Consider the following 56,388-nt stretch of genomic DNA (forward strand, 5'->3'; position numbering starts at 1 on the left):
ATGGTCGAACACGTATGGGAGCTGAAGCAGATCCAGTTCGACTACTTCTTCTTCGACGAAAACTGCTCGTACCGCCTGCTGGAGCTGCTGCAAGTAGCCCGGCCGAGCCTGGACCTGACGTCGCAGTTCCCCCTCACCGCCATCCCCACCGACACGGTGAAGGCCGTGAAGCAGTCGGGCATGGTCGCCAGCGAAACCTACCGGCCCTCGCGCGAACGGGAATTGCTGGCCCGCGCCGAGCCGCTCGACCATGACGAGAAGCGCCAGGTGCTGGCCGTAAGCGCCGACACCGCGCAGCTGCAAAGCCCCGACTTCAAAGCCCTGCCCCGCGAGCGCCAGGCGCTGGTGCAGGATGCCGCGTATCGCCTGGAGCGCTACCGGGCCAATGGCCAGGAGCGCGACCCTGGGCAGGCCACGCGCAGCTTCGAATTGCTGCGGGCGATCAACAGCAACCCGCCGCCGCCGCTGCAGATCGAGCGCCCCGGCCTGCCTGAGGACGGCCATGACTCGCGCACCTGGCAGCTAGGCGTGGGTACCCGCGAAGACCGCGCCTATGCCGAGTACGGCCTGCGCATGGCCTACCACGACCTGAACGACAACGCTTACGGCTTCCCGTTGGGCGCGCAGATCGAAATCCTGCAACTGAAGGTCCGACAGTACGAAGGCAACGACTGGCAGGTACAGCGCCTGGACTTGGCCACCATCCGCTCGCTGACCCCGCGCAATGAACTGCTCAAGCCCTGGTCGTGGCAGGTGGCCGGCGGCCTGGAGCGGGTGCCGGGCAAGCACGATGACGAGGTGCTGGTAAGCCATGTGAATGGCGGCGCCGGTGGTACCTGGCAGTTGGCCGATGGCTTGCTGGGTTTTGCCCTGGGCACGGTGCGGGTCGAGCACCACAACGACTTCGCCCAGTTCATCGCCCCGGCGGCAGGGTTCAATGGCGGGCTGCTGTGGCGCAACGGGCTGGGCAACATGACGCTGGAGGCCAAGGGTGATTATTTCACCAATGGCGAGGTGCGGCGCAGTGTGAGCCTGAACCAGCAATGGGAGATCAGCCAGAACCTGGGGTTGCGCTTGAGTGCTTCGCGCGAGTTCAGCCATTTGGCTACGGCGCAGAATGAGGTGATGCTGGAATTGAAGTGGTATCACTATTAATCAGGTCTACGCGCACTTTGTAGGAGCGGCCTTGTGTCGCGATCGGGGTGCGAAGCGCCCCCAGATTCCAGCATCATACATAAATCGCCGGGGCCGCCTTGCGGCCCTATCGCGACACAAGGCCGCTCCTACATCAAGCGTGCCGAAGCTTCACAGTGTGCCCCAACCAACTCTTTGACACTGTTTTGACACCTCCCCGACAAATCGCCACCTAGACTGGCCAGTATCAACTGGAGGGTTTTGTGGTTATGTCGCGGTACTGGTTCGGCGTGTGCATTGCGTTGTTGCTGTCAGGTTGCGAGACCACCCACGAGCAAATGCTCAATCACGGCTACCCCCCTGCCTATGCCGATGGCTTTGAGGACGGCTGCAGCAGCGGCCACCAGGCGGCCGGAATGATGGTCGGCAACTTCCGCAAAGACGTGCCGCGCTATCTGCACGAGCCCCCGTACGAAACCGGCTGGGACGATGGCTTCCGCCAATGCCAGGCCATGCAGAACAGCGAAGAACAGCGCCAGTACCACGAGCGCTTCTGGGACCAGCGCGACCGCGACTGGCAACAGGAAAAGGACCGCGACGCGGCCAAGGCCTACCGCCACAACTGAGTCGCAAACGGACATTCGATTAAACCTGTGGCCTGCCATGATGGTCTCCTGCACAAGGAGGCCCCGCATGAGCCGAGCATTCGTCAACGAAGACCAGGCCGCCGCCCAGGCCGACCAACCGGTCGAGCGGCGCGTCAGTGACCAACCCAACTACGTGACTGCCAGCGGCCTGCGCCAGCTGCAAGTACGCGTGGCCGAACTGAGTGCCTTGCGCAGCGAACTGCAGGCGCAGGGCGATCGCGGCGACAAGCAGCGGCTGGCCGATACCGAGCGGGATCTGCGCTACTTCAGCGCACGGGTGCAAAGTGCACAGGTGGTGCCGGCGGCAACGTCGCAGAGCAAGGTGCAGATTGGCAGCCGGGTGCGGTTTGTCGATGCGCAGGACCAGGCGCATGAAGTGCGGCTGGTAGGCGAGGATGAGGCGGATGCGGGGCGGGGGTTGATCAACTGGGGGTCGCCGTTGGGGCGGGCTTTGCTTGGGGCTGGGCCGGGGGATGAGGTGGTCTGGCGGAGGCCGGTGGGGGAGCAGGTGATCGAAGTGGTTGAGATTTTGGGTGAGGGTTGAGGGCCCTGGGGGCTGCTTTGCAGCCCTATCGCGACGCAAGGCCGCTCCTACAGGGATCGCGATCAGTCAGGCTGTCGCGCTCTCCTGTAGCAGCGGCCTTGCGTCGCGATAGGGCCGCAAAGCGGCCCCGGCACTCTCAGATCAGACCACGCCCTGAGCCAACATCGCATCAGCCACTTTCACAAAGCCGGCGATGTTCGCACCTTTGACGTAGTTGACCTTGCCATCCGCCTCTTCACCGTAATGCACGCAGGCATGGTGAATCGACTGCATGATGTTGTGCAGCTTGCTGTCCACTTCACCGGCAGTCCACAGCAGGCGCATGGCGTTCTGCGACATTTCCAGGCCCGACACGGCCACGCCGCCGGCGTTGGACGCTTTGCCCGGTGCGTACAGGATGCCCGCATCCAGGAAGATATCCACCGCTTCCAGGGTAGTCGGCATGTTGGCGCCTTCGGCCACGCAGATGCAGCCATTGCGCAGCAGGGTGCGGGCGTCTTCGGCGCCCAGTTCGTTCTGCGTGGCGCACGGCAGGGCGATGTCGCATGCCAGGCTCCACGGGGTCTGGCCCTTGCGGAACTCCAGGCCGAACTGCCCGGCCAGCTCGCTGATACGGCCACGCTTGACGTTCTTCAGCTCCATCAGCGCGCCCCACTGGGCATCGGTCAGGCCGGCTTCAGCGTACAGGGTGCCTTCGGAGTCAGACAGCGAGATCACTTTGCCGCCCAGGTCCATGACCTTGCGTGCGGCGTACTGGGCAACGTTGCCCGAACCCGATACCGCCACGCGGCGGCCGTCGATCCGCTTGCCCTGGCGCTTGAGCATTTCTTCGGCGAAGTACACACAGCCGTAGCCGGTGGCTTCCGGGCGAATCAGGCTGCCGCCGTAGGTCATGCCCTTGCCGGTCAGCACCGAAGTGAACTGGTTGGCCAGGCGCTTGTATTGGCCGAACATGAAGCCGATTTCGCGGGCACCCACACCAATGTCACCGGCCGGTACGTCGCAGTCGGCGCCGATGTGGCGGTACAGCTCGCTCATGAACGCCTGGCAGAACCGCATCACTTCGGCGTCGCTCTTGCCTTTCGGGTCGAAGTCCGAGCCGCCTTTGCCGCCGCCCATGGGCAGCGAGGTCAGCGAGTTCTTCAACACCTGCTCGAAGGCCAGGAACTTCAGTACGCTGAGGTTCACCGACGGGTGGAAGCGCAGGCCGCCCTTGTACGGGCCAATGGCGCTGCTCATCTGGATGCGGTAGCCGCGGTTGACCTGCACCTTGCCCTGGTCATCGACCCAGGAAACACGAAACAGCACAGCACGCTCCGGCTCGACCATGCGCTCGAGGATACCGGCCTGCAGGTAATGGGGGTTGGCTTCAAGGAAGGGCCACAGCGTGCGCAGCACCTCTTCCACCGCTTGGTGGAATTCAGGCTGGCCTGGGTCGCGCTGCTGCAGGCGTGCAAGGAAATTGTCGACAGATTCGATCATGATAGACATCTCACCGAAGGTTTTGGACTTATTGGTTTTTTCGGGAATGTACCAAGAAGCAATCGCACCGGAATAGGGCGAAATGTCGTTTTTTTGAAATTATTTGGTGCGTTTTTATAAATGTATACAAAAAACTGGCTATGTGGGAGCGGGCGCGCCCGCGAATAAAGCCAACACTGCTATCCAGCCAGGCACAAAAATGGGGCCACCGAGGGCCCCATTCTTGTGCATCACTAAGCTGGCTTACTGGGCCAGTTTTTTGTGCCGTACACGGTGCGGTTGGGCAGCAGCATCGCCGAGGCGTTTTTTGCGGTCAGCTTCGTACTCGGTGTAGTTACCCTCGAAGAAGACCACGTTCGAGTCATCTTCGTACGCCAGGATGTGGGTAGCCACACGGTCCAGGAACCAACGGTCGTGGGAAATCACGATCGCGGCGCCCGGGAAGTCCAGCAGGGCTTCTTCCAGCGAACGCAGGGTTTCGACGTCGAGGTCGTTGGACGGTTCGTCGAGCAGCAGGACGTTACCGCCCTCCTTCAGGGTCAGGGCCAGGTGCAGGCGGCCGCGCTCGCCACCGGACAGGTCCTTGACGAACTTCTGCTGGTCGCCACCCTTGAAGTTGAAGCGGCCAACGTAAGTGCGCGACGGGATCTCGTAGTTGCCGATGCGGATCATGTCGGAGCCGTCGGAAACTTGCTGGAACACGGTCTTGCCGCCGTCCAGGTCCTCACGGCTCTGGTCGACGCAGGCCAGTTGCACGGTTTCGCCGATCTCGATGCTGCCCGAATCCGGCTGTTCCTTGCCCATCAGCATGCGGAACAGGGTCGATTTACCGGCACCGTTACCGCCGATTACGCCGACGATGGCGCCTTTGGGCATGGCGAACGACAGGTTGTCGATCAGCACGCGGTCGCCGTAGCCCTTGGTGACGTTCTTGAACTCGATGACCTTGTCGCCCAGGCGCGGACCGGCCGGGATGTAGATTTCGTTGGTTTCGCTGCGCTTCTGGAATTCCTGCGACTGCATTTCTTCAAAGCGCTGCAGACGGGCCTTGGATTTGGACTGACGAGCCTTGGCGCCTTTGCGCACCCACTCCAGTTCCTCTTTCATGGCCTTTTCGTGGGCGCTCTGCTGCTTGGATTCCTGCGCCAGGCGGTCCGACTTGGCTTCCAGCCAGCCCGAGTAGTTGCCTTCGTACGGGATGCCGGCGCCGCGGTCCAGTTCCAAAATCCAGCCAGCGACGTTGTCGAGGAAGTAACGGTCGTGGGTGATCGCAACCACGGTGCCCGGGAAGTCGTGCAGGAAGCGCTCCAGCCAGGCCACCGAGTCGGCGTCCAGGTGGTTGGTTGGTTCGTCGAGCAGCAGCATGTCGGGGGCCGACAGCAGCAGGCGGCACAGGGCCACACGGCGCTTCTCGCCACCGGACAGGTGTTCGATACGGGCGTCCCAGGCCGGCAGGCGCAGGGCGTCGGCGGCGACGTCCAGCTGGCGCTCCAGGTTGTGGCCGTCGGCGGCCTGCAGGATGGCTTCCAGCTTGGCCTGTTCGGCGGCCAGCTTGTCAAAGTCGGCATGCGGGTCGGCGTAGGCGGCGTAGACCTCGTCCAGGCGGGCCTGAGCGTCCTTGATCACGCTGACCGCTTCCTCGACTACTTCGCGAACCGACTTGTTCGGGTCCAGTTGCGGTTCCTGCGGCAGGTAACCAACGTTGATGTCGGGCATCGGACGGGCTTCGCCGTCGAATTCCTTGTCGACGCCCGCCATGATCCGCAGCAGGGTCGATTTACCGGCGCCGTTCAGGCCGAGCACGCCAATCTTGGCGCCCGGGAAGAACGACAGGGAAATGTTCTTGAGAATTTCCCGCTTCGGCGGCACGACCTTGCTCAGCCGATGCATGGTGTAGACGTATTGAGCCAAAACCAAGCCCTCTAATCAGATAAGTAAAGACATCGACGATCGCCCCGACGCGCTGTGGCCAGGGGGATGTATTTACGGGGTGTCATTGAACAAAGTCGACCATTCTACGCCAACGCGCGGCGTTGCATAGGAGGGGGCGATGGTGGGGTGGGATCAGTGGGATCCCTGGGAGGTTTTTATTGCCTGTGCCGGCCTCTTCGCGGCTAAAGCCGCTCCTACAGGCATATCACAGGGCTCGATCACTGTGCCGCCTGTAGGAGCGGCTTTAGCCGCGAAGAGGCCAGCACAGCAGAGAAAAAGCTCAGACTTTACGCTGTTTGCCCTTGCCCCGCGGCAACCGGCACCGGTCGCCCTGCTCGGCCAGGCGCGCAGCCCAGGCGGATTTCACGCTGAAGCCACCGCTACGGGCAGGCTGCTGCTCTACCGCCTGGGCCGGCTTGGCAGCCGCAGGCGCAGTACTGACAACCTTTGCAGCAGGCTTGTTCGCCGCGACCACCTCAGCCACGGCAACGGCCGGCGCTGCTGCCGCCTTGGCCGTCTTGCGCAGTTCAGCCAGCGAGGGGGCCTTGCTCTTGGCGGTGGCAGCCGCGTCAGGTTTGACCAGCGAGCGCTGGCAAGACTTGCAGGATACGTCCTCGGTCACGGCAGTGCTGACAAGGGTCTGACTGCTGCGCCCACAGGCGGAATCGAGGCCATTGGAGGAAAAGTGAGTAACCAAAAGCGAACATCTCCGATGCGTTGTCATGTATAGCGGGCGCTATTCTCGCACAGGTTGCAGGGGCTTGCCGAACCACCGGGCAGCCTCCATCGGTCTACACGGCTGGCACTTTGCCATAATCCTAGGCATGCTAGCCCGTTTCAGGTGTCCGGCCTTATAGTGCGCCACCGCGGTGCGGCAGCCAGACACCGGCATACACCGTGCATGCTCCGTCCCTGCCATCGCCAGCCCAATCGCAGGATCAACGCTTGACCAATCTTAATCATCCGTCGTCACTGCGTTCCGCACCACAAGCGCCCGCCGCTAGCCTGCGCGGGTCGATCAAAGGTGCGCTGGCGCTGCTGGCCCTGATCCTGCTGGGCCTGCTGCTGTGGCAGCTGTTCGCCCAGTTCAACCACACCCAGGCCGACCTGCGTAAACAAAGCCTGGATGCCTCCGCGGAACTGGCCGACCACTTGGGCCTGAACATGGCATTCAAGGCCCAGCAGGCGGTGAACGTTGTGCAGCCGTACGTCAATGCGCCGACGCCCACCGCCCTGCCCAGCCTGCTGACGACCCTGCGCGAGCGCTTGCCCGCCCTGCAAAGCGTGGCCTGGCTGGACAGCAGCGGGCAGTTGCACGCCGATAGCCTGGCCGGCAGCCCTGACCGCCAGTTGCTTGACGAACTGCTCACGCTGAACCAGGGCCGACCGTACTTCTTCACCAATTCGCCCGACAACCGCACGCTGTACCTGCTGCTGCGCCAGGCCGCCGAACAGGACCGCGGCTACTGGTTGCTGCGCCTGTCACCGGACTACTACCGCGAGCTCACCCTGCACCTTGATGGCGGCGGCCACCCGCTGTGGCTGCTGGAAAACAGCCGCAGCGGCGAGGTGCTGCAACGCCATGCCCCAGCCGACACCAGCGATGCGCCGCTGCAAAGCGTAATGCTGGCTTTTATCGACAACAGCACCTGGCAGTTGCGCGGCCTGTTCGATGCCAAGCTGACCCAGCAGAAATTGCTACCGGCGCTGATCGGCAAATGCCTGCTGGTGCTGGTCTGTGCCCTGCTGCCGGTGCTGGCGCTGATCAACATGCGCCGCCGCCAGCGCGCGCTGCAGGAAGACCGCCGGCGCTACCAGGAAATTTTCGAAGGCACCGGCGTTGCCTTGTGCGTACTCGATCTGTCCAGCCTGCCCGGCCAGCTCGACCGTTACCACCTGCGCAACCACGCGGCACTCAAGCACAGCCTGGCGCTGGACCCGAACCTGCGCCGCTCGCTGCTGCTGGAGTTGAAGATCACCGAGGTCAACCAGGTGGCGCGCCAGCTGCTGAACATCGACTGCCACGAAGGCGCCTGGCAGCGGCTGATCGACGGCACCGGCGATTGCCGCGACAGCGTCGGCATGCAACTGATCGACGCACTGATCGAGCAACGCCAGCTGCTGGAACTGGAAGTGCGCCTGCCGGCGCCATTGGGCGGCGAGCTGCACCTGTGGCTAATGGCGCGCCTGCCACTGCAACGCCGTGACTACCAGGCGGTGATCCTCAGCATCAGCGACATCACCAGCCGCAAGCAGGTGGAGTTGTCGCTGCTGGAGCGCGAAGGCTTCTGGTCGGACGTGGTCCGCACCGTGCCCGACCAGTTGTACGTGCAGGACGTGCAGAGCCAGCGAATGATTTTCAGCAATCGCCACCTCGGCCAGACCCTGGGCTACGACCGTACCGAGCTGGCACAGATGGGCGATCGTTTCTGGGAACTGCTGCTGCACCCCGAAGACGCCGCGCACTACCAGGCACTGCGCCATCAACAGCGCGACAGCGGCCATGACCAACCGCTGCACTGCCAGTTGCGCTTCCGCCACCGTGACGGTGGCTGGCGCTGCTACGACATTCGCGAGCAAGTGCTGACCCGCGACGCCGAAGGCCTGGTAACCCGCATCATCGGCGTCGGCAAGGACGTCACGGTGCAGATCGAAGCCAGCCAGTCGCTGCGCGACAGCGAGCAACGCTACCGCATGCTCGCCGAAAGCATCAGCGACGTGATCTTCTCCACCGACAGCCTGCTCAAGCTCAACTATGTCAGCCCCTCGGTACAAAACGTACTGGGCTACCAGGCCGACTGGATCTTCGCCAACGGTTGGCAGTCGATCATCGCCAACCCGGCCCAGCTCACCGGCATCTACAGCCTGATGGAGCGCGTCAGCAACGCCATGGGCGACCCTGCCCAATTGGCGCAACTGCGCAGCCAGCTGCCAACCCAGCTGTTCCTGTTCGACTGCCTGCGCGGCGATGGCCGCAAGATCCCGATCGAGCTGCGCCTGGTACTGGTGTGGGACGACGACCAGCGCTTCGAGGGCGTACTCGGGGTGGGCCGCGACATCAGCCAGCAACGCCGTGCTGAAAAAGACCTGCGCATGGCCGCCACGGTATTCGAACACTCCACCTCGGCGATTCTCATCACCGACCCGGCGGGCTATATCGTCCAGGCCAACGAGGCGTTCAGCCGCGTCAGCGGTTATGCGGTGAGCGATGTGCTTGACCAGTTGCCCGGCATGCTGGTGGTAGACGAACAGCAGGAAGGCCACCTGGGCTATATCCTCAAGCAGCTGAACCAACGCGGCAGTTGGGAGGGCGAGGTGTGGCTGCGCCGCCGGGATGGCGACCACTATCCGGCCTGGGTCGGCATTACTGCAGTACTCGATGACGAAGGCGACCTGGCCAGCTACGTGTGCTTCTTTACCGACATCAGCGAACGCAAGGCCAGTGAGCAACGCATTCACCGCCTGGCCTACTACGACGCCCTCACCCACCTGCCCAACCGTACGCTGTTCCAGGACCGCCTGTACAACGCCTTGCAGCAGGCCGAGCGGCAAAAGGCCTGGGTGGTGCTGATGTTCCTCGACCTCGACCGTTTCAAGCCGATCAACGACTCCCTCGGCCATGCCGCCGGCGACCGCATGCTCAAGGACATGGCCCTGCGTCTGCTGGCCTGCGTGGACGACGACGACACCGTGGCGCGCATGGGCGGCGACGAATTCACCTTGCTGCTACAACCGCGCGCCACCCGCGAAATGGCCCTGAACCGCGCCATCCACGTGGCCGAGAACATTCTGGGCAGCCTGGTGCGGCCGTTCGTGCTGGAAAACCGCGAATTCTTCGTCACTGCCAGTATCGGCATCGCCCTCAGCCCGCAGGATGGCAGCGAGCTGAGCCAGCTGATGAAAAACGCCGACACCGCCATGTACCACGCCAAGGAACGGGGCAAGAACAACTTCCAGTTCTACCAGGCCGAAATGAACGCCAGTGCCCTGGAACGCCTGGAACTGGAAAGCGACCTGCGCCATGCCATGGAGCAGAACGAATTCATCCTCTACTACCAGCCGCAGTTCAGCGGCGACGGCAAGCGCCTGACCGGTGCCGAAGCGCTGCTGCGCTGGCGTCACCCGACCCGCGGCCTGGTACCGCCGGGCGACTTCATCCCGGTGATCGAGGAACTGGGCTTGGTGGTGGACGTGGGCGACTGGGTATTGCGCGAGGCCAGCCGCCAGCTCAAGGCCTGGCACAAGGCCAAGGTGCGCGTGCCGAAGGTGTCGGTGAACATCTCGGCACGGCAGTTCTCCGACGGCCAGCTGGGCACGCGGATCGCCACCATCCTTGAGGAAAGCGGGCTGCCGCCGGCGTGCCTGGAGCTGGAGCTGACCGAAAGCATCCTGATGCGCGAAGTAAACGAGGCGCTGCAGATTCTCGCCAGCCTGAAAAACCTCGGCCTGAGCATTGCCGTGGATGACTTTGGCACTGGCTACTCGTCGCTCAACTATCTCAAGCAGTTCCCCATTGATGTGCTGAAGATCGACCGCACCTTCGTCGACGGCCTGCCCGAAGGCGAACAGGACGCGCAGATTGCCCGGGCGATCATCGCCATGGCCCACAGCCTCAACCTGGCGGTGATTGCCGAGGGCGTGGAAACCCATGAACAGCTGGAGTTCCTGCGCGAGCACGGGTGCGACGAAGTGCAGGGCTACCTGTTCGGGCGGCCGATGCCGGCGCATCAGTTCGAGGCGCAGTTCGCCAACGAGACGTTGTTCATGTTCCATTGATGCTGCCTGCAAGCTCGCGCAGTCCCTGTAGGAGCGGCCGCGTCAGGCCTGGAATCAGCGCCGAAAAACGGACCTTTGAGTCAACTACCATGCCCGCCCAGCCCAGACACGGCGCGGGATGCAACATGAAGCCCATTGGTCCGCGACTTGATGCCACTTCATATGCCAGCCGCGAATCAATCGGTTAGAATGCCCGCCTAACTCACCCCCGATCCTTGAGGACCGCCATGTTCAGCCGTGATTTGACCATTGCCAAGTACGACGCCGAGCTCTTCGAAGCCATGCAGCAAGAAGCCCTGCGCCAGGAAGAGCATATCGAGCTGATCGCTTCGGAAAACTACACCAGCCCGGCAGTCATGGAAGCCCAGGGCTCGGTGCTGACCAACAAGTACGCCGAAGGCTACCCAGGCAAGCGCTACTACGGTGGTTGCGAGTACGTCGACGTCGTCGAGCAACTGGCCATCGACCGCGCCAAGGAACTGTTCGGCGCCGACTACGCCAACGTCCAGCCACACGCCGGCTCCCAGGCCAACGCCGCCGTCTACCTGGCCCTGCTGTCGGCCGGTGACACCATCCTGGGCATGAGCCTGGCCCACGGTGGCCACCTGACCCACGGCGCCTCGGTAAGCTCCTCGGGCAAGCTGTACAACGCCATCCAGTACGGCATCGACGGCAACGGCCTGATCGACTACGACGAAGTCGAGCGCCTGGCAGTTGAACACAAGCCGAAAATGATCGTTGCCGGCTTCTCGGCCTACTCGCAGGTGCTGGACTTCGCCCGCTTCCGCGAAATCGCCGACAAGGTCGGTGCTTACCTGTTCGTCGACATGGCCCACGTTGCCGGCCTGGTTGCCGCTGGCGTGTACCCGAACCCAGTGCCGTTCGCCGACGTGGTTACCACCACCACTCACAAGACCCTGCGCGGCCCGCGCGGCGGCCTGATCCTGGCCCGTGCCAACGCCGACATCGAGAAGAAGCTCAACTCTGCTGTCTTCCCAGGCGCCCAGGGCGGCCCGCTGGAGCACGTCATCGCTGCCAAGGCCATTTGCTTCAAGGAAGCCCTGCAGCCTGAATTCAAGGCTTACCAGCAGCAAGTCGTGAAGAACGCCCAGGCCATGGCCAGCGTGTTCATCGAGCGTGGTTTCGACGTGGTTTCCGGCGGTACCCAGAACCACCTGTTCCTGCTGTCGCTGATCAAGCAGGAAATCTCCGGCAAGGACGCTGACGCCGCCCTGGGCAAAGCCTTCATCACCGTGAACAAGAACTCGGTACCGAACGACCCACGTTCGCCTTTCGTCACCTCGGGCCTGCGTTTCGGCACCCCAGCCGTTACCACCCGTGGCTTCAAGGAAGCCGAGTGCAAGGAACTGGCCGGCTGGATTTGCGACATCCTGGCAGACCTGAACAACGAAGCGGTGATCGACGCCGTGCGTGAGAAGGTCAAGGCTATCTGCAAGAAGCTGCCGGTTTACGGCAACTGATAGGCGCTTAGCCTGCAGTGAACAAGCCCGGCCCAGTGCCGGGCTTTTTTTGTTTCGGCCTTTCAGACATGACGCAATCCCTGTAGGAGCGGCCTTGTGTCGCGATAGGGGCGCGCAGCGGCCCCTCGATTGCAGCTTCGCCGCCGACATCGCCGGGACCGCTTTGCGGTCCTTTCGCGACACAAGGCCGCTCCTACAAAAAACTGCGGCATCCATTAGTTAGCGCGTATTACCCTGTGTGCCTTTTCATCCAGCAAGCACAGGCCCCACCTTGACCAGAGAGCAACTCGAAACCCGGCAAATCCCGATCTACTTCGCCGCCGTGCTCGCCGCCGTCGCCTTCGGCCTGTTGGCCAGCGACACTGCACGCCACCTGGAGGCCCTGGTCACCCCCGCCATCGCCGTGTTGATGTACGCGATGTTCCTGCAGATCCCTTTCCTTGATCTGCGCCAGGGTCTGGGCAACCGCCGCTTCGTCGCCGCTCTGCTGCTGGCCAATTTTATCCTGGTGCCGCTGCTGGTATGGGCCATCACACGTGGGCTGGTCGCACAACCGGCGATCCTCGTCGGCGCCTTGCTGGTGCTGCTCACACCGTGCATTGACTACGTGGTGGTGTTCACCCACATCGGCAAGGGTGACTCGCGCCTGACCTTAGCCGCCACCCCCGTGTTGCTGTTGCTGCAACTGGTGTTGTTGCCGGTGTTCCTGGCGCTGATGCTGGGTGACAGCAACAACGTGGCCATCTCCATCACCCCGTTCGTGGAAGCCTTCGTGCTGCTGATCGTGTTGCCAATGGCGCTTGCCATACTCACCAGCGCCGGCGCCCGTCGCTTACGTGCAGTCTCGACCTGGAACGATGCCTGGGCCTGGCTGCCGGTGCCGGCGATGGCCCTGGTGCTGGTGGTGGTGATCGCTTCGCAGATTGCCGTGGTACTGCACGACTTCGAGCGCTTGCTGCCGGTGATTCCGGTGTACATCGGCTTCATGCTGCTGGCGCCAGCCATAGGCTTCGTCTCGGCCCGGTTGCTGCGCCTGCCGGCCACCGAGGCACGCTCGGTAACCTTCAGCGCCGCCACGCGCAACTCGCTGGTGGTGCTGCCGCTGGCGCTGGCACTGCCTGAAGACATGCGCAGCCTGGCGGCAGCGGCCGTCATCACCCAGACACTGCTCGAACTGGTGGCCGAATTGGTCTACGTGCGGGCAGTGCCCCGGCTGGTGCGCTGATCCGCCGCGCTTTACTCACACTTTGGCAGGGTCCGGTTTGTCGGCATGGATGCCCAACGCTTCGATCGCCTTGGCCAGCAGCGCCCGCTCGACAACACCCTCGTCGGCCAGCGCCTTGAGCGCGGCCAGCACAATGAACTGGCGGTCGACCTCGAAGTGCCGGCGTAGCGCCTCACGGGTATCGGACTGGCCAAAGCCATCGGTGCCCAGCGCAACGAAACGCCGGTCATCCAGCCACGGGCGGATCTGGTCGGCGTGGATCTTGATGTAGTCCGTCGCCACCACCACCGGGCCGGCATGGCCCTGCATGGCTTGCCGCACATACGGCACCTTGGGCTCCTCCAGTGGGTGCAGCAGGTTCCAGCGCTCGATTGCCTGCGCTTCACGGCGCAGCTCGGTCAGGCTGGTGGCACTCCAGATCTCGCTGCCTACGCCGTAGTCCCGCTCAAGGATCTCCGCCGCCGCGATCACCTCCGGCAAGATTGCACCACTGCCCATCAACTGGACACGGCGCTGGCCATCCTCGACCTTGGTCTCGATCGGCAAACGGTAAAGCCCCTTGAGAATGCCCTGCTCGCAACCTTCGGGCATGTCCGGGTGCGCGTAGTTTTCGTTGAGCACGGTGATGTAGTAGTAGATATCCTCCTGCTCGGCATACATGCGGCGCATGCCGTCCTGGATGATCACCGTCAGTTCGTAGGCGTAGGTCGGGTCGTAGGACACACAGCACGGCACCGTCGCCGACATCACGTGGCTGTGGCCATCGTCATGCTGCAGGCCCTCGCCCATCAGCGTGGTACGCCCGGAGGTAGCGCCCAGCAGGAAGCCACGGGCGCGGGCATCACCTGCCGCCCAGAGCAGGTCACCGACTCGCTGGAAGCCGAACATCGAGTAGAAGATGTAGAACGGCACGGCCATCACGCCGTGGTTGGCGTAGGCCGTACTGGCGGCAATCCACGACGAGGTCGCCCCGGACTCGTTGAGGCCCTCCTGCATGATCTGGCCGTCGATGCTTTCCTTGTAATACGACAAGGTACCGGCGTCCTGCGGGGTATACAGCTGGCCGACATGCGAGTGAATACCCACCTGGCGAAACATGCCCTCCATGCCGAAAGTGCGTGACTCGTCCGGCACGATCGGCACCACCTGGCGGCCGATGTTCGGGTCCTTGAGCAAGGCGCTGAGCAAGCGGACGAAGGCCATGGTGGTGGAAATCGCCCGGCCGTTGGTGCCTTTGGTGTGGCTTTCCAGTGCCGCCAGTGACGGCACCTGCAGCGGCTCGATTGCGGCATGCCGTGCCGGCACCTGGCCGCCCAATGCCTCGCGGCGGGCCTTCAGGTAATTGGCATCAACGCTGTCCGGGGCCGGCCGCAGGTACGGTAACTCGCCGAGTTGCTCGTCAGACAGGTCCAGGCTGAAACGGTCGCGGAACGCCTTGACCGCGGACTCGCCGATCTTTTTCAGCTGATGGTTGATGTTCTGCGCCTCGCCCGCCTCCCCCAGGCCGAAGCCCTTGACGGTCTTGGCCAGGATCACGGTCGGGCGCCCCTTGTGGCTGACCGCACTGGCATAGGCGTTGTACACCTTGACCGGGTCGTGGCCACCCCGGGCGAGCTTCCAGATCTGCTCGTCGGTCATGTCGCTGACCATGTCCAGCAGCTCCGGGTACTTGCCGAAAAAGTGTTCGCGCACATAGGCGCCATCCTGCGACTTGAAGGCCTGGTACTCGCCATCGACGCATTCCATCATGCGCTGGCGCAGCAAGCCGGTGGCGTCCTTGGCCAGCAAGCGGTCCCACCCACTGCCCCACACCACCTTGATCACGTTCCAGCCGGCGGCGCGGTAGATGGCCTCGAACTCCTGGATCACCTTGCTGTTACCGCGCACCGGGCCGTCCAGGCGCTGCAGGTTGCAGTTGACCACAAAGATCAGGTTATCGAGGCGCTCGCGGCCGGCCAGGGAGATGGCCGCCAGCGACTCCGGCTGGTCCATCTCGCCGTCACCGAGGAAGGCCCATACCTTGCGGCCCTGGTGCGCCTTCAGGCCACGGTCTTCCAGGTAACGCATGAAACGCGCCTGGTACGCCGAGGTAATCGGCCCCAGGCCCATCGACACCGTCGGGTACTGCCAGAAGTCCGGCATCAGCCGCGGGTGCGGGTAAGACGAAATGCCATCGCGGTCGGTTTCACGGCGGAAGTTGTCCAACTGCTCTTCGCTCAGGCGCCCTTGAGTGAAGGCGCGGCCATAGATACCGGGCGCCGAGTGCCCCTGGATGTACACTAGGTCACCCGCGAACTGCTCGGTGCGGCCACGGAAGAAATGGTCAAAGCCCACGTCATACAGCACCGCCGCCGACGCATAGGTAGCAATGTGGCCGCCGACATTGGAGTGTTTACCGGCGCGCAGCACCATGGCCAGCGCGTTCCAGCGAATGTAGCCATTCAGGCGCTTCTCGATTTCCAGGTTGCCGGGGTAAGGCAGTTCACGCTCCGGGCTGATGGTGTTGACGTAGGGCGTGGTGATGCGGCCGTGCAGGTCGCCGTGCAGCGACACGTCGAAGTCCAGCAGCTTGTCGATCAGGAAGTGCGCACGTGGGCGGCCTTCTACTTTTACGACGGACTCGATCGAATCGATCCACTCCCGCGTTTCTTGCGGGTCGGCATCATGAAGCAGGGCATTTTGAACCATGGCGCAATCTCCTTGATTGATCGGCGTCCGGGCGTGATCGCCAGCAGCCAGTTGTTGCAAGTGCAATTGAATTTAGCCCCTAGGGCGATATGATTGCAACTGCAACAAAGAACGCATGGCAAAAAATGTTGCAAAAGCAACAAAATTTTCAATTTTGGAATATCACATGCCGAGCAACACCCCGGACCTCTGGTTCAGCTTCGTACGCGCCCACCGCAGCCTGATCCGCGAGATCGAACGTCGCCTCAGCGAGCAGGACTTGCCCCCTTATGCGTGGTACGACGCACTCTGGGGCATCGAGAGCGGCACCGACGGCTGCCGGCGCATGCACGAGCTGGCAGATGTGATGGCGATCGAGCGCTACAACCTGACCCGCCTGGTCGACCGGCTGGAGAAAGAAGGCCTGGTCGAGCGGGTCAAGGCCGTGGATGACGCGCGCGGCGCGGTGGCGCAGATCACCGACAGCGGCCGCAAGCTGCGCAAGCGTATGTGGAAAGTTTACAAACAGGCGGTCGATGAACTGTTCCTGGCCCAGTTCGACGAGGAACAGCAAAAAGCCTTTTCCGAAGCCCTGGAAGGCGCTATCGGCAGCGCGCGTCAGTATTCACGCTAGGCTCAGCCCAGGTTGTAGCGCTGCAACGCCTGGCCCAGCACACCTGCGTCAATGACCGACTGCCGGGCCAGCGACTGCAAGGCGAGGTAAGTGATCCAGTGCCGATCAGGGCGCTGGCCCGGTTGCAACGTATCGGCACCCAGCGCAGTGAATGGCGCGCTGACATGCCCAGCCAGTTGCCCGGCGACGAACTCTGCATAGCCGGTGACTGCAATGATCGGCAGTTGGCTGCCGCCCAGGCAGTGCTGCAGATACGAGCGGCGTTGGCGACGCTTCTGGCGTTGCACAGCGGCAGCATCACGGGCCAGGCGCGTATAACTGGGGCAACTCCAGATTTCACTGGCCACGCCCCAGTCGCGCTCAAGCAACCCGGCTGCTGCCTGCACTTCGCGCAACACCTGCCCGGCCCCCAACAGCCGCACCTGGGGGGTGCCCCCAGCCTCACGCAATAGCGGATACATGCCCAGGTAAGCCTGGCTGCGATCACATTCAAGCTTGTCGCCCGGCTCGTCATGCAAGGTCATGTAGCAAAAACCGGTTAGCCCCTTCAGGTACAGCTCGCGCAAGGCACCCCTGAGAATCACCCGGGCCTCGTCGCCGCAGGCCGGGTCATACGGCATGCACTGCGGGTTCGATGCCAGCCACATCGGCAACCACGGGTGCGCGCCCTTGGCCCAGCGCGATGGGCTCGACTCGATATCGTTGAGGAAGATGCCACGCTGCGCCGTCTGGTTGGTCAGCATCGACAAGCGCGCCGACGTGGGCGACTGAGTCAGGTAGAGCATCGGCCGCTCGTCGGCACGGGCATCTTTGCTGAACCATAGCGGCCAGGCACTCACCGGCGTATCCGGCTGCTGCTCGGTGGCACGGTCATCGATCAGCCAAAACTGGCCACCGACCTGCGGGTCCCTGCGCATGCGCTTGATCAGGTCCAGCACAGAAAACAGCGGCGAGCTGCGCGAGCCCTGCAGCCGGGCCGACTCGTCGATATGACGCATGCAGGCTTCGGCTGCGGATTCAGTGCGGGTGGTGCGTTGAAGACCCAGGTTGTCCATTGCAAAAATCCCTCGATGCACAGGCGCGTGCATCATGTGATAGCGCAATGAAGTTGCAATTGCAACAACAATCCCCCTTACCAGTTGTAGGTCACACTCCCACAGGGACAGCGCTGGCCCGTAGGAGCGGGTTTACCCGCGAAGCAACCAACACGGTGTATCGGTGTTCGCGGCCAAGGCCGACATGGTCCAGTGCCAGGCTCAGAACCTGGCCCGCAACGCCACGTTGAAGTTGCGCGGCTCGCCATAAAAGTTACAGTAGTTGGGGTTGCCCGGGGTCTGGTAGTACTTCTTGTCGAACACGTTATCCAGGTTGTACTGCAGCTCGAGGTGTTTGCTGATCAAGCCAGCTCCCACAGGTACTCCACTGCCCTCGAGCACGGTGATTATCCTGTGAGAGCTGCCTTGCCGGCGATGGGGCGCAACGCGGCCCAATTTGCTTGACTGACCGGCAACCCAAGCCCCGCCTCGCTCACAGCGCCTTCATCTCGGCAATATCCCTCGCCACCTGATCTGCAGAGTGGTCAAACATGGCCTGCTCCTGCGCATCCAGCGGCAATTCGATGACCCGCGCCAGCCCCTGCTCTGCCAGTACACAGGGCACCCCCATGGCGATGTCGTTGCGTCCGTATTCACCCTCAAGAATCGCCACCGCCGGCAGAATGCGGTTTCGCCCATTGGCGATCGCATCGACCATCTGCGCTATGGCCACGCCGGGTGCATCGCAGGCGCTGCCCATCTTCTTCAAGCCCAGGATCTCGCCGCCGCCCTTGCGCGTGCGTTCGACAATCTGCTCGATCTGCTCGGCGGACAAGAAGTGGGACAACGGCACCGAGCCAATCTGGCAGTAACGCATCAGCGGCACCATGCTGTCGCCATGCCCACCTAGCACCAGCGCCGTGATATCCCGGGCCGAAAACCCGGTCTGTTCGGCAATGAAGCACTTCATGCGCGCGGTATCCAGCACCCCCGCCTGCCCGAACACCTTGTCACGCCCAAGGCCGCTCAAGCTCCAGGCGCGATAGGTCAGCACATCGACCGGGTTGGACACCACCAGCACCGTGGCAGCCGGCGCGTGGCGTTTGATATCCGCCATGATGCCGTCGAGGATCGGCAGGTTGATACTCAGTACATCCTGGCGCGACTGGCCCGGCTTGCGCGGCACACCTGCGGTAATCACCACCAGTTCGGAACCGTCGAGCATTTCAGCCTTGGCCCCGCCGTGAACCCGAGTATCGGAACCCGACTCGACGGCAGCCTGCCATACATCCAGCGCCTTGCCCTGGGCCAGTTCACCCTGCACATCCATCAACACCAGTTCACGGCACAACTCATCCCGCGCAATGATCTGCGCCGCGGCCTCGCCGACCAGGCCGGCACCTATGATTGAAAGTTTGTTCACCTGACACCTCCCAGCGGCGCGTGCCACCAGGAACACGCCTGCGTATAGAGAGAAGTATTGCTCGCTGCGGCTAAAAGGCCACCCTGAGTGTTTCGCCCCACCTGCAGGAGCCACTGTCATGCACGAATCTCCCTGTGGGAGCGGCTTCAGCCGCGAACACCGGCAAAGCCGGTGCCATCCACCGCGTCGCCTGCTTCGCGGGTAAACCCGCTCCTACAGGGGATCAACGCATCTCTCAAGCTACGACGACGTTCACTTGACACTGTCCGGTTGAAGCCCGAATACTTTGCAAGGATTCATATAGATGACCAAATAACAAGGTGAATCGCTTCATGTATACCTTTCAACGAAATCCACTTGCCTTGCGCATTACCTCCGTCAGCCGGCCTCAGTTCCAGCCCTCGCTATTTCGGCTCTCACGCATTCAAATCCTTAGTGCCGCCAGCGCGCCTGCCCAACCGAGATTCCTTGCATGACTCCCCTGGATATACAGCTGTTGCTGACCGCACTGGTCAGTGTCCTGGTGCTGGTGGCGCTGATCGTGTCCCGCCTCAAGATGCACCCGCTTCTGGCCTTGCTGGTGGTGTCCATTGGCGTCGGCTTTGCTACCCAGATGGAACTAGGCAGCATCGTCTCGCACTTGCTCACCGGCGCCGGCAAGACACTCGGTGCGGTCGGGGTGGTGATCGCACTGGGCGCAATGCTCGGCAAAATCCTGGCTGACGCGGGCGTTACCGAACAGGTCGCGGACGTGATCCTCAGGCGCACTTCGGACCGGATGATTCCGTGGGCGATGATGCTGGTTGCCTTCGTCATTGGCATCCCGATGTTCTTCGAGGTGGGCCTGGTGATCATGCTGCCGCTGATCTTCAGCGTGGCGCGAAAGCTGGAAAGCAAGGCCCGCTTCAAGGGCTCTGCGTATGTGTATGTAGGCGTGCCTGTGATTTCCGCGCTTGCCGCCATGCACGGCATGGTACCGCCGCACCCTGGCCCCTTGACCGCCATCGCCGTACTCAAGACCTCGGTCGGGCCGACCATGCTGTATGGCTTCCTTGCCGCCATCCCGGCAATGATCCTGGGCGGCCCGCTGTATGGCATGTTCATTTCGCAGCGCATGAGCACCCGCCCCGATCAGGCATTGCTGGACCAGTTCACCCTGACAGAGAAAGCCGATGATCAGACTCGCCCAAGCGTACTGGTCGGCATGCTGGCCGCGCTGCTGCCGGCGATCCTGATGCTGGTGCATGCCGTCGCCGAAATGCTGCTACCCAAGGGCAATGCCCTGCTGCAAATGGCCAGCTTCCTCGGCAACCCGCTGATCGCCATGCTGCTGGGCGTGCTGTTCGCAGGCTTCAGCCTGGTACTGGCGCGCGGTGGCGACGCTGAACAACTGCGCGATGCGCTGGGCAAAAGCCTCAAGCCAATCGCCTCAATCATCATGATCATCGCCGGCGGCGGCGCCTTCCAGGAGATGCTGACCAGCGCCAAGGTCGGCGATGCCATCGTGCACCTGACCCAGCAATCTGCCTTCCCGCCGTTGATTCTGGGGTGGCTGATCGCGATGCTGCTGTCGGTGTCTACCGGCTCTGCCACGGTCGGCATCGTCGGCGCTGCCGGCTTGCTGGCGCCGCTTGCAGGTGCCGACCCCAGCCTGAACCTGCCATTGCTGGCCCTGTCCATCGGCTGCGGTTCGCTGTTCTTCAACTATGCCAACCATGCCGGTTTCTGGATGGTGAAGGAATCGTTTGGCATGACCATGGGCGAAGCGACCAAGACCATTTCGGTGGTGCAGTCCATTGTGGCGGTGGTCGGTTTGATTGTGGTGTTGATGTTGAATGCGGCGATAACCGTGGGCTGAAGCGGCTTCAAAGAAGCTTTGCCGCACCACGCTGGCCTCTTCGCGGGTGAACCCGCTCCCACAGGGACTGCGCTGGCTTCGAGTTAACACTGTGCCTGTGGGAGCGGCTTCAGCCGCGAACACGAGCGAAGCTCGTGCCAGCCACCGCAATGCCCGCCCATCACGGAAAGGCACTCGCCCCGATACCACTATCTGGAGCGGCTGGCGCTTGAGGCTGGGCTGACCGAGATTCACCTGGACGCCACCCCGAATGCCACCCCGTTCTACCATCGGTGTGGTTATCAAGGGGGAGGCTGAGGGTATCTATACCTCGCCTTCGGGGCTCGAGCTAGCATGCACGCCCATGTACAAACGACTGGTCGGCTAAAAACGGCGGCTGTTCCAAAAATCCCCCGCCCACTCTACAATTGCAACTGATTCCTATCTGCGGCTTATTCTTGGGAAAAGGAAAGTGCCCCCTGACGCCCCGTTGCAACCCCTCGACAGCCTTTATCGCGACCACCACGGCTGGTTGCAAGGCTGGCTGCGCCTGCGCCTTGGGGATCGCGAGCGGGCGGCGGATATTGCGCAAGACACTTTCCTGCGGCTGCTGGTAACACGCCGCCTGCCCGAGCAGAGCGATGGCCGCCGGTTCCTGGCACAGATCGCCCGCAACCTGGTGATCGACCAATGGCGCCGTCAGCGTATCAAACAAGCTTACTTGGACAGCCTGGCCGCCCTGCCCGAGCCGGAAAGCCCGTCACTGGAAACCCGTGCCATCGTCATCGAAACCCTGATGCAGATCGATGCCATGCTCGACAGCATGCCGGCCAAGGTGCGAGAGGCTTTTTTGCTGTCGCAGTTCGAAGGGCTGACTTATCCACAGATCGCCGAGCGCCTGGAGGTCAGCGTCAGCTCCGTGCAGAAGTACATGCTGCGTGCTATCACCGCCTGCTACCAGGTGCTGTACGCCGAATGAAAAGCGCCAGCGAAGCCCCGATCGCCGCCAACATCGTCGAGCAGGCCAGCCATTGGCTGATGCTGCAATGGGGCGGAGAACTGGACAAGGAACAACTGCGGCGCTTCACCGAATGGCGCGCGGCAGACCCTGAGCATGACCGCGCATGGCTGCGCCTGGAGCAGCTGCAAAGCACCCTGAGCGGTGTGCCGGTGGATACCGCCCTTAGCGTGCTGCGAGAGCAGCCCGATGCGCGCCGCCGGCAAACGCTGAAACTGCTCGGCACATTGCTGTTGGCTGGCGGCAGCGGCTATCTCGCCCAGTCGCAATTGCCTTGGCGCGAGGCGATGGCAGAACTGCGCAGCGGCACCGGCGAACGCCTGCAGCGCACGCTGGCCGATGGCAGCCGGCTGAGCCTGAACAGTGGCAGTGCGGTTGATATCCTGTTCAGTGTCAGCGAGCGGCGCATTCGCCTGCTGACGGGGGAGCTGCTACTGGACAGCGGCCAGGACCGGGCGCAACGCCCGTTGATCGTGGACACCGCCGTCGGAGAAGTCCAGGCGCTCGGCACACGCTTTTCCGTCTATCAACATGACGATGAATGCCAGGTCGAGCTGTACGAGGGCGAACTGGAACTGCGCCCGCGACATGCCCGCGCCATACGCCTGCAAGCCGGGCAAGGTTGCCGGTTCTCCGCAAGCCGGCTGGGTGACATCGTGCCAGCCAACCCCAACGCCATCGCCTGGCACGATGGCCGGTTGGTCGCCGAGCGCACGCCACTGGGGCAGTTCATCGCAGAACTCGCTCGCCATCGCCCCGGCATGCTGCGCTGCGACCCCGCCGTGGCCGCCCTGCCGCTGACGGGCGTGTTCCCGCTGGCAGACACAGACCGCGTGCTCTTGGCACTGGAACAGTCACTGCCCGTGAAAGTGCACAGGCTGACACGCTTCTGGACCACCATCAGCCCGGCATCACAGGCGTAGCAATCCGGATTACAAAAAAATCCTGCAATCCATTGTCGGTTTTGCCGACTCGTCCGGGATACCTCTTGAATTCAACCAAGAAGCATTCTCAAGAGGAACATTCAGAGTGCCGTATCTGCCCACGACATCCATTTCTCAACTGAGCCATGCGGTTCGTCACGCCCTGTTTGCCGGTTTGCTCTGCAGCGGCCCGCTGCTGCTGGCGGTGCCCGCGACACCGGCCAGCGCCAGCGAACAATCCCGCAGCTACTCCATTCCCGCCGGCGGCCTGGATCAGGCGTTGAACCGATTCGCCAGCGAGGCCGGCATCCTGCTTTCTGCCGATGCCAAGCTCACCGCTGGCAAGCGCAGTGCCGGGCTCAACGGCAGCTATTCCGTTGCCGATGGCCTGGCCCTGCTGCTGGCAGGTACCGGCCTTCGGGCGCTTGATAACGCTGGTAACTATTCGCTTGAGGCCGCTCCCGATAGCGGTGGAGCCCTGGAGCTGAGTGCCACCAACATCATCAGCAACCAGCTGGGCACGGTCACGGAAGGCACAGGCTCGTATACCCCGGGCACCATCGCCACGGCTACCCGGCTGGTGCTGAAGCCCAGGGAAACCCCACAGTCGATCAGCGTGGTCACCCGCCAGCACATGGACGACTTTGCCCTGAACAGTGTTGATGCGGTAATGCGCCACACGCCGGGCATCACCGTATCGGCCTACGACACCGACCGCACCAACTACTATTCCCGCGGTTTCTCGATCAACAACTTCCAATTCGACGGCATCCCCTCCGCCGTGCGCAACGTCGCCTACTCGGCGGGCAACACCCTGAGCGACATGGCCATCTACGACCGTATCGAAGTGCTAAAGGGTGCATCTGGCCTGCTCAGCGGCGCGGGCTCGCTGGGCGGCACCATCAATCTGGTGCGCAAAAAGCCGACTGCCGATTTTCAGGGCCACGCTACCCTGGGCGCGGGTTCTTGGGACAACTACCGCAGCGAGCTGGATGTGAGCGGCCCATTGACCGAAACCGGCAATATCCGTGGCCGGGCCGTGGCCGCCTACCAGGACAAGCACTCGTTCATCGACCGCTACTCAAGCCAGAACTCGGTGTTCTACGGCATCCTCGAGTTCGACCTGTCACCCGACACACTGCTGACCGTAGGCGCCGACTACCAGGACAACGACCCCAAAGGCTCCACCTGGTCCGGCAGCTTCCCCCTGCTCAATTCCAAGGGTGAGCGCAACGACGGCAAGCGCTCGTTCAGCAACGCCACCGACTGGAGTAGCTGGCAGCAGTACACCCGCACATTGTTCGCCACCCTGGAACACCAGCTGGGCGACGGCTGGGTGACCAAGCTGCAACTGGACCACAAGTACAATGGCTACGATGCGCAGATGGGCGCGATCCAGTTTGACCAGCCGCAGCCCGACGGCAGTGCCGAAATCAACGCGCAACGCTACAAGGGCGACACCACCAGCGACTCGGCCGACCTGTACCTGAGCGGCCCGTTCAGCATGCTCGGTCGCGAGCACGACCTGGTGCTGGGCGGCTCGATCAGCAAGGCCCACTGGGACGGCAAAGGCTACTGGGACGAGACCTTCCCGGTTCCCAACCGCGTGGACTACAACAACTGGCACGGCAACCTGCCCAAGCCCGACTGGGGCCCGGTGTCGCAGCGCACCGACGACGTCATCCGCCAGACCGGCGTGTACCTCACTACCCGCCTGAACGTGACCGACGACCTGAAACTGCTGCTGGGCGGCCGCGTGGTCAATTACAGCCTGACCGGCCTGACCCCGACCTATACCGAGTCCGGGCGCTTCATTCCCTATGCCGGCGCCATCTACGACCTGAACGAAAACTTCTCGGTCTACGCCAGCTACACCGACGTGTTCATGCCCCAGGAAAACTACAACCGCGACCGCGACAACAAACTGATCGAACCGGATGAAGGCGAGAACTACGAAGTCGGCATCAAGGGCGAATTCTTCGACGGCCGCCTGAATGCCAGCCTGGCTTACTTCGAGGTCAAGGAAACCAACCGCTCGGTACCCGACGACGCCTACAACAACCAGACGCCAACCCCAGCCAACTACGCGTTCAAAGGCAGCAAGGCGACCACCAAGGGCTACGAGCTGGAAGTGTCCGGCGAGCTGGCCCCGGGCTGGCAGGTGCAGGGCGGCTATACCCACAAGGTGGTGCGCGACAGCAACGACGTGAAGCTGTCCACCTTCGAGCCCGAAGACCAGCTCAGCCTCTACACCACCTACAAGCTCACTGGCGACCTGGACAAGCTCACCGTTGGCGGTGGCGCACGCTGGCAGAACAAAGCCTGGCAACAGATCTGGAACAGCCCCAAGGGCGTGAACGAGGACGTTACCCAGCGATCCTACTGGGTGGTGGACCTGATGAGCCGCTACCAGATCACCCCGAACCTGTCGGCGACGGTCAACCTCAACAACCTCTTCGACAAGTACTACTACACCAACGTCGGCTTCTATAACTCCGCCATTTACGGCGAACCCCGTAACGTCATGGTCACTACCCGCTGGGACTTCTAGGGCAGGCGCCCGCTTGCGTACTCGCAACCTGCGCGGTCCTTTGCAGGCGCGGCCTTGTGTCGCGAAAGGGCCGCAAAGCGATTCCACGGCCGGCGATGGGCTGCAGGATTAGCTAGCCTTTTGTCGATAGGTACAATGTTAGGTACAATGTACGTTCCTGACAGCTGTTGGGGAAGATTCCCTTCGAACCTTGCGAACCGCGCCTATGGAACGTCATGGCCCGATTGACGGAGGATTTTCCACGGCAAAGGGGGCTCTGCATACGGCCCGCATCCAGACGGCAGTTGCCCTGCGGCGTGCCTTTCACGCTATCGCGCCAACCTGATTCAGGCTGTGCCTGAGAAGGATTCTGAATATGCATGTACTGACCTTTAGCCAGGCCCGCGCCGACCTGAAGCAGACAATGGACGATGTTTGCCGGGACCATGAGCCTGCCATAATCACGCGCCAGCGTGGCGAGCCAGTGGTGATGCTCTCCCTCGAGGATTACAACGGCATGCAAGAGACTCTGTACCTTCTGGGGTCGGCCAAGAACGCCTCGCGCCTGCGCGCTTCCATTGCTCAGCTTCGGTCCGGCCAAGCGGTTACCAAGGACGTGACTGTTAATGAGTACGAAGCACAAACAACGCAACAAGACTGAAGCGCGTGGTGCGGTGAGCGTCCAGTTCACCGATGAAGGCTGGGAAGACTACTGCCATTGGCAGGAACGCGACCACGCCATCCTGCATAGCATTAACGGGTTGATCGAGGCGTGCCTGCGGACGCCATTTAAAGGCATCGGCAAACCTGAGCCGCTGAAAGGTGATCTGTCGGGTTTCTGGTCGCGGCGCATTACCCGGGAGCACCGACTGGTGTACTTGTATGAAGGCGGGGTTCTGACCATTCTGCAGTGTCGCTTCCATTACGATGACTGAATCGTTGCGCTGCTCCTTGTGCGGGTATTGGTGCACGCCCGCTATCATGGACCAACACATCACCCAGTGAACTAGCAGGGGCACTGTGGGAGCGGCTTTAGCCGCGAACACCGGCGCAGCCGGTGCCACGCACCGCGTTGGATTCTTCGCGGCTAAAGCCGCTCCCACAGGGTAGGCGCACAACGCAGCCCAAAGGGCTGGGTGGTCTCCCACAGTAACGCTAGCTTTCTGGGCTTGGCGCAATAGCTGAGGGCAAACAGATAATGAACGTGGTGCCATAGATCGGGTTGGAGGTCATGGTAATTCTGCCACCATGGGCTTCGGCGATCTGTTTGACGATGAACAGCCCCAGCCCGACCGAACGCAGCATGTCCTGCCGATCACTGCCGCGCGTCATCGGCTCGAACAATGTCGGCAGCAGTTCCTCGGCGATGCAAGGCCCGTGATTGTGCACCCCCAGGCTTACCCCTTTGTCGCTGAATTCGGTAGTGAGGGTGATCGGATAGCGCAGGTCGCCATACGCCGCACTGTTGGCGACCAGGTTACCGATCATCTGCTGCAACCTGTCCTGGTCCACCTCACACGCGCCCCGCCCCCGGGCCAAGTGGCGAATGCTTGCCTTGGCAAAAACAATCCTCAGCTCACTCACGCACTGGTCCATCGTTTTCACCAGGTCGACCTGCTGGCGCCGGATGCTGATGCCTTGGCCAAGCCTGATCGAGGCGAAGTCCAGCAAATCGACGACCATGCGCTGCGCTCGCTCGGCCGACGTGCTGATGCTGCCCAGCAAACGACGCCCCCGGTCGCAATGGATATCGCGCCCGAGCAACTCGGTGGCCATCTTGATGGCGGTCATCGGGTTCTTCAGGTCGTGGCTGGCGACAGCGACCATGCGCTCTGCAAGCAGCGCCCGATACTGGGCATTCTCATACGCCACCGCCAACTCCGCCTGGGCGCGTTGCAACGCGGCTTCGGCGCTGGCCTTCTGCGCCAGCAGCTCCTCTGCGCGCTGCATGGCCACGAACACCGCCCGCTCGTTGCGATCTCGCTGGGCAGTGCCGAACAGCGCCAGGTGGTAGCCGATACCCTCGGCGGTTTCTTGCCGTATGCCATTGAGCAACACGGCAACCACTGTTCCATTGCGGTGTTGCAGGTCGACCTTCACCTCCGCAACGGAGCCCTGCATGTCCATCAATGGCTGCCAGTGGGTGCGCTGGAACATGCGCCCACCCACGGTCAGCAACTGGTCGAAACTGCCCGCATGCAGCGACGCCGAGTCGTAACCCAACCAATCGCAGAACGTCTGGTTGGCGCGGACGATGGCGCCATTCACGGCCATGATGATCAGCCCGCACGGGGCATGCTCGAAATACGAAGCTGTGAACTGCCGCGCGGCGTCATCCATCGCTAAGCCCGCGTTTTGCGAAGAACGCATCCATCGCCGCAGTGCATGCGCTGGGCGCGCTCAACTGCGGGTAGTGGCCGATGTTATTAATGATGTTCAGCTCGCTGTCAGGCAGTACCCGTCGCAGATACTCGCCAACCTTCATTGGCACGACCACATCGCCGGGGCATTGCAGGATCAACGTGGGTATCGACAGCCCGCCAATGTCCTGCCGGTGATCGCACAGAAAGATCACACGGGCAAAGTGCCGGGCGATATCGGCGTTGGTCCGGGCAAAGTTTTCCAGTAGCTCTTCGTGCAGCCCCGGCTGCCCCGGCGCCCCCATCAACACTGGGGCCATGGTGCCGGCCCAGCCAAGATAATTGTCGTCGATGGTGGCCAGCATTTGCCGCACTTCATCCGGCGAGAGTCCGCCGGTGTAGTCACCCGTGTCGACATAGCAAGGCGACCCGCCGATCATCACCAGCGCGGCGACCCGCCCTGGCGCCTGAACTGCGGCCAAGGCACAGATCATCGCACTGACCGAGTGCCCGACCAGGATGACAGGGCCAGTCGCATACGCGTCGATGATCTCGTTAAGGTCCGAGGCATGCCCCCACAGCGACGCGTGCCTGCCATGATCGTACGCCCCCAGGTCAGACTGCCCAGAGCCGGTCAGGTCGTAGGTAACCACACGAAAGTGCCTGGCGAAATGTGGCAGCAACAACCGCCACATGCTCTGGTCACAGCCAAAGCCATGGGCCAGGATCAAGGTCGCGCTTCCGTCCCCAGCAATATGTACGTTGTTACGTTTCTGCAGAGTCATACATATCCTGGTGCCGTTCGACTTAGTGCTGGGAAGTGACAGCCCGTCCAGACCCAGAGAAAAAATAGTCGGAGCGTGGGACAAGCTGCGCAGATTTGCGGTTCCCGCAGGGGTTGAACGTAACGCTGATATCCGTTTGACGCCCATCGGGGGCACCATACGCGATATGGGTGGGTAAAGCCTAATGCCTGTCAGTTAAGCGGTCTGGGCTGCCAGGTGCATGCGTTGGGATGTTGGGTGCCTGAGAGATCGAGCGCCGCCCGCGCGGCGCTTCGCGGGGCAAGTCGGATCGCCGCACCGCCGCTCCCACATCTGTTTCGGGCCAATTATTCCTGTGGCACTGGCGCGCGCACCCTGGGTGCATGGCTTGAAATTGATGAAGAGCAGTGTCGCAGCCGATATCGAATGGGACAAACAAGGCGGCCAGCGGTGAAATCACAGGAATGATTGGCCCGAAACAGACTGTGGGAGCGGCCTTGTGCCGCGAAGCGCCGCGCGGGCGGCGCTCGATCTCACAGGCGATGCTAAAAGCCCGCCGAACACCTCGCGCGGCCAAGCAAGTTAAGGTGGCAGCAGTACGCGGGTTGGCCGACCGGGACGAAAGGAGCCCGGCACACCCGAAGGTGTCCCGCGCACCACCGCTATAACGCGACATCGCGGGCACAAAAAAAGCGCCTGCGATGAAGATTGGGCGCTAATGCGCCTTTCGATTCCGACCGGCCAAGGTCGCATCGCCGATGCTTCGGCGACGGAGGGACTTTATTCCTGGGTGACTGTTTTCGCAAGTTTCTCAGGGTACGAAAGGACTGCGCGATTCGTAGGAAAACTGCTCGCTACATGCAACACACACACGTCAGGACCTACACGGTCAGTGTAGGAGCTGGCTTGCCTGCGATGGGCTGCACAGCAGCCCCCTACCCCGACCCGACAGGAATAACCCACCAGCGGCCCTCAACAGGAACGGGCCAGTCGCAAGATTCGGCCAAGCGAATAAGTTGCTGCAGAGCAGCGAAGTTTGACGTGTTGAATCACTCATTATTGCTTTCATAACGTAACCACCCCGCAATCGCTGAACCGCCACCTACCCGGTCCTTAGGATGAATCCGCCCCTCGCCAACAGGCACTTCAGGGAAATCGAACGGGCTCATGCCCTCGATACAGGCAACGTTGACCCCGTACTGATCCGGTGCCGAACGGCGTTGGTGAAAGGTGTAGATGCCGCATTTCGAGCAAAAGTAGTGCTTCGCTTCGCGTGTGTTGAACTGATAAAGGGTCAGTGCCTCTTCCCCTTGGGTGACGGTGATGTCACCCAGGTTGGCAGATACCGCTACGGCACCCCGCATACGGCAGAGCGAGCAGTTGCACCGACGCGCGGTACGCACACCATCGGTCAAACGCACGGAAAACCGCACGGTTCCACAATGGCAGGCTGCCTGGAAAACAGGGCGGTCATCGTTGTTTTCATCAGTCATAACGTTTCTCTCATCAGGTCTGAGGAGACAGGCAGGTGTCCCGTTGAGCACGCCCTAAAGTCAGCGCCAATGATCGTCCAGGAGGAGCTTCAGTGTGACAAGGGCGGCAGAGCGCTCAGCGCTTTGACAGTGGCAATCGAGTGGCTCTGTCATCAATCGTTGTTCGTACCTTGCCCTGATTGACCGGGCCAGAGCAAAGGTTTGCCGGTGTGGAACGCGAGGAGACAGCATGCTTATCCAGAAATTATCTTTAGCAGCTGAAAGCATTATCTAGAAAAATTTGGCGAATATCCCTGAAAACACCGGTCGAAAGCCCAGTGATGGAAAACGACTATCTAGAAACTCGTTTGGCCGTAACCCAAAAGTACTCAGCGTCATTCGAATCATCCAGCGTTCTCCGGACGCTTACTGTTCAAGGAAGATCAACTTCAGTCCACAAGCCGTGTGAGTCGCAAGACTTCTCCAGCACGGTCGGAAACTCGCATCTACCCATTGCCGGGCGAGCTACGCCAAACGGTAAGGGAAAATCGGCTGCACGCCACGGCCCTTGACTGGGCCTTTTGCAGTACCAGAGCGCGGTTTATGCAGCCCGAAAAAGCGTGCTCTCGTTAGCTCACGAAGGAAAACGTCCGGACCTGAGCCTTCCTTTTCACGGCCTGTCGAGTGGTTCTGGAATGAACCCCTGCTCTCTCAACGCCTTGATGACCCCACGCACAAGGTAGTTGTTGGAGAAGCCAAAGGTGTATTGCCTGGTGCCTGGGCTGACCGGCAACAGCATCCCTTGCTCCACCAGGTTTTTGATCTGATAAGTCCGTTGGTTGGCCGTGAGCGCGGGCAGCGCCTGAGCGATGTTAAGCTTTCACCTTTCGGGCTTTACTGCTTGGCTCCGAGCTGCTTTGTCCGCCTCGTAGGCTTGGCTCCGAGCTGCCTTCTCCGCGTCGTAGGCGAGTTTCTTTTGGGCGTAACGATAAGATGACAAGCCAAGATAGGATAAGCCCCCTACGACAACCAGCACAGACACCACCAACCAGCCAGTGGATGCCATCGCGTTGAAGTACCCCGCAAGGATCGGCGCCGGCCAAATTTTGATGACCGCAAAGCTCAACCAGGGCACGAATACCGTGTAAAGAATCGGCCCCCAGAAAATGATGTTCAAAATGTAGATAAACGGTTCAAACGCGTCCGATGGTGTACTTCTCTCATTAGCCATGTCTGCTCCTGCTTGTTGATTCGGGCGCATATCCCATGCGTTTCAACAGATTATTCACCGAGCCATCGCTTATAGGCTTGCGCGGTTCGTTTCGGCCCGCGATAGCGCCCGGTGATCTAGTGAGCGTGCTTCGCCTCTTCCATCGCCTGCCGCGAAAGCGGTACCAAGTACGGTGGAATCTCCCGCTTTTCGTCCTAACCCTTCGCTGCAACTGCTTCACGATCCCGGGCGGAATCGTCCACAACCCCTCCACGAAGTCGAACTGGTCAAAGGTCGCGCTGCGCAGCTCGATCGTACGCACGCCGGTCAACAGTAGCAGCTTCACGGCGCTGCGGGCGTACTCAGCGCACTTGAAGTCGCGCAGCGCCACCAGTAACTCTTTCAGCTCATGCCGGCGCAGGTTTGGGTTGTGCTGCTCGGGCGGCTCAGGCACCGCCACGATGTCGAGGTCGGCGGCCGGATTCACTTCTAACAGCCCCTCGGCCTTGGCCTGCCTGGCCGCTGTGTCTGTGAGAGGCATTTAGTACATCACCTTGGCACCGAATTTAGGATGCGCTGCGCAATGTACTAAAAATTTGCGGAACTTGGCGGAAGAAAGCGCAAAGCTACGGGCAAAATAAAACCGCCAAGCTGGCGGTTTTATTGGGGTTTCCGGAAGATGACGGGTCATCGCGGAACGTATCATGGTGCCGGAGACAGGAATCGAACCTGCGACCTTCGCGTTACGAGTGCGCTGCTCTACCGACTGAGCTACACCGGCGTGTAGCGCAACGTACCACTGCTCGCACCCGTTACGCAAACCCCTGTTTCCACTACTTTATTGCCCTACCCTCACGCCCCCTTGCAGCCCTTTGGCGCCAGGTCTTCCTCGATGTCGGTCGTGCACGCCCACCCAGTGGCAGAACGGGTCAACGTCAGTGCCTTGCCCAGCACATTGGCCGGCGCATCCACCAGCGTGCAAACAAGGCTGCCGCTGCCATCCGCCGCCTTGCCGCTGGCCGTGATCGCGCAGTTCGCCGTAGCCGGCTGGCCACCCAACTCGGCCGCGCCAGCCACGTCCTTGCCATCATTCAGGCGCAGGTCCATCGCCGTCTTCAGCGCGCTGATCTCCAGCAACCCGGCCGCAGCCTTCGCGCGGGCCTGGTGGTTGGTGTACATCGGTAAGGCGATGGTGGTCAGAATGCCGATGATCGCGATGACGATCATCAGTTCGATCAGGGTGATACCGCGTTGCCCTTTCATGAACGTATTTCCCTTGTGTGTTCGCTTACGCATTGAGGTCGGTCGCGCCCCAAGCGGCAGCGGCGCAGTAGGCCTGAACAGACACCTTTTGTCACCCCTGCCCGCTTGGGCGAGATCTTCGCTGAACTACTCTAGTGAGCATCATGGACGCGCGCCCTTTCATGGACGCGGCAAGCTGTTTCCAGGCTTGTCGCAGGGGCACAACAAGGAACTTTGCATGAGTACACCCACACCGCTTTACAGCTGGCACGGCACCGACGCCAACGGCGCGCCGGTCAGCGGCCAAACGCCTGGGCGCAGTCCGGCCTATGTGCGCGCCGGGCTGATTCGCCAGGGCATTACCGTGGCCAGCTTGCGGCCGGCCAGCGGGCTGGCGTTCAGTTTTTCCAAGCGGCGGGAGAAGGCCGACCCCGCGGGGTTCAGCCGGCAGTTGGCGACCTTGCTCAAGGCCGGGGTGCCGCTGTTGCAGGCGTTCGAGGTGATGGGGCGCAGTGGCTGTGATGCGGCGCTGGCGGCGTTGCTGGATAGATTGAAACAGGATGTGGCTTCGGGGCTGGGGCTGGCGGATGCGTTGCAACGGCACCCGGCGTGGTTCGATGCGTTGTACTGCAACCTGGTGCGGGTGGGTGAGCAGTCCGGCACGCTCGACCGGCAGCTGGAGCAGCTGGCGGGCATGCTGGAACAGCGGCGGGCGCTGCACAAGAAGGTGCGCAAGGCGATGATCTATCCGCTGCTGCTGTTGCTGACCGGGCTGGGGGTGTCGGCAATTTTGTTGCTGGAGGTGATTCCGAAATTCGAGAACATGTTCTCTGGCATGGGCGCGGAGTTGCCGGCGTTTACCCAGTGGGTGATCGACTTGTCCACAGGGCTGAGTCGGTTTGCGCCGCTGTTTCTGGTAATGGGTGTGGTGCTAGGTTTTGCCGTGCGCCAGCTGTACCGGCAACATGCGCCAGCGCGCCTGTGGATATCTCAACAGGTGCTGGGCTTGCCGGTGTTCGGCAAGTTGCTGGGGCAGGCGGCGCTGGCGCGGTTTGCGCGTAGCCTGGCGACGTCTTATGGCGCCGGGGTGCCGTTGCTGGATGCGTTGGGTACGGTGGCGCGGGTAACGGGCGGCGATTTGCATGAGCAGGCGGTGTTGCGGCTGCGCCAGGGCATGGCCAATGGGCAGGGGCTGAACCAGGTGATGGCGGCTGAGCCGCTGTTTCCGCCGTTGCTGGTGCAGCTGACGGCCATCGGTGAATCCAGTGGCACGCTGGACCAGATGCTGGAGAAAGCCGCCAGCCATTACGAGGAACAGGTCAGCCAGGCGCTGGACCAGTTGACCAGCCTGCTGGAGCCGGCCATCGTGCTGGTCCTGGGCCTGCTGGTCGGTGGCCTGGTGGTGGCGATGTACCTGCCGATCTTCCAGTTGGGTAGTTTGATCTGAACATGACTTTATGGACTTTCCTGGCTGAGCAGCCGGCGTACTTCTTCACCCTGGCCACGCTGCTCGGCTTGCTGGTGGGCAGTTTTCTCAATGTGCTGGTGTATCGCCTGCCCATCATGCTGGAGCGGCAATGGCAGCGTGAGGCGCAGGAGGTGTTGGGGCTGCCGACTACGCTGCGCGAGCGGTTCGACCTGTGCCTGCCCGCCTCGCGCTGCCCGCATTGCGCGCATGAGATTCGCGCGAGGGAAAACATTCCGGTCATCAGCTACCTGGCCTTGCGTGGGCGCTGTTCAGCCTGCAAAACCCGTATCAGCCCGCGCTACCCGGTGGTGGAAGTGGCCAGCGCGCTGCTGTCGCTGCTGGTGGCCTGGCGGTTTGGCGCTTCGGCCGAGGCGTTGCTGGCCTTGCCGCTGACCTGGTGCCTGTTGGCGCTGAGCCTTATCGATGCCGATCACCAACTGTTGCCGGATGTGCTGGTGCTGCCGATGCTGTGGCTAGGGCTGATCGTCAATGCCTTTGGCCTCTATGTGCCGCTCAGCGACGCGCTGTGGGGCGCGGTGGCCGGGTACCTCAGCCTGTGGTCGGTGTACTGGGTGTTCAAGCTGGTCACGGGCAAGGAAGGCATGGGCTATGGCGATTTCAAGCTGATGGCGCTGATCGGTGCCTGGGGTGGCTGGCAGGTGTTGCCGCTGACGCTGCTGTTGTCGTCGGTGGTCGGGGCGCTGGTAGGCCTGTGCCTGCTGCGTTTGCGCCGACATGCCTTGGGCACAGCCATGCCGTTTGGCCCTTATCTGGCGATTGCGGGGTGGATTGCCGTGCTCTGGGGTGATGAAATATACGCCTCATACATGCAACTGCTTGGATACTGATGACCATTGCGGCCTTTACCCCTTGGATTCTCGGCCTGACCGGCGGCATTGGTAGCGGCAAGAGCGCCGCTGCCGAGCGCTTCGTCGAGCTTGGCGTGCACCTGGTCGATGCCGACCAGGCAGCGCGCTGGGTTGTCGAACCTGGTCGCCCGGCCCTGGCCAGCATCGTCGAGCGCTTTGGCGCGGGTGTTTTGCAGGCGGACGGCCAGCTTGACCGTGCGGCCCTGCGCCAGCTGATCTTCGCCGACCCGGCGCAGCGCAAATGGCTGGAGCAGCTGCTGCACCCGCTGATCGGGCAGGAGATTTTCAGCTACCTGGCCAGGGCCGAGTCGCCGTATGCGGTATATGTGTCGCCACTGCTGATCGAGTCGGGGCAATACCATAAGACCCAGCGCGTGCTGGTGATCGATGTGCCGCAGGAGTTGCAGATAGCGCGTACCCTGGCGCGGGACAACACCAGTGCCGAGCAGGTGCAAGCGATTCTGCAGGCCCAGCTGGGCCGTGAGGAACGCCTGCGCCATGCCGATGATGTGGTGGTCAATGACGGCGATCTGGCCGCGCTGCATGAGCAGATTGACCGCCTGCACCACTTTTACCTGACTTTGAAAGGAGGCCAGCCATGAGCCAGCCATTGACCGTCGATTGCCCGACCTGCGGCGCACCTGTGGAATGGAACGAGAAAAGCGCGTTCCGGCCGTTTTGTTCGGATCGGTGCAAGCTGATCGACCTGGGCGCCTGGGCGGCTGAAGACCATAAAATACCGGGGTCGGAAGAGTCCGAGGATGAGCTGTATTCGGGGGATCTGGAGCCGCGGCATTGATCCAGTAACACGGCGGCTGTGCCGGCCTATTCGCGGGTGAACCCGCTCCTACAGGGGCCTGCGCAGCCTTCAAGGCCGGCGCAATACCTGTGTAGGAGCGGGTTCACCCGCGAATAGGCCGGCAAAGCCACCCCAAAATCACCGCTCATCCTCCTTCCAGGGCGCCTGCAAATACCGCGTACGGTTGAAGGTTTCCAGCCACTCCGGGCAAAACACCACCAGCGCACTGATTACCATGCCGTTGATGAACGCCTCGGGGAACATCATCAGCCACAGGTAGCCCACAAAGTCGCTAAGCCACTCCGGCATGGCAAACCGCCCATCCAGCCACAACACACCCAGCGCCGCAGGCACGCAAACAAGCACGGTCAGCGCGGCAGGAAAGAACCCCGAGCAGAAGATATAAACGAACAGATTCTGCGGCTGTGCACGCTCGACCGCTATCGCGCACACCTCGGTAATCAACACCGGCAGGCCCACCAGCAACAAGCCATTCACCCCCAGTGCCGCCAGGTCCTGGCGCCCCAGCGCCAGCAAACCAAGCTGGGCCATGAACCCACCCAGTACCGCAAGCGGCCAGTCCAGCAGCAGGGTCACCGCCGTCATGCCAATAAAGTGGTACGACACCCCGGTATCGAAATCACGCCTCACCAGCCACAACGCAAACAGGCAAAATACCGTGCCAAACAGCAAATGCTGGCGGCGCCGATCAGTGAACAGTTCAACCCAGCGAACCCGGCTGACCGCCCAGATCAGCAACGGCACGTAACCCAGCCAGCCAAGGGTAAGGGTGGTGCCGGACAACACCTGCGCGCTGATCACCTGAACAATGCCCCTTGCAACCCTGTGGATTAAACCGAGTCTACACCCATTCTCCCTTTCCTTCGGCTGCGGTAGGCTGGCGCACTCATTCGATGCAGGAAGCATTGGTCATGCTGGAAGGACTCAACCCAGCCCTGCTGCTGGCAGCAGCACTCAACGCCACCATCGGTGTATTGCACCTGGCGATCATTGCCGTCGGCCCGCGCTGGTACCGCTTGTTCGGCGCCGGCGAGCGCATGGCGCGGGCGGCTGAAAAAGGCCGCTGGTACCCGGGGCTGATCACTGCCGCCATCGCCTGCGTGCTGCTGAGCTGGTCGGCCTATGCCTTGTCCGCGGCCGGGGCAATCGGGCGGTTGCCGTTGCTGCTGCCAGCCATGTGCCTGATCACCCTGGTGTACCTGGCGCGTGGCCTGCTTGGGCCCAGATTGCTGGCCGGCACCGGGCGCTCGCAGCGCTTTATCGTGGTCAGTTCGCTGATCTGCCTGGGCTTTGGCGTGGTGCACCTGGTCGGGCTGCTGCAGCAGTGGCCGGTGCTGCGCTGATTCCCACGCACAAACAGCATCTTACCGTCATCGATTAGCGGCTAAGCTTGTCTGCATGGATGACTCAGACTACCTGCGCCTGCTTACCATCCAGGCGGAACAAGCCAATGCCTTCCTCTCCAACGCCCGCAAGTGGGAGCGGGAGCGGTGGGTGTGCCAGCGCCTGTTGCAAGGGCTGAACATTCCCTACCGCAGCGAAGACTTCACCCCGGCCGGGCAGGAACCGCCTGATGTGCTGTTCCGCGATGCGGCCTTCGAGGTGTTTTTTGTGCTCGACGAGGGCCGCCGGCTCAATGACGAATGGCGCGAAGAGCTGCAGCGCCGGCGCAGTGCGTTTTCCCTGGCGCAACTGGTGCGCCGCGAAGCGCGCCCGCGGCGCATCAGTGCCACCGAACTGCTCGGGCGCCTGGCGCCGACCTTGCGCAAGAAAGCGCACAACTACCGCGAGCGCGGCCTGGAGCTGAACGAGCTGGACATCATCGCCTTCTCCAGCCTCAAGCGCGAAGTGCTCGACCTCAACACCCACTTCCCGCCGCCCACCGAATACCTGCGCCAGGGCTGGCGCTCGCTGTCGCTGGTGGGGCCGACCTTTGCCCGGGTGCTGTTCGCCCACCCCGACGCGCCGGACTTCCTGCGCAGCAACCTGGGCCGCAGCATCGTGTTCGACGTGGGCATCAGTCTTTGATCCAGTGCAGCGAATGTTTGCGATGGCGTACACTCGGCGCCAGGGATAGAAAGCCTTATCATTTGTTTCAAGCGCTTGCGCGAACGCTGTAGCCTTCGCGCGATCACAAACGTCTACCTGACGAGGCCCACCATGACTAGCCGCCTGAACCCGGAAGATCAGCGTCGTGTCGATGAGTATCTGCGCGCCCCCCAGCACCAAGTCGAGCGTCGGCCTTTCCGGCCCTGGCTGCTCCTTGTGCTGGTGGTGGCCGTGACCATCGGGTTGGGTCTCGTCAGCCGCCTGCTGAGTGGACTGGTGCTATGAGCTGCTTCGCGCTCGCCCTCCCCTCGTGCAGTTTGCGGCCGCCCCTCAGGGGCACGAATTCCGTAAACCTTATGAGATATTCCCATGACTCATCGCATCGTGATTGTCGGCGGCGGCGCCGGCGGCCTGGAACTGGCGACCCGCCTGGGTAAAAGCCTGGGCAAGCGCAAGCAGGCCGAAATCACCCTGGTCGACGCCAACCTCACGCACATCTGGAAGCCGCTGCTGCACGAAGTGGCCGCCGGCTCGCTGAACTCCTCGGAAGACGAACTGAACTACGTGGCCCAGGCCAAGTGGAACCACTTCAACTTCCAGCTGGGGCGCATGAGCGGCCTGGACCGTGAAGGCAAGCAGATCCAGCTGGCCGCCACCCTCGACGAAGAGGGCCGCGAGCTGCTGCCTGCGCGCACCTTGGCCTACGACACCCTGGTGATCGCCGTGGGCTCCAACACCAACGACTTCGGCACCCTGGGCGCGGCGCAGCACTGCCTGTTCCTGGACACCCGCAAGCAGGCCGAGCGCTTCCACCAGCAACTGCTCAACCACTACCTGCGTGCACACGCCGGCGACGTGGCCAGCGAGCAGATCAGCGTGGCCATTGTGGGTGCCGGTGCCACCGGTGTAGAGCTGGCAGCCGAGCTGCACCACGCGGCCCACGAGCTGGCGGCCTATGGCCTGGACCGCATCCAGCCCAAGGACATGCACATCACCATCATCGAGGCAGGCCCGCGGGTACTGCCGGCGCTGCCGGAGCGCATCAGCGTGCCGGTGCACAAGACCCTGGAAAAACTTGGCGTGAAGGTGCTGACCAACGCGGCCGTCAGTGAAGTGACCGAAGATGGCCTGAAAACCAAGGACGGTGAAGTGATCCAGGCCAGCCTGAAGGTATGGGCGGCCGGTATCCGTGCACCAGCTTTCCTCAAGGAAATCGATGGCCTGGAAACCAACCGTATCAACCAGCTGGTGGTGCGCCCTACCCTGCAGACCACCCGCGATGACAACATTTTCGCCTTCGGCGACTGCGCCGCATGCCCGCAACCGGGTAGCGACCGCAACGTGCCGCCACGTGCGCAGGCTGCGCACCAGCAGGCTTCGATGCTGGCGCAGAGCTTGAAAGCGCGGCTGGAGAACAAGGCGCTGCCGACCTACGCGTACAAGGACTACGGCTCACTGGTGTCGCTGTCGCGCTTCTCGGCGGTGGGCAACCTGATGGGTAACCTGATGGGCAGCGTGAAGCTGGAAGGCTGGCTGGCGCGGATGTTCTATGTGTCGCTGTACCGCATGCACCAGATGGCCCTGTATGGGTTCTTCCGCACGGCGCTGATGATGCTGGGCAGCAAGATTGGCCGGGGTACTGAGCCGCGCCTGAAGTTGCACTGAAGATTGTTGGGGGCGCTTTGCGCCCCTTTCGCGACACAAGGCCGCTCCTACAACAGATCGCGCAATATGTGCCATGCGCGGTCCCTGTAGGAGCGGCCTTGTGTCGCGAAAGGCCTGCGAAGCAGGCCCAAAGATCTGCCAGGATAAAACCGAGGCAAAGAAAAAGGGCATCTCATGCGAGATGCCCTTTGTTCATGGTGGGTCGTGTAGGATTCGAACCTACGACCAATTGGTTAAAAGCCAACTGCTCTACCAACTGAGCTAACGACCCAAAAATGGTCGGGGTGAGGGGATTCGAACTCCTGACATCCTGCTCCCAAAGCAGGCGCGCTACCGGACTGCGCTACACCCCGTGGTGCTTCAAAAAAAAGGGCATCTCTTTGAGATGCCCTTCTTTACATGGTGGGTCGTGTAGGATTCGAACCTACGACCAATTGGTTAAAAGCCAACTGCTCTACCAACTGAGCTAACGACCCGGAAAATGGTCGGGGTGAGGGGATTCGAACTCCTGACATCCTGCTCCCAAAGCAGGCGCGCTACCGGACTGCGCTACACCCCGAGATGGCTCCGCGACCTGGACTCGAACCAGGGACCCAATGATTAACAGTCATTTGCTCTACCGACTGAGCTATCGCGGAACTGAACTTCGGTACTACTTTCCGATTTACTACTCCGAAGACTGTGTTCGCTTCGGACTCTTCAGCTTCGCTGCTTTCGCTTTGTCGCTGCTGAGGCCGGCTATTCTACATTCTTCGTTTTGCTTGTCAACCACTTTTTTTCATTCAACTTACTGATTTGTAAGTTGTTTTGCGGTCACCGTTGTTGCTGGTGATTCGCTTAGTGCCTGACAACGCGGCGTATATTAGGGGGACTCGTTTTTTGATGCAAGCAAAAATTTCAAAAATTTCAGCGGGTTATCCAGGTAGAGCTGAAGAGCCCGGATTTGCTGGGCTGTGCCGGCCCTTTCGCGGGTAAACCCGCTCCTACAGGGGATTGCATAGCCCGCAAAATCTACACCGACCTGTAGGAGCGGGTTCATCGAGGCGTCGAACCGCCGCGAAGAGGCCAGCACAGGAAAAACCCAAAAAAAAGCCCCGCAAATGCGGGGCTCATGGTGAAGCAAATCAGCCAAAGACGATTTCGTCGCCTTCCACCTTGGCGGTGATCGCCGAACCCGGCAGGAACTTGCCTGCCAGAATCAGTTGCGCCAGCGGGTTTTCGATCCAGCGCTGGATCGCCCGCTTCAGCGGCCGTGCGCCGTACACCGGGTCGTAACCCACGGCAATCAGCTTGTCCAACGCCTCCGGGCTCAGGCTCAGCGACAGTTCGCGCTCCAGAAAGCGGCTGCGCAGGCGGCCCAGCTGGATTTCGGTAATGCCGGCAATCTGCTCGCGGCCCAGTGGCTCGAACACCACCACTTCGTCGATACGGTTGATGAACTCAGGACGGAAGTGCGCACCCACCGCATCCATCACTGCCGCACGCTGTGCCTCGCGGTCACCTACCAGTTCCTGAATCTGCGCCGAGCCCAGGTTGGAGGTCATCACGATCACCGTGTTGCGGAAGTCCACGGTGCGCCCGTGGCTATCCGTCAGGCGGCCATCTTCCAACACCTGCAGCAGCACGTTGAACACATCCGGGTGGGCTTTTTCCACCTCGTCCAGCAGCACCACCGAGTAAGGCTTGCGCCGTACGGCCTCGGTCAGGTAACCGCCCTCTTCATAACCTACGTAGCCTGGTGGTGCACCGATCAGGCGAGCCACGGAGTGTTTCTCCATGAACTCGGACATGTCGATGCGCACCATCGCCTCTTCGGTGTCGAACAGGAACTCGGCCAGGGCCTTGCACAGCTCGGTCTTGCCCACACCGGTCGGGCCAAGGAACAGGAACGAACCACTTGGCCGGTTCGGGTCGGACAGCCCGGCACGCGAACGGCGTACGGCGTTGGCGACGGCAGTCACTGCCTCGCCCTGGCCGATCACCCGCTGGTGCAGCAGCTCTTCCATCTTCAGCAGTTTTTCGCGCTCGCCTTCCAGCATCTTGGCCACCGGAATACCGGTCCACTTCGACACTACTTCGGCAATTTCTTCCTCGGTCACCTTGTTGCGCAGCAACTGGTTCTCGGTCTTGCCGTGCTGGTCGACCATCTGCAGGCTGCGCTCCAGGTCCGGGATTACCCCGTACTGCAGCTCGGCCATGCGGCTGAGGTCGCCTTTGCGGCGGGCGGTTTCTAGCTCCTGGCGGGCCTGCTCGATCTTTTGCTGGATCTGCGCCGAGCCCTGCACTTCGGCCTTCTCCGATGCCCAGATTTCTTCCAGGTCGGAATACTCACGCTCCAGCCGCTCGATTTCCTCGGTCAGCTTCTCCAGGCGTTTTTTCGCCGCTTCGTCTTCTTCCTTCTTCAGCGCCTGCGATTCCACTTTCAGCTGGATCAGGCGGCGATCAAGGCGGTCGAGCACTTCCGGCTTGGAGTCGATCTCCATACGAATGCGGCTGGCCGCTTCGTCGATCAGGTCGATGGCCTTGTCCGGCAGCTGGCGGTCAGTGATGTAGCGGTGGCTGAGCTTGGCCGCAGCAATGATGGCACCGTCAGTGATGGCCACCTTGTGGTGCACTTCATAGCGCTCTTTCAGGCCACGCAGGATGGCGATGGTGTCTTCCTCGCTCGGCTCCTCCACCAGCACCTTCTGGAAGCGGCGCTCCAGCGCGGCGTCCTTCTCGATGAACTGGCGGTACTCGTTCAGCGTGGTAGCACCCACGCAGTGCAGTTCGCCACGGGCCAGGGCCGGCTTGAGCATATTGCCGGCATCCATGGCGCCTTCGCCTTTACCGGCGCCGACCATGGTGTGCAGTTCGTCGATGAACAGGATGATCTGGCCTTCCTGCTTGGACAACTCGTTCAGCAGGCTTTTCAGCCGCTCTTCGAACTCGCCACGGTACTTGGCACCGGCAATCAGCGCGCCCATGTCCAGCGCCAGCAGGCGCTTGCCTTTCAGGCCATCGGGCACTTCGCCGTTGATGATGCGTTGGGCCAGGCCTTCGGCGATGGCGGTTTTACCCACGCCAGGCTCACCGATCAACACAGGGTTGTTCTTGGTACGGCGTTGCAGCACCTGCACGGTACGGCGGATTTCGTCGTCACGGCCGATCACCGGGTCCAGCTTGCCTTCTTCGGCACGCTTGGTCAGGTCGACGGTGTACTTGTCCAGGGCCTGGCGCGACTCCTCGGCGTTGGGGTCATTCACTGCCTCACCGCCGCGCAGGTTGTTGATGGCGTTTTCCAGGGCCTTTTTGGTCACGCCCTGGCTCAACAGCAACTTGCCGAGCTTGCTGTTCTCGTCCATGGCGGCCAGCACCACCAGTTCGCTGGAAATGAACTGGTCGCCCTTCTGCTGGGCCAGGCGGTCGGCCTGGTTGAGCAGGCGCGCCAAGTCCTGCGACATGTTCACGTCACCGGTGGGGTTCTGGATTTTCGGCAGCTGATCGAGTTCTTTCACCAGCGCCTGGCGCAGGCTGTTGATGTCGAAGCCTACCTGCATCATCAGCGGCTTGATCGAACCGCCCTGCTGTTCAAGCAGTGCCTGCATCAGGTGCACGGGCTCGATGGCTGGGTGGTCCATGCCAACGGCCAGGGACTGGGCATCGGATATTGCTAATTGCAGCTTGCTGGTCAAACGGTCTATTCGCATGGTGTACCTTCCTTTAAAGGGCAGGTCGGAGCGATGGACAGCGCCTGTTTATGAAGAAACCTGCCTGAGATGACCTTATAGATAAGGCTGATTCTGGAAGATTCAAGCGTAGCGGGGTTGACCGGGGTCAACCTGTTGGATTAGTGCTGGGGCATTCGCGGGTGAACCCGCTCCTACAGGTTTCGCGTTCCCTTGTAGGAGTGGGTTCACCCGCGAAAGGGCCGGTACAGGCTAAAGCGGTTCCAGCCAAACCAGCGAAGCAAACCGCCCACCCTGCGGCGTACGCCGATAGGAGAAGAACCGCTCATCACTGACCGTGCAGAAGCCACCACCATAAACGGCCGTCACCCCACGCGCCGCCAGGCGGATACGCGCCAGCTCGTAGATGTCAGCGATCAGCTTGCCCGGCCGCTCGCCGTCGACAAACGCCCGCGCCGCTTCAGGATGAACAGCAGTAAAGGCATCCCGCACTTCCAGCCCGACTTCAAAGGCCTTGGGGCCAATCGCCGGCCCCAACCACACCAGCACGTCTTCCGGCGCCAGCGCCAGTTGGTCTAGCGTAGCTTCCAGCACGCCGCCGGCCAGCCCGCGCCAGCCCGCATGCGCCGCAGCCACACGAGTACCCGCGCGGTCGCAAAACAGCGCAGGCAGGCAATCGGCAGTCATCACGGTACAGGCTATACCCGGCTGGGCAGCCCAGCTGGCGTCGGCCTCGGCCACCACGGCCGGGTCGGCATCCGCCACCACCCGCCCATGCACCTGCTTTAGCCAGGCCGGCTGAATGGCGAACTCGTCGCTCAGGCGGCGACGGTTCTCGGCGACCGCCGCAGGGTCATCGCCTACATGGTCACCCAGATTGAAGGTTTCGTAGGGCGGCAGGCTGACGCCGCCCTGACGGGTGGTGACACAGGCGCGTACCGAGGCCGGGGCCGGCCAGTCGGGGAACAGCAGCGACTGTGTCAGGCCACTCATCCGATAAAGCTCTCGCGGTCCTGGTTGAGCAGCGACAGCAACCAGACGAAGTCGTCTGGCAGTGGCGATTCCCACTTCATGATTTCACCGGTAATCGGGTGAGCCAAGGCCAGGAAACGCGCATGCAGGGCCTGACGCGGGAAGGTTTTCACCGCCTCGACCATGGTTGGGCTGGCAGCCGGCGGAATGCGGAAGCGCCCGCCGTACGTCTGGTCGCCGACCAGCGGGAAACCAACGTGGGCCATGTGCACGCGAATCTGGTGGGTCCGGCCGGTTTCCAGCTTTACCCGCACGTGGGTGTGCGAACGGAAGCGCTTGAGCACACGGTAGTGGCTGACCGCCGGCTTGCCGCCGTCGGTTACCGCCATGCGCTGGCGCATGCCGCCGTGGCGGCCGATCGGGGCGTCGATCTTGCCGCCTGCGGTGACCACGCCGATCACGATGCACTCATAGATGCGGCTGACCTTGCGCGCCTGCATCTGCTCGACCAGCTTGGTCTGCGCCTGCAGGGTCTTGGCCACCACCATCAGGCCGGTGGTGTCCTTGTCCAGGCGGTGCACGATACCGGCGCGCGGTACGTTGACGATGTCTGGCACGTGGTGCAGCAGCGCATTCAGCAAGGTGCCACTGGCATGCCCGGCGGCAGGGTGCACAACCAGCCCGGCAGGCTTGTTGATCACCAGGATGTGATCGTCTTCGTAGACGATATCCAGCTCGATATCTTCGGCAATCCACTCACCCTGGGCCTCTTGTTCGGCCTCCAGGATAAGCTGCGAGCCACCATGGACAGGGTCACGAGGGCGCACGACGGCACCATCGACCGTCAGGCGGCCCTCTTTGATCCACGAAGTAAGCCGCGAACGCGAATACTCGGCGAACAATTGGGCGGCGACCTGGTCGAGGCGTTGGCCGCCCAGTTCGGACGGTACCTCTGCGCTAAGTTGAATGATCTCGGACATGCTCGATTCGGCGGGCGCACAGCCTTTGGTTTCGGCTGCGAGCTTGTGGTTAAATACGGCTTCTTTTGTCCCGGGCTTGGCCGGGGCGCTCATCATAACAGGACGGCACCGCCCAAAACAGCGGCCGTCAAAGGGACGCAAGCCGCCATGCAAGTGAAACACCTGCTGCTGATCGCCATCCTAGGGCTCACCGCGGCCTGTTCCTCCAATAAGGAAGTCATTGACGAGAACCTCAGCGAGGCCGAACTGTATCAGCAGGCTCAGGCTGACCTGGACAATTCCAGCTATACCAGCGCCGTGAACAAGCTCAAGGCCCTGGAGTCGCGCTACCCGTTCGGCCGCTATGCCGACCAGGCGCAGCTCGAGCTGATCTACGCCAACTACAAGAACTCCGAGCCTGAGGCTGCCAAGTCGGCTGCCGAGCGCTTTATCCGCCTGCACCCGCAGCACCCGAACGTTGACTACGCCTACTACCTCAAGGGCCTGACCTCGTTCGACCAGGACCGTGGCCTGCTGGCGCGCTTCCTGCCGCTGGACATGACCAAGCGTGACCCGGGTGCCGCCCGCGACTCGTACAACGAGTTCGCCCAGCTGACCAGCCGCTTCCCCACCAGCCGCTACGCGCCCGACGCCAAGCAGCGCATGATCTACCTGCGCAACCTGCTGGCCTCGTACGAAATCCACGTGGCCGACTACTACCTGAGCCGCCAGGCTTATGTGGCTGCTGCCAACCGTGGCCGCTACGTGGTAGAGAACTTCCAGGAAACCCCATCGGTCGGCGACGGCCTGGCGGTGATGGTCGAGTCGTATCAGAAGATGCACCTGGACGAGCTGGCCGCCAGCAGCCTGGAAACCCTCAAGCTCAACTACCCGGACCACCCGAGCCTGGCCGATGGCGAGTTCCAGCCCAAGCAGACCGAGTCTGATGGCCGCGGCTGGCTGTCCAAGGCCACCCTGGGCCTGATCGAGACCGACACCCCGCTGCCGCCGGGTGAAACCCGCGCCAACCAGGACGTGGTCAAGCAGTTCCAGGACGCACGTGACGAAATGCCGCAAGAACTGCTGCCCAAAGACGAGAACGGGGACCCGATCGTGCCGGAAGGTCCGAAAGAAGTCGAGAAGGACCGCTCCTGGTTCAGCTATATGACCTTTGGCATGTTCGACTGATCCGCAGCGATCCATGAAAGGGAGGCCTTGGGCCTCCCTTTTTTATTGGCCGCGTCCTAGACTATCGGCTTCTTCAACCGACAAGCTGGACACCATGGTTCGCCTACTTTTCTGGATCGCCCTGATCGCCGCCGCGTTCTGGCTGTGGCGCAAGTTCAAAGCCAGCCAACAGTCGCACCCCGAGGCGAAGCTCGACGCACCGCTGCAAATGGTGCGCTGCGCCCATTGCGGCGTGCACCTGCCCAACGACCGGGCGCTGCAGCAGGGCAACGAGTGGTATTGCAGCCAGGCCCACCTGCAGCAAGGCCCCGGCCGCCAAAACTGAACACAAATCCCCTGTAGGAGCGGGTTTACCCGCGAATGCTATTTTGAAGCTGCCGATGCATTCGCGGGTGAACCCGCTCCCACAGGGTTCGCGGCCGATTCACTTCTCTTCTTATCCCTCCCCGACCCTTTCACACCAAATACGACCCCTCCCCAGCTGCCAGCATTGACCCACCCCAGCAAAATTCGCTAAATCCTATTTATCCGCATAAATATGAAAAATAGCGAAATGCTTAAACCCAAACGCAAGCGCCAGAAGCTGTCCGATGTGATCGTCGAATCGGTCAAGCGCTCGATCGTCACCGAGGCGCTGCACCCTGGTGACCGGCTGCCCACCGAACGCGAGCTCATGGAACACTTCGAATGCTCCAAGGGCACCGCCCGCGAAGCGCTCAAGGCACTAGAGGTCGAGGGCCTGGTCAGCACCCGCACCGGCCCGACCGGCGGCGCCTACCTCAATGAAGTCGGCACCGAGCCGGCCAGCCGTGCGCTGCGCAATTACCTGCACTTCCAGCACCTGGACGGCGAGCAGGTGTACCAGCTGCGTAAAGTCATCGAGGTCGAGCTGGCGGTGTCGGTCATGGGCAAGCTGAGCGACGCCGACTACGCCGCACTGCAAGCCAACATCGACTTCTGCAGCGCGCCGGAAGACAGCGAAGAAGGCCAGCGCGAGCAGCGCCTGGCCGAGCTGGAGTTCCATACCCTGCTGGCCGACCGCTGCCCCAACCCGTTGTTGCGCTTCATGGCGGTGTTCCTCAACGACCTGCTGCGCGACCTGGTGGTGCTGAAAAAGGCCTACCTGCCCAAGCGCCAGCAGTTCGCCGCGGCCAACATCGACTTCCACAAGCAGCTGCTGAGCGCGCTGCGCGCCAGCGACGAGCCCGCCGTACGCCGGCTGATGCACGAGCACATGTGCGACGCCGAACACCACATGACCGCGCTGGAAGGCGAAGTTGCCCGTAACTTCCTGCTGGAGTTCAACCACCACCACTGATGCGCCTGGAAAGAGGCCTGCACACAGGCCCGGCCGTACCCGCTTTGTCATTGCCACTCCTGCCTAATAACCACAACCAAGGAGTTACTCATGCAAAGACGTACCCTGCTCAAGGCAGGCCTTGCCCTGGGTGCCTTAGGTAGCCTCCCGCTGGGAGCGCACCGGGCATTCGCCGACCAACCGCTGACCTTCTATGGGCTCAAGTCCATGTCGGGCGCCTTCGCCAGCTACGGCAAGTACGCCGACATGGGTTCGCGCCTGGCCATCGCCGAGTACCCGCAGCTGCTTGGCCAGCCACTCAAGTACAAAGTCATCGACACCGAAGGCAACGCCGGCAAGGCCGTGCGCAAGGTGCAGGAAGCCATCGGCCAGGATGGCGCGCGCTTCTTCCAGGGCTGCACCCTGTCGTCCTCGGCGCTGGCGGTGTCGAAGGAAATCCACAAGGCCGGCGGCGTGTTCATGACCCCGGTCGGCGCTGACGAGATCACCGGTAAAGACTGCAACGCTTCGACTTTCCGCTGGTCCGTGCCCACCTATGGCGCCATCCGCGAAACCCTGGTGCCGATGATCCGCCAGCTGCCGCAGGCCAAGCGCTGGTACACCATCACCCCACAATACGTGTTCGGCGATGCCCTGCTGGACAACGCCCGCAAGGTGTTCGCCGAGCTGGGTGTGGAACACATCGGCAACAGTTACCACTCGTTGCAGGAGCAGGAGTTCTCTGGCTACCTGACCAACGCCATCGCCGCCAAACCCGACGTGCTGGTGCTGCTCAACTTCGGCAGCCAGGCCTCCAACGCCCTACGCCAGGCGGTCAACTTCGGCATCAAGGACCGCATGAAAGTGCTGATGGTGTGGTCAGCCGGCCTCGACCAGTTCCAGGAGCTGGGCAGCGATGTGCTCGAAGGCGTGTACCTGGGCGCGCAGTACTGGCACCAGGTCGATACCCCGCTGAACAAGCAACTGGTGGCTGCGACTCGCAAGGCTTATGGCATCAACCCCAACTACCCGCTGGCCGCCGACTACATCGGCACCAAGGTCATGCTCGAAGCCATCGTCAAGGCAGGCAGCCTGGACGGCGCCGCCGTGTCTGCGGCGTTGCAGGGCATGCGCTTCCAAGGCCCGACTGGTGAAGAGCTGATCCGCCCGGGCGACCACCAGGTGCTCAAGGACTATTACCTGCTGCGCGGCAAGCCCCAGGGGCAGATGCGCGACGAAGACGACCTGGCCGAAATCATCAGCTCGGGCCGTTCGTTCGTCGAGGTCGACCACACCGGTTGCGCCCTGGCCTGAAGCCGCGGCGTTAGTCACACACACTCGTACAGGCAGCCGCGCCGCGCGCTGTCGAGGGCACGCTCATGCTCGATTTGTACCTGTTCCAACTGCTCAACGGCCTGGGCCTGGGGATGATCTACTTCCTCATCGCCGTGGGCCTGACGATCATTTTCGGCCTGTTGAACTTCGTAAACTTCGCCCACGGCGCGTTCTTTTTGCTGGGTGCCTACCTGTGCTACACCGCCGTGGCCCTCACCGGCAACTTCTGGCTGGCGCTGCTGATTGCACCGCTGGTGGTGGCTGCGCTGGCCTGGGCGGTCGAGCGCTTGTTGATCAAGCGTATCTACCACCTGCCGCATACCTTCCAGATCCTCGTCACCCTTGGCATCGCGCTGATCATTCAGGAAGCCTCGGTACTGATCTGGGGCCCGGTGGGCAAGAGCATCGCCGTACCGCCGGAGTTGCGCGGGGTGCTGATCCTCGGTGACTTCATCTACCCCTACTACCGCCTGTTCCTGATCGGTTTCGCCGCACTGATCGGCCTTGGCCTGTGGCTGCTGCTGGAGCGCACCCGCTTTGGCGCGCTGGTGCGGGCCGGCAGCGAGAGCACCGAAACCGTGTCGCTGCTGGGTACCAATATCTTCCGCCTGTTCTCGCTGACCTTCGCCCTGGGCGTAGGCCTGGCTGGCGTGGCCGGTGTGCTGTTTGCACCGCTACGGGGCGCCCAGCCGTTCGTCGGCCCGGAAATCCTCGGCATCGCCTTCGTGGTGGTGGTGATCGGTGGCATGGGCTCGTTCGGCGGCGCACTGGTCGGCGGCCTGCTGGTGGGTGTGGTGCAAAGCATGATGACCAGCCTCTGGCCGCAAGGCGCCAGCCTGATGATCTACGGCGCCATGGCCGCGGTGATCCTGGTCCGTCCCTATGGCCTGTTCGGGAGAGCGTGAGATGAGCGAGAAAAATCCAATACCCGTCGCCAAGGGGCGCGCCCCGGCGCTGCTGTTGCTGGTGGTCGCCAGCCTGGTGGCGCTGCCGCTGCTGTTGCCTTCGGCCACCCTGGCCACCGAGATCCTGATCTTTGCCCTGGCCGCGCTGGCCTGCAACCTGCTGCTGGGCTACACCGGCCTGCTGTCGTTCGGCCAAGGCATCTTCTTTGGCGTGGGCGCTTATGGCGCGGCGCTGCTGATGATTCACCTGCAGTGGGGCATGTTCGCCGCACTGCTGGGTGCAGCGGTGTTCGGCGCCTTCCTGGCGCTGCTGGTGGGCGCCCTGGCGATCCGCCGCACGGGCATCTACTTCGTCATGCTGACCCTGGCCTTCAGCCAGATGGCCTACTTCCTGGCCTATACCCTCAGCGGCTGGACCGGCGGTGACAACGGCCTGCTCGACGTACCCCGGCCAAATATCGAAATCGCCGGCCATGTGCTGGTCGACCTGGCCGACCCGCGGCACTTCTACGTGTTCGTCGCCGTGCTGTTCCTGCTGATCTTCGCCGGCGCCCTGCGGGTGATCCGTTCGCCGTTCGGCAGCACCCTGCTGGCCATTCGCGAAAACGAGACACGCGCCGCCGCCATCGGCTACGACACCCGCCACTTCAAGATCCTGGTGTTCATGCTGTCGGGCGCCATCACCGGTATCGCCGGGGCGCTGTACGCCATGCTGCTGCACTTTGCGCCGCTGTCGAACATCGACCTGATGATGAGCGAGAACATCCTGATCATGACCATCGTCGGCGGCACCGGCTCGCTGTTCGGCTCGCTGCTGGGGGCTGGCGCCATCGTGCTGCTGGGCGACGTGCTGTCGGAGCTGTGGCCACGCTGGCTGATGCTGCTGGGGGTGATCCTGATTCTGGTGGTGGTGTTCATGCGCGGCGGTCTGTGGGGCGGCCTGGCCGACCTTGGCAAGCGCCTGCTGGTCAGCCGCAATGCCAATGACAAACCCCAGGCCAAGACCAAGGAGACCCTGTGATGAGCGACTACCTGCTGGAAACCCGCCAGCTGGAACTGGCCTACGGGCCGTTCAAGGCCGTCGCCGGCGTAGACCTGAAAGTGCGCGCCGGCACCATCCACACCGTCATCGGCCCCAACGGCGCCGGCAAGACCAGCCTGTTCCACTGCCTGACCGGCGAGCGCCAGGCCACGGCAGGCAAGATCCTGTTCAACGGTCAGGACATCATCCGCAAGCCGTCCCACGGGCGTGTAGCGCTGGGCATGGCGCGTTCGTTCCAGCTCACCAGTCTGTTCCAGAACCTGTCGGTGCGCGAGAACCTGCGCCTGGCGGCCCAAGGCCGCGATGGCCTGGGTGCGCTGAACTTCTGGCGCAGCGTCGAGCACAAGCGCAGCCACTGGGACACCGCCGACCAGGTGCTGGAACGCCTGAAGCTGACCGGCCGTGCCGAGACCCTGGCCGGCGAGCTGTCGCACGGCCAGCAGCGGGTGCTGGAAGTGGGCATGTCGATCTGCGCCAAGCCCACCTTGCTGATGCTCGACGAGCCCACCTCGGGCATGGGCATCGATGACATCCCGGTCATGACCGCGCTGATCAGCGACCTGGGCCGCGACCACACCGTGCTGCTGATCGAGCACAACATGAGCATCGTCATGTCGATCAGCCAGCGCATCACGGTGATGAGCCACGGCCAGATCCTGGTCGAGGGTACCCCTGAACAGGTGCGCAACGATGAACGCGTGCGCACCGCCTACCTTGGAGAGGCCGCCTGATGCTCAACGTCGATTCGATCCACTCCTACTACGACAAGAGCCACGTGCTCGAAGGCGTCTCGCTCAAGGTCGAGGCTGGTGAACTGGTGACCCTGCTGGGCCGCAACGGTGCCGGCAAGACCACCACCTTGCGCAGCATCCTCGGCATCGTCCGCCCCCGGCAGGGGCAGATCAGCTTCAACGGCCAGCAGCTGGTTGGCCGAGAAATCTTCGACATTGCCCGGCAGGGCATTGCCTTGGTACCGGAACATCGCGGCATCTTCCGCCAGCTCAGCGTCGAGGAAAACCTGAAGATTGCCGTGCGCAAGACCAGCCGCTGGCAGCTGGAGGATGTGTACAGCATGTTCCCACGGCTGAAGGAGCGGCGCCGTAACGGTGGCTTCGCGCTGTCCGGTGGTGAGCAGCAGATGTTGGCCATCGCCCGCGCGCTGCTCAACGGGCCCAAGCTGCTGATCCTCGATGAACCGACTGAAGGTTTGGCGCCGGTGATTGTTGATGAGCTGGTGAAGATTCTGCGGCGGATCAAGGACGAAGGCCTGTCGATTTTACTGGTGGAGCAGAACCTGATGGTCTGCGATGCCCTGGCTGACCGCCATTACGTGCTGGAGCAGGGCCGGGTTGCCTATCAGGGCAGTGCGGCGCAGTTCCGGGAAGACCCGAGTATCAAGAACCGGTATCTGGCGCTTAGCGCCTGATAGAGACCTCGTTTTCCTGTGCCGGCCTATTCGCGGGTAAACCCGCTCCTACAACGGTATCACCACCCTGTAGGAGCGGGTTTACCCGCGAAAGGGCCAGCACAAGCAACCCAGTACTTTCAGGAGAGATGAACCATGAACACCCGCATCGATCCCACGCAGCACCTGCTAGGCCAAGGCCCTCTGGTCAGCCGCGAACGCCTCTGGCAATCACTGATGGACCTGGCCCGCCTCGGCGCCACCGCCAAGGGCGGTGTGTGCCGCCTGGCCCTGACCGACCTCGACCGCCAGGCCCGCGACCTGTTCGTGCGCTGGTGCGAAGAAGCCGGCTGCACCGTCAGCATCGACGCCATCGGCAACATCTTCGCCCGCCGCCCCGGCCGCAACCCTGCCCTGCCGCCGGTGATGACCGGCAGCCATATCGACACCCAGCCCACCGGCGGCAAGTTCGATGGCTGCTACGGGGTCATGGCCGGCCTCGAAGTGATCCGCACCCTTAATGACCTGAACCTGACCACCGAAGCGCCACTGGAAGTGGTGGTGTGGACCAATGAAGAAGGCTCGCGCTTCCCGCCGTGCATGATGGGCTCTGGCGTGTTCGCCGGTAAGTTCGGCCTGCAGGAGACCCTGGACAAGGTCGACGACCAGGGCCTGTCGGTCGGCGCCGAGCTGCAGCGCATCGGCTACGCCGGCCCGCGCGTGCCCACCGGCCATGCCGTCGGCGCCTACTTTGAAGCCCACATCGAGCAAGGCCCGGTGCTGGAAGACCAACGCACCACCATCGGTGTGGTCCAGGGCTGCCTGGGGCAGAAATGGTTCGACCTGGTGCTGACCGGCGTGGAGGCGCATGCCGGCCCCACCCCCATGCACCTGCGCAAGGACGCCCTGGTCGGTGCTGCCGAAGTGGTGGCGGCGGTCAACCGCGTGGCCCACGCCCACCAGCCGCATGCCTGCGGTACGGTCGGCTGCCTGACCCTGCACCCGGGCTCGCGCAACGTTATCCCCGGCCAGGTACACATGACCATCGACCTGCGCCACCTCGATCCCGAACACCTCGCGGCGATGGTCAGCGAAGTGCGCGCGGCCATCGAGTCCGCCAGCGCGAAGCACGGGCTGAGCTATCAACTGACGCCGACCGCCGACTTCCCGCCGCTGTACTTCGCCGAACAGTGCGTTGACGCCGTGCGCCAGGGCGCACGCGCGCTGGGCCTGAGCCACATGGATATCGTCAGCGGCGCCGGCCACGATGCGATCTTCCTCGCCGAGCTGGGCCCGGCCGGGATGATTTTCGTGCCATGCGAAGGCGGCATCAGCCACAACGAAATCGAGAATGCCGCACCGCAAGACCTGGCCGATGGCTGCGACGTGCTGCTGCGCGCCATGTTCCAGGCCGCCAACCCGGGAGCCCGTTGAGATGACCCAGAAAACCGCGATTGGCGAGTTCACCGCCGTCGAACTGCTCGAGCTGTACCAGCGCCGCCAGTTGTCACCTGTCGAGGTAGTCGACGACGTGCTGGCGCGCATCGACCTACACAACCCGGCGGTCAATGCCTACTGCCATGTCGACGGCGAAGGTGCCCGCGCCGCCGCCCGTGCCAGCGAGCAGCGCTGGCAACGTGGCGAACCCTGCGGCCGGCTGGACGGCGTGCCCGCCTCGATCAAGGACCTGACCCTGACCCGTGGCATGCCCACCCGCAAAGGCTCGCGTACGACCTCGGGCGCAGGCCCATGGGAGGTTGATGCGCCCTTCACTGCCTTCATGCGCGAAGCCGGCGCGGTGCTGGTGGGCAAGACCACCACCCCGGAGTTCGGCTGGAAGGGGGTCACCGACAACCCGCTGTATGGCATTACCCGCAACCCCTGGGATACCCGGCTGACCGCCGGTGGTTCGTCTGGCGGTGCAGCGGCAGCCGCCGCGCTGAACCTGGGCGTGCTGCACCAGGGCAGCGATGCCGGTGGCTCGATTCGCATCCCGTGCGCCTTTACCGGCACGTTCGGCATCAAGCCGACATTTGGCTATGTACCGCAGTGGCCGGCCAGTGCCATGACCGTGTTGTCGCACCTGGGGCCAATGACGCGCACCGTAGACGACTCGGTATTGATGCTCGACTGTGTGGCCCGCCCCGATCCACGTGACGGGTTGGCCGGTGCGCCACGACAGGCCCCGTGGTTGGGCCAGCAGCCAGACCTCAGCGGCCTGCGTATCGCCTACAGCGCCAATTTTGGTTACGTGCAGGTCGACCCGCAGATCCAGGCGCTGGTGGCGCAAGCAGTACAGCGCCTGGTGCGGCTCGGTGCGCAGGTGGAGGAAGTGGACCCGGGCTTCAGCGACCCGCTGGAAACCTTCAATACCCTGTGGTTTGCCGGCGCAGCGCGGCTGGCCAGTGCGTTGAGCGATGAACAGCAGGCATTGCTGGACCCCGGGTTGCGCTGGATTGCCGAACAAGGCGCACAGATCAGCTTGAGTGAATACACCCAGGCGCTGGAGGCACGGGCGGAGTTGATTGCAAAGATGAATGCCTTCCACCAGCGCTATGACGTGCTGGTGTCGCCGATGCTGCCATTGGTGGCGTTCGAGGCCGGGCATAACGTGCCGCCGGGGTCTGGCATGGCGCAGTGGATGGAGTGGACGCCGTTCAGCTACCCGTTCAACCTCACCCAGCAACCGGCGGCTTCAGTGCCTTGCGGGTTTACCCGCGAAGGGTTGCCGGTTGGGCTGCAGGTGGTGGCCGGGCGCTTCGCCGATCAGCAGGTGCTGCGGGTGTGCAAGGTGTATGAACAGCATTACCCAAGCCGGCACCTGCAGGCACCGCGTTGACATTCTGGGGCTGCTTTGCAGCCCTATCGCGACACAAGGCCGCTCCTACAGGGGATCGCGCACTCCTTGTAGGAGCGGCCTTGTGTCGCGATAGGGCCGCACAGCGGCCCCGGCAGACTCAGCCCAAACGCCCGGCTGGCGCATACGGCGCCGGGTCAATGATCGGCTCGGCACCGGTCAGTAAATCGGTAAACAGCTGGCACGAAGCCGGCGCCAGCACCAACCCGTTACGGTAATGCCCGCAGTTCAGCCACAACCCCGCAAGCCCTGGCACCGGCCCAATGTACGGAATACCCTCCGGCGACCCCGGTCGCAGCCCGGCCCAGTGCCCCACCACCGTGGCCCCTTCCAGCTCAGGCAATAACTCCACCGCCGAAGCCTTCAGGCTCTCCAGCGCATCCCCGGTCGGGGTCTTGTCATACCCGGCATGCTCCAGCGTACTGCCCACCAGAATGTGCCCATCACGCCGCGGAATCGCATAGCGCCCCTTGGCCAGCACCATGCTCGGCAGAAAGTCTTCGGCACACTTGAACAGAATCATCTGCCCCTTCACCGGCTCCACCGGCAGCTCCAAACCAAGCGTATGCAACAGGTCGCCGCTCCAGGCGCCAGCACTGAGCACCACCTCATCCGCTGCCAGCACGCCGTCGGCCGTCTGCACGCCGGTCACCCGCCCGCCCTGCTGGGCAAAGCCGGTGATCTGGCAATGTTCGCGCAGTGTCACATTAGGCAGCGCCAGCAGCGCCGCCTTCAGCGCCTTCACCAGGCGCGGGTTGCGCACATTGGCCACACCCGCCATGTAGATGGCGCGCTTGAAACCCGGGCCCAGCACCGGCACCGCGTCATAGGCTGCCGAGATATCCACGGCACTCAACGGCCGCTGCTCGCGCTTCGCCCAGGCCAGCGCTTCGGCTTCGTCGTCCAGGTCCAGCCAGTACAGGCCAGTGGTGTGCACTTCGGGGTCGACGCCGGTGCTGGCGAACAAGCGCTCGCCCAGCTGTGGATAAAAGTCCTGCGACCAGTGCGCCAGGGCAGTTACTGCCGGGCTATAGCGCCATGGGTACAATGGCGAGACGATACCGCCGCCGGCCCAGGACGACTCGCGGCCGACCTCGCCCTGATCACACACCAGCACCTGGCCGACCTTGGCCGCCAGGTTGAACGCGGTCAGCAGGCCGATCACCCCGCCGCCGACCACCACTACTTGCTTGCTCATCTGTCGATCCAACACCTGAAGTAAAACCGCGATGCACCGGGCACCATTCAACCTTCAGCTTCCCCAGCAGTGCGCGCCATGTTCAGCGGCACCCGGATTGCGCTGCACGCCGGCCTGGTCGAGCTGGAAATCGCCACAGCCATCCTGCGCCATCAGCCCATGCGGCAGCCGCCGCGCGCGCAGCGTGAAGGTGTCGCTGTCGCGTTGGGCCTGCAGGCTGTAGTAGCGGGTACCGTCGGGCAATGCCGGGTCGCCCTCGGCGTATTGGCCGGTGCGAACGCGGTGGCGCTCCAGGCGCAGGGCGGCATCATGCAGCAGGCCAACCACTTCGCTGCGCGCGGCTCGCCGAAGCTGGT

Annotated in this window: 50 protein-coding genes, 6 tRNA genes and 2 pseudogenes (2 of these 58 cut by a window edge); 32 read left to right on the top strand and 26 right to left on the bottom strand. The window is 62.6% G+C overall.

Features of this window, described 5'->3' with window-relative positions; genetic code table 11:
• The 3 genes from ACIP02_RS19185 to ACIP02_RS19195 form a co-directional block, all read left to right on the top strand.
• Positions 1–1,155, top strand: partial view of a DUF4105 domain-containing protein gene (locus ACIP02_RS19185; RefSeq protein WP_400619249.1) — the 3' portion only. The gene continues 699 nt to the left of window position 1, outside the view; the window shows 1,155 of its 1,854 coding nt (coding positions 700–1,854); its start codon lies off the left edge, out of view; it ends in the stop codon at positions 1,153–1,155.
• Between the two features lie 248 nt (positions 1,156–1,403).
• Positions 1,404–1,760 carry a hypothetical protein gene (locus ACIP02_RS19190; RefSeq protein WP_400619252.1) on the top strand — a complete coding sequence of 119 codons (357 nt, stop codon included), beginning with the start codon at positions 1,404–1,406 and terminating at the stop codon, positions 1,758–1,760.
• Positions 1,761–1,827: 67 nt separating this feature from the next.
• Positions 1,828–2,325: a GreA/GreB family elongation factor gene (locus tag ACIP02_RS19195; protein ID WP_400619255.1), complete on the top strand. Its 498-nt coding sequence runs from the start codon at positions 1,828–1,830 to the stop codon at positions 2,323–2,325.
• Positions 2,326–2,466: 141 nt separating this feature from the next.
• On the opposite strand, the gene gdhA is transcribed toward ACIP02_RS19195, so the two are convergent.
• The 3 genes from gdhA to ACIP02_RS19210 all read right to left on the bottom strand — a co-directional run bounded on the left by gdhA (position 2,467) and on the right by ACIP02_RS19210 (position 6,436).
• The gene (gdhA, locus tag ACIP02_RS19200; protein ID WP_400619257.1) at positions 2,467–3,807 is read right to left on the bottom strand and encodes an NADP-specific glutamate dehydrogenase; all 1,341 of its coding nucleotides are present in this window, start codon (positions 3,805–3,807) and stop codon (positions 2,467–2,469) included.
• Between the two features lie 243 nt (positions 3,808–4,050).
• A complete protein-coding gene (ettA, locus tag ACIP02_RS19205; RefSeq protein ID WP_400619260.1) occupies positions 4,051–5,718 on the bottom strand; it encodes an energy-dependent translational throttle protein EttA in 1,668 nt (555 codons plus the stop codon).
• A gap of 301 nt (positions 5,719–6,019) precedes the next feature.
• On the bottom strand, positions 6,020–6,436 hold the full coding sequence (locus ACIP02_RS19210) for a hypothetical protein (protein WP_400619263.1): 417 nt from the start codon (positions 6,434–6,436) through the stop codon (positions 6,020–6,022).
• A 248-nt stretch (positions 6,437–6,684) separates the two neighbouring features.
• On the opposite strand from ACIP02_RS19210, the gene ACIP02_RS19215 reads away from it, so the two are divergent.
• The 3 genes from ACIP02_RS19215 to ACIP02_RS19225 all read left to right on the top strand — a co-directional run bounded on the left by ACIP02_RS19215 (position 6,685) and on the right by ACIP02_RS19225 (position 13,221).
• Positions 6,685–10,515 (top strand): EAL domain-containing protein, encoded by a 3,831-nt coding sequence (locus ACIP02_RS19215; RefSeq protein WP_400619266.1) that lies wholly within the window; start codon positions 6,685–6,687, stop codon positions 10,513–10,515.
• 227 nt (positions 10,516–10,742) lie between these two features.
• Entirely contained in the window at positions 10,743–11,996 is a 1,254-nt protein-coding gene (gene glyA / locus ACIP02_RS19220; RefSeq protein WP_110996555.1) for a serine hydroxymethyltransferase, read from the top strand.
• Between the two features lie 271 nt (positions 11,997–12,267).
• On the top strand, positions 12,268–13,221 hold the full coding sequence (locus tag ACIP02_RS19225) for an arsenic resistance protein (protein WP_400619270.1): 954 nt from the start codon (positions 12,268–12,270) through the stop codon (positions 13,219–13,221).
• A 15-nt stretch (positions 13,222–13,236) separates the two neighbouring features.
• Here ACIP02_RS19225 and aceE read toward each other — a convergent pair whose 3' ends face one another.
• The gene (gene aceE / locus ACIP02_RS19230) at positions 13,237–15,909 is read right to left on the bottom strand and encodes a pyruvate dehydrogenase (acetyl-transferring), homodimeric type (protein WP_400619273.1); all 2,673 of its coding nucleotides are present in this window, start codon (positions 15,907–15,909) and stop codon (positions 13,237–13,239) included.
• A 166-nt stretch (positions 15,910–16,075) separates the two neighbouring features.
• On the opposite strand from aceE, the gene ACIP02_RS19235 reads away from it, so the two are divergent.
• Positions 16,076–16,522: a MarR family winged helix-turn-helix transcriptional regulator gene (locus tag ACIP02_RS19235; protein WP_400619275.1), complete on the top strand. Its 447-nt coding sequence runs from the start codon at positions 16,076–16,078 to the stop codon at positions 16,520–16,522.
• Positions 16,523–16,524: 2 nt separating this feature from the next.
• Here the strand turns inward: ACIP02_RS19235 and ACIP02_RS19240 are convergent, their stop codons facing one another.
• From ACIP02_RS19240 to ACIP02_RS19250, 3 genes are all read right to left on the bottom strand, one after another.
• The gene (locus ACIP02_RS19240; protein WP_400619278.1) at positions 16,525–17,577 is read right to left on the bottom strand and encodes a transketolase-like TK C-terminal-containing protein; all 1,053 of its coding nucleotides are present in this window, start codon (positions 17,575–17,577) and stop codon (positions 16,525–16,527) included.
• Between the two features lie 201 nt (positions 17,578–17,778).
• Complete coding sequence (locus tag ACIP02_RS19245) at positions 17,779–17,922, bottom strand: hypothetical protein (RefSeq protein WP_400619280.1); 144 nt, start codon at positions 17,920–17,922, stop codon at positions 17,779–17,781.
• Positions 17,923–18,049: 127 nt separating this feature from the next.
• On the bottom strand, positions 18,050–18,979 hold the full coding sequence (locus tag ACIP02_RS19250) for a malate dehydrogenase (protein WP_400619283.1): 930 nt from the start codon (positions 18,977–18,979) through the stop codon (positions 18,050–18,052).
• 472 nt (positions 18,980–19,451) lie between these two features.
• Here ACIP02_RS19250 and ACIP02_RS19255 point away from each other — a divergent pair, with 472 nt between their 5' ends.
• The 7 genes and pseudogenes from ACIP02_RS19255 (at position 19,452) to ACIP02_RS19285 (ending at position 26,222) form a co-directional block, all read left to right on the top strand.
• Complete coding sequence (locus tag ACIP02_RS19255) at positions 19,452–20,837, top strand: GntP family permease (RefSeq protein ID WP_400619286.1); 1,386 nt, start codon at positions 19,452–19,454, stop codon at positions 20,835–20,837.
• A 189-nt stretch (positions 20,838–21,026) separates the two neighbouring features.
• Positions 21,027–21,204 (top strand): annotated as a pseudogene (locus ACIP02_RS19260) (GNAT family N-acetyltransferase); the annotation flags it as partial.
• Between the two features lie 84 nt (positions 21,205–21,288).
• Complete coding sequence (locus ACIP02_RS19265) at positions 21,289–21,795, top strand: sigma-70 family RNA polymerase sigma factor (protein WP_400619289.1); 507 nt, start codon at positions 21,289–21,291, stop codon at positions 21,793–21,795.
• Positions 21,792–22,757: a FecR domain-containing protein gene (locus ACIP02_RS19270; RefSeq protein WP_400619292.1), complete on the top strand. Its 966-nt coding sequence runs from the start codon at positions 21,792–21,794 to the stop codon at positions 22,755–22,757. Before ACIP02_RS19265 ends, ACIP02_RS19270 begins: the two co-directional genes overlap by 4 nt.
• Before the next feature lie 115 nt (positions 22,758–22,872).
• Positions 22,873–25,308, top strand: a complete 2,436-nt coding sequence (locus ACIP02_RS19275) for a TonB-dependent siderophore receptor (protein ID WP_400619404.1) — start codon at positions 22,873–22,875, stop codon at positions 25,306–25,308.
• A 355-nt stretch (positions 25,309–25,663) separates the two neighbouring features.
• On the top strand, positions 25,664–25,948 hold the full coding sequence (locus ACIP02_RS19280; RefSeq protein WP_400619295.1) for a type II toxin-antitoxin system Phd/YefM family antitoxin: 285 nt from the start codon (positions 25,664–25,666) through the stop codon (positions 25,946–25,948).
• The gene (locus tag ACIP02_RS19285) at positions 25,914–26,222 is read left to right on the top strand and encodes a Txe/YoeB family addiction module toxin (RefSeq protein ID WP_400619299.1); all 309 of its coding nucleotides are present in this window, start codon (positions 25,914–25,916) and stop codon (positions 26,220–26,222) included. Before ACIP02_RS19280 ends, ACIP02_RS19285 begins: the two co-directional genes overlap by 35 nt.
• Positions 26,223–26,442: 220 nt before the next feature.
• On the opposite strand, the gene ACIP02_RS19290 is transcribed toward ACIP02_RS19285, so the two are convergent.
• From ACIP02_RS19290 to ACIP02_RS19325, 8 genes and pseudogenes are all read right to left on the bottom strand, one after another.
• Positions 26,443–27,627 (bottom strand): ATP-binding protein, encoded by a 1,185-nt coding sequence (locus tag ACIP02_RS19290; protein ID WP_400619301.1) that lies wholly within the window; start codon positions 27,625–27,627, stop codon positions 26,443–26,445.
• A complete protein-coding gene (locus tag ACIP02_RS19295) occupies positions 27,620–28,432 on the bottom strand; it encodes an alpha/beta fold hydrolase (protein WP_400619304.1) in 813 nt (270 codons plus the stop codon). The genes ACIP02_RS19290 and ACIP02_RS19295 overlap by 8 nt, the downstream gene beginning before the upstream one ends.
• Positions 28,433–29,460: 1,028 nt before the next feature.
• Positions 29,461–29,904: a GFA family protein gene (locus tag ACIP02_RS19300; RefSeq protein ID WP_400619307.1), complete on the bottom strand. Its 444-nt coding sequence runs from the start codon at positions 29,902–29,904 to the stop codon at positions 29,461–29,463.
• A gap of 649 nt (positions 29,905–30,553) precedes the next feature.
• Positions 30,554–30,757 (bottom strand): annotated as a pseudogene (locus ACIP02_RS19305) (Fic family protein); the annotation flags it as partial.
• Between the two features lie 6 nt (positions 30,758–30,763).
• Positions 30,764–31,114: a hypothetical protein gene (locus ACIP02_RS19310; protein WP_400619310.1), complete on the bottom strand. Its 351-nt coding sequence runs from the start codon at positions 31,112–31,114 to the stop codon at positions 30,764–30,766.
• Positions 31,107–31,634 carry a tyrosine-type recombinase/integrase gene (locus ACIP02_RS19315; RefSeq protein ID WP_400619313.1) on the bottom strand — a complete coding sequence of 176 codons (528 nt, stop codon included), beginning with the start codon at positions 31,632–31,634 and terminating at the stop codon, positions 31,107–31,109. Before ACIP02_RS19315 ends, ACIP02_RS19310 begins: the two co-directional genes overlap by 8 nt.
• 164 nt (positions 31,635–31,798) lie before the next feature.
• Positions 31,799–31,874: transfer RNA gene (locus ACIP02_RS19320), tRNA-Thr, on the bottom strand.
• 71 nt (positions 31,875–31,945) lie between these two features.
• Positions 31,946–32,356, bottom strand: coding sequence for a pilin (locus ACIP02_RS19325; RefSeq protein WP_400619316.1), 411 nt, complete (start codon positions 32,354–32,356; stop codon positions 31,946–31,948).
• A 217-nt stretch (positions 32,357–32,573) separates the two neighbouring features.
• On the opposite strand from ACIP02_RS19325, the gene ACIP02_RS19330 reads away from it, so the two are divergent.
• Genes ACIP02_RS19330 through yacG form a run of 4 tightly spaced genes read left to right on the top strand, consistent with a single transcriptional unit; the run spans position 32,574 to position 35,471 of the window.
• Complete coding sequence (locus tag ACIP02_RS19330) at positions 32,574–33,782, top strand: type II secretion system F family protein (RefSeq protein ID WP_400619319.1); 1,209 nt, start codon at positions 32,574–32,576, stop codon at positions 33,780–33,782.
• Between the two features lie 2 nt (positions 33,783–33,784).
• Positions 33,785–34,651, top strand: coding sequence for a prepilin peptidase (locus ACIP02_RS19335; protein WP_400619322.1), 867 nt, complete (start codon positions 33,785–33,787; stop codon positions 34,649–34,651).
• Complete coding sequence (gene coaE / locus ACIP02_RS19340; protein ID WP_400619325.1) at positions 34,651–35,274, top strand: dephospho-CoA kinase; 624 nt, start codon at positions 34,651–34,653, stop codon at positions 35,272–35,274. Before ACIP02_RS19335 ends, coaE begins: the two co-directional genes overlap by 1 nt.
• On the top strand, positions 35,271–35,471 hold the full coding sequence (gene yacG, locus ACIP02_RS19345; protein ID WP_201205810.1) for a DNA gyrase inhibitor YacG: 201 nt from the start codon (positions 35,271–35,273) through the stop codon (positions 35,469–35,471). Before coaE ends, yacG begins: the two co-directional genes overlap by 4 nt.
• 138 nt (positions 35,472–35,609) lie before the next feature.
• Here the strand turns inward: yacG and ACIP02_RS19350 are convergent, their stop codons facing one another.
• Entirely contained in the window at positions 35,610–36,293 is a 684-nt protein-coding gene (locus ACIP02_RS19350) for an energy-coupling factor ABC transporter permease (RefSeq protein WP_400619329.1), read from the bottom strand.
• Between the two features lie 110 nt (positions 36,294–36,403).
• Between ACIP02_RS19350 and ACIP02_RS19355 the strand changes: the two genes are divergently transcribed.
• The 4 genes from ACIP02_RS19355 (at position 36,404) to ACIP02_RS19370 (ending at position 39,206) form a co-directional block, all read left to right on the top strand.
• Positions 36,404–36,835: a hypothetical protein gene (locus ACIP02_RS19355; RefSeq protein WP_400619331.1), complete on the top strand. Its 432-nt coding sequence runs from the start codon at positions 36,404–36,406 to the stop codon at positions 36,833–36,835.
• Between the two features lie 55 nt (positions 36,836–36,890).
• On the top strand, positions 36,891–37,520 hold the full coding sequence (locus tag ACIP02_RS19360; protein ID WP_201207926.1) for a DUF1780 domain-containing protein: 630 nt from the start codon (positions 36,891–36,893) through the stop codon (positions 37,518–37,520).
• A 132-nt stretch (positions 37,521–37,652) separates the two neighbouring features.
• On the top strand, positions 37,653–37,826 hold the full coding sequence (locus tag ACIP02_RS19365; protein ID WP_033744188.1) for a DUF3094 family protein: 174 nt from the start codon (positions 37,653–37,655) through the stop codon (positions 37,824–37,826).
• 84 nt (positions 37,827–37,910) lie between these two features.
• Positions 37,911–39,206, top strand: a complete 1,296-nt coding sequence (locus ACIP02_RS19370) for an NAD(P)/FAD-dependent oxidoreductase (RefSeq protein ID WP_400619336.1) — start codon at positions 37,911–37,913, stop codon at positions 39,204–39,206.
• A gap of 195 nt (positions 39,207–39,401) precedes the next feature.
• Here ACIP02_RS19370 and ACIP02_RS19375 read toward each other — a convergent pair.
• The 8 genes from ACIP02_RS19375 to rluD form a co-directional block, all read right to left on the bottom strand.
• Positions 39,402–39,477 (bottom strand) — tRNA-Lys (locus tag ACIP02_RS19375).
• A gap of 5 nt (positions 39,478–39,482) precedes the next feature.
• Positions 39,483–39,559: transfer RNA gene (locus ACIP02_RS19380), tRNA-Pro, on the bottom strand.
• A 47-nt stretch (positions 39,560–39,606) separates the two neighbouring features.
• Positions 39,607–39,682, bottom strand: a tRNA-Lys gene (locus tag ACIP02_RS19385).
• Between the two features lie 6 nt (positions 39,683–39,688).
• Positions 39,689–39,765: transfer RNA gene (locus tag ACIP02_RS19390), tRNA-Pro, on the bottom strand.
• A gap of 3 nt (positions 39,766–39,768) precedes the next feature.
• Positions 39,769–39,844 (bottom strand) — tRNA-Asn (locus ACIP02_RS19395).
• Between the two features lie 486 nt (positions 39,845–40,330).
• Entirely contained in the window at positions 40,331–42,895 is a 2,565-nt protein-coding gene (gene clpB / locus ACIP02_RS19400) for an ATP-dependent chaperone ClpB (RefSeq protein WP_400619339.1), read from the bottom strand.
• Positions 42,896–43,126: 231 nt separating this feature from the next.
• The gene (gene pgeF / locus ACIP02_RS19405; protein ID WP_400619342.1) at positions 43,127–43,867 is read right to left on the bottom strand and encodes a peptidoglycan editing factor PgeF; all 741 of its coding nucleotides are present in this window, start codon (positions 43,865–43,867) and stop codon (positions 43,127–43,129) included.
• Positions 43,864–44,826, bottom strand: coding sequence for a 23S rRNA pseudouridine(1911/1915/1917) synthase RluD (gene rluD / locus ACIP02_RS19410; RefSeq protein WP_400619344.1), 963 nt, complete (start codon positions 44,824–44,826; stop codon positions 43,864–43,866). Before rluD ends, pgeF begins: the two co-directional genes overlap by 4 nt.
• Before the next feature lie 147 nt (positions 44,827–44,973).
• Between rluD and ACIP02_RS19415 the strand changes: the two genes are divergently transcribed.
• From ACIP02_RS19415 to ACIP02_RS19460, 10 genes are all read left to right on the top strand, one after another.
• Positions 44,974–45,993 (top strand): outer membrane protein assembly factor BamD, encoded by a 1,020-nt coding sequence (locus tag ACIP02_RS19415; protein ID WP_400619347.1) that lies wholly within the window; start codon positions 44,974–44,976, stop codon positions 45,991–45,993.
• 94 nt (positions 45,994–46,087) lie between these two features.
• A complete protein-coding gene (locus ACIP02_RS19420; protein WP_400619349.1) occupies positions 46,088–46,318 on the top strand; it encodes a PP0621 family protein in 231 nt (76 codons plus the stop codon).
• A 228-nt stretch (positions 46,319–46,546) separates the two neighbouring features.
• Positions 46,547–47,311, top strand: coding sequence for a FadR/GntR family transcriptional regulator (locus ACIP02_RS19425; RefSeq protein WP_400619351.1), 765 nt, complete (start codon positions 46,547–46,549; stop codon positions 47,309–47,311).
• Positions 47,312–47,401: 90 nt separating this feature from the next.
• Positions 47,402–48,604, top strand: a complete 1,203-nt coding sequence (locus ACIP02_RS19430) for an ABC transporter substrate-binding protein (protein ID WP_110747695.1) — start codon at positions 47,402–47,404, stop codon at positions 48,602–48,604.
• A gap of 65 nt (positions 48,605–48,669) precedes the next feature.
• Positions 48,670–49,530 (top strand): branched-chain amino acid ABC transporter permease, encoded by an 861-nt coding sequence (locus ACIP02_RS19435; protein ID WP_400619353.1) that lies wholly within the window; start codon positions 48,670–48,672, stop codon positions 49,528–49,530.
• Between the two features lies 1 nt (position 49,531).
• Positions 49,532–50,551, top strand: coding sequence for a branched-chain amino acid ABC transporter permease (locus ACIP02_RS19440; RefSeq protein ID WP_400619356.1), 1,020 nt, complete (start codon positions 49,532–49,534; stop codon positions 50,549–50,551).
• Positions 50,551–51,303, top strand: coding sequence for an ABC transporter ATP-binding protein (locus tag ACIP02_RS19445; RefSeq protein WP_400619359.1), 753 nt, complete (start codon positions 50,551–50,553; stop codon positions 51,301–51,303). Before ACIP02_RS19440 ends, ACIP02_RS19445 begins: the two co-directional genes overlap by 1 nt.
• Entirely contained in the window at positions 51,303–51,998 is a 696-nt protein-coding gene (locus ACIP02_RS19450) for an ABC transporter ATP-binding protein (RefSeq protein ID WP_100774543.1), read from the top strand. The genes ACIP02_RS19445 and ACIP02_RS19450 overlap by 1 nt, the downstream gene beginning before the upstream one ends.
• A 135-nt stretch (positions 51,999–52,133) precedes the next feature.
• Positions 52,134–53,411, top strand: a complete 1,278-nt coding sequence (locus ACIP02_RS19455) for a Zn-dependent hydrolase (RefSeq protein WP_400619361.1) — start codon at positions 52,134–52,136, stop codon at positions 53,409–53,411.
• A 1-nt stretch (position 53,412) separates the two neighbouring features.
• Positions 53,413–54,816 carry an amidase gene (locus ACIP02_RS19460; protein WP_400619362.1) on the top strand — a complete coding sequence of 468 codons (1,404 nt, stop codon included), beginning with the start codon at positions 53,413–53,415 and terminating at the stop codon, positions 54,814–54,816.
• A 118-nt stretch (positions 54,817–54,934) separates the two neighbouring features.
• On the opposite strand, the gene thiO is transcribed toward ACIP02_RS19460, so the two are convergent.
• The gene (gene thiO, locus ACIP02_RS19465) at positions 54,935–56,032 is read right to left on the bottom strand and encodes a glycine oxidase ThiO (protein ID WP_400619365.1); all 1,098 of its coding nucleotides are present in this window, start codon (positions 56,030–56,032) and stop codon (positions 54,935–54,937) included.
• A gap of 54 nt (positions 56,033–56,086) precedes the next feature.
• Positions 56,087–56,388 carry the 3' portion of a type IV pilin protein gene (locus tag ACIP02_RS19470; RefSeq protein ID WP_400619367.1) on the bottom strand. It continues 88 nt past the right edge of the window, so only the last 302 of its 390 coding nucleotides appear in the window; the start codon falls outside the window, past its right edge — the gene reads right to left on this strand; the stop codon is at positions 56,087–56,089.

It is taken from the genome of Pseudomonas sp. NPDC089408 (assembly GCF_044749445.1).
GTDB lineage: Bacteria > Pseudomonadota > Gammaproteobacteria > Pseudomonadales > Pseudomonadaceae > Aquipseudomonas.

What these genes read in the sequence shown, in the direction of transcription:
- ACIP02_RS19190 (WP_400619252.1), top strand. Translation starts at nt 1,404, where the DNA reads ATGTCGCGGTACTGGTTCGGCGTGTGCATTGCGTTGTTGCTGTCAGGT.
- ACIP02_RS19195 (WP_400619255.1), top strand. Translation starts at nt 1,828, where the DNA reads ATGAGCCGAGCATTCGTCAACGAAGACCAGGCCGCCGCCCAGGCCGAC.
- gdhA (WP_400619257.1), bottom strand. Translation starts at nt 3,807, where the DNA reads ATGATCGAATCTGTCGACAATTTCCTTGCACGCCTGCAGCAGCGCGAC.
- glyA (WP_110996555.1), top strand. Translation starts at nt 10,743, where the DNA reads ATGTTCAGCCGTGATTTGACCATTGCCAAGTACGACGCCGAGCTCTTC.
- aceE (WP_400619273.1), bottom strand. Translation starts at nt 15,909, where the DNA reads ATGGTTCAAAATGCCCTGCTTCATGATGCCGACCCGCAAGAAACGCGG.
- ACIP02_RS19235 (WP_400619275.1), top strand. Translation starts at nt 16,076, where the DNA reads ATGCCGAGCAACACCCCGGACCTCTGGTTCAGCTTCGTACGCGCCCAC.
- ACIP02_RS19240 (WP_400619278.1), bottom strand. Translation starts at nt 17,577, where the DNA reads ATGGACAACCTGGGTCTTCAACGCACCACCCGCACTGAATCCGCAGCC.
- ACIP02_RS19255 (WP_400619286.1), top strand. Translation starts at nt 19,452, where the DNA reads ATGACTCCCCTGGATATACAGCTGTTGCTGACCGCACTGGTCAGTGTC.
- ACIP02_RS19270 (WP_400619292.1), top strand. Translation starts at nt 21,792, where the DNA reads ATGAAAAGCGCCAGCGAAGCCCCGATCGCCGCCAACATCGTCGAGCAG.
- ACIP02_RS19280 (WP_400619295.1), top strand. Translation starts at nt 25,664, where the DNA reads ATGCATGTACTGACCTTTAGCCAGGCCCGCGCCGACCTGAAGCAGACA.
- ACIP02_RS19285 (WP_400619299.1), top strand. Translation starts at nt 25,914, where the DNA reads ATGAGTACGAAGCACAAACAACGCAACAAGACTGAAGCGCGTGGTGCG.
- ACIP02_RS19290 (WP_400619301.1), bottom strand. Translation starts at nt 27,627, where the DNA reads ATGGATGACGCCGCGCGGCAGTTCACAGCTTCGTATTTCGAGCATGCC.
- ACIP02_RS19295 (WP_400619304.1), bottom strand. Translation starts at nt 28,432, where the DNA reads ATGACTCTGCAGAAACGTAACAACGTACATATTGCTGGGGACGGAAGC.
- ACIP02_RS19300 (WP_400619307.1), bottom strand. Translation starts at nt 29,904, where the DNA reads ATGACTGATGAAAACAACGATGACCGCCCTGTTTTCCAGGCAGCCTGC.
- ACIP02_RS19310 (WP_400619310.1), bottom strand. Translation starts at nt 31,114, where the DNA reads ATGGCTAATGAGAGAAGTACACCATCGGACGCGTTTGAACCGTTTATC.
- ACIP02_RS19315 (WP_400619313.1), bottom strand. Translation starts at nt 31,634, where the DNA reads ATGCCTCTCACAGACACAGCGGCCAGGCAGGCCAAGGCCGAGGGGCTG.
- ACIP02_RS19325 (WP_400619316.1), bottom strand. Translation starts at nt 32,356, where the DNA reads ATGAAAGGGCAACGCGGTATCACCCTGATCGAACTGATGATCGTCATC.
- ACIP02_RS19330 (WP_400619319.1), top strand. Translation starts at nt 32,574, where the DNA reads ATGAGTACACCCACACCGCTTTACAGCTGGCACGGCACCGACGCCAAC.
- ACIP02_RS19335 (WP_400619322.1), top strand. Translation starts at nt 33,785, where the DNA reads ATGACTTTATGGACTTTCCTGGCTGAGCAGCCGGCGTACTTCTTCACC.
- coaE (WP_400619325.1), top strand. Translation starts at nt 34,651, where the DNA reads ATGACCATTGCGGCCTTTACCCCTTGGATTCTCGGCCTGACCGGCGGC.
- yacG (WP_201205810.1), top strand. Translation starts at nt 35,271, where the DNA reads ATGAGCCAGCCATTGACCGTCGATTGCCCGACCTGCGGCGCACCTGTG.
- ACIP02_RS19355 (WP_400619331.1), top strand. Translation starts at nt 36,404, where the DNA reads ATGCTGGAAGGACTCAACCCAGCCCTGCTGCTGGCAGCAGCACTCAAC.
- ACIP02_RS19360 (WP_201207926.1), top strand. Translation starts at nt 36,891, where the DNA reads ATGGATGACTCAGACTACCTGCGCCTGCTTACCATCCAGGCGGAACAA.
- ACIP02_RS19365 (WP_033744188.1), top strand. Translation starts at nt 37,653, where the DNA reads ATGACTAGCCGCCTGAACCCGGAAGATCAGCGTCGTGTCGATGAGTAT.
- ACIP02_RS19370 (WP_400619336.1), top strand. Translation starts at nt 37,911, where the DNA reads ATGACTCATCGCATCGTGATTGTCGGCGGCGGCGCCGGCGGCCTGGAA.
- clpB (WP_400619339.1), bottom strand. Translation starts at nt 42,895, where the DNA reads ATGCGAATAGACCGTTTGACCAGCAAGCTGCAATTAGCAATATCCGAT.
- pgeF (WP_400619342.1), bottom strand. Translation starts at nt 43,867, where the DNA reads ATGAGTGGCCTGACACAGTCGCTGCTGTTCCCCGACTGGCCGGCCCCG.
- rluD (WP_400619344.1), bottom strand. Translation starts at nt 44,826, where the DNA reads ATGTCCGAGATCATTCAACTTAGCGCAGAGGTACCGTCCGAACTGGGC.
- ACIP02_RS19415 (WP_400619347.1), top strand. Translation starts at nt 44,974, where the DNA reads ATGCAAGTGAAACACCTGCTGCTGATCGCCATCCTAGGGCTCACCGCG.
- ACIP02_RS19420 (WP_400619349.1), top strand. Translation starts at nt 46,088, where the DNA reads ATGGTTCGCCTACTTTTCTGGATCGCCCTGATCGCCGCCGCGTTCTGG.
- ACIP02_RS19425 (WP_400619351.1), top strand. Translation starts at nt 46,547, where the DNA reads ATGCTTAAACCCAAACGCAAGCGCCAGAAGCTGTCCGATGTGATCGTC.
- ACIP02_RS19430 (WP_110747695.1), top strand. Translation starts at nt 47,402, where the DNA reads ATGCAAAGACGTACCCTGCTCAAGGCAGGCCTTGCCCTGGGTGCCTTA.
- ACIP02_RS19435 (WP_400619353.1), top strand. Translation starts at nt 48,670, where the DNA reads ATGCTCGATTTGTACCTGTTCCAACTGCTCAACGGCCTGGGCCTGGGG.
- ACIP02_RS19440 (WP_400619356.1), top strand. Translation starts at nt 49,532, where the DNA reads ATGAGCGAGAAAAATCCAATACCCGTCGCCAAGGGGCGCGCCCCGGCG.
- ACIP02_RS19445 (WP_400619359.1), top strand. Translation starts at nt 50,551, where the DNA reads ATGAGCGACTACCTGCTGGAAACCCGCCAGCTGGAACTGGCCTACGGG.
- ACIP02_RS19450 (WP_100774543.1), top strand. Translation starts at nt 51,303, where the DNA reads ATGCTCAACGTCGATTCGATCCACTCCTACTACGACAAGAGCCACGTG.
- ACIP02_RS19455 (WP_400619361.1), top strand. Translation starts at nt 52,134, where the DNA reads ATGAACACCCGCATCGATCCCACGCAGCACCTGCTAGGCCAAGGCCCT.
- ACIP02_RS19460 (WP_400619362.1), top strand. Translation starts at nt 53,413, where the DNA reads ATGACCCAGAAAACCGCGATTGGCGAGTTCACCGCCGTCGAACTGCTC.
- thiO (WP_400619365.1), bottom strand. Translation starts at nt 56,032, where the DNA reads ATGAGCAAGCAAGTAGTGGTGGTCGGCGGCGGGGTGATCGGCCTGCTG.